The sequence below is a fragment of the Magnetococcales bacterium genome (genome assembly GCA_015228815.1).
Lineage (GTDB): Bacteria > Pseudomonadota > Magnetococcia > Magnetococcales > UBA8363 > UBA8363.
Window position 1 is genome coordinate 1 of the sequence record JADGCV010000010.1, and the last position, 56,034, is coordinate 56,034.

Sequence of the window (56,034 nt, forward strand, 5' to 3'; positions counted from 1 at the left end):
CGATGAAGAATCCTCCACCCGCGCCCACCAGGAGCCCTACGACCAGGAGTATGATTTTGATCAGGCCTCCGCCACCCGGATCGTGGAGCTTCAGAACGGCACCGAGGGCTGGGCGACGCGGCTGTCCCTGGTCAGGGAGCAATTGGCCAAGCTGGCGGTGGCCGGAGCGGGCATCGGGCTGGCGGCGCGGGAGGCGATCCGCTTCGAATCGGCCATGGCCGATGTGCGCAAGGTGGTGGATTTTCCCACCCCCCAGGCTTTCGCCGAGCTGACCGCCGATATCAAGGGGATGTCGCGGGAGATTCCCGTCTCCCTGGAAGGGCTGGCGCGCATCGCCGAGGCGGGCGGCCAGATGGGCATCGCCGCCAAGGATATTCGGGGTTTCACCGAGGTCGTCGCCAAGATGAGCACGGCCTTCAAGATCAGCCCAGATGAGGCCGGAACCGCCGTGGGGCGGCTCATGAACGTCTTTGCGTTGACCGTGCCGCAAACGCGCTTGCTGGCCGACGCCATCAACCACCTGGGCAACAACACCAATGCCGTCGAACGCGACATCGTCGAAGTGATGAACCGCACCGGCGGCATGGCGCGGGTCTTCGGCCTGGCCAACACCGAGACGGCGGCCCTGGCGGCGACGTTCCTCTCCATGGGCCTGGGGCCGGAGCGATCCGCCACCGCCATCAATGCGTTGACCCGCGAATTGATGAATGCCCCGCAGCAGACCGACAAGTTCAAGGCCGCCCTGCTGCGGGTGGGCCTCACCTCCGAGCAGTTGGCCAGCAAGATCCATCGCGGCCCGCAACAGGCCATCCTGGAGCTGCTGCAACTGCTTTCGGGGTTGGACAAACAGACCAAAATGGAGACCCTGGTCGGCCTGTTCGGGGATCTCTATTCCGACGAGATCGTCCAGGTGGTCAACAACCTGGACAAGTACCGGGAGATTCTGGGGCTGGTGGGCAAGGAGTCCAACTATGCCGGGTCGATGCAGAAGGAGTTCGGCGAACGGATTCGCACCACGGAAGCCCAGTTGCAGTTGGCCAAGAACGCCATCTCCGAGGCCGCCATCAACCTGGGCAACGCCTTCCTGCCCGCCCTCGTCGCCGTGGCCAAGGCGGTCGCCGCCCTGATGCACGGTCTGGCCGCGCTCATCGAGCAGTTCCCCAACCTGTCCGCCGCTGCCGTCACGGCCCTGACCGCCTTTGCGGGTTTCGGTGCTTTGCGGCTGGTGTGGAGCGCCTTGCGCGCCGGGGTGATCGCCATGCTCGCTCCCCTTGCCACGTTGGGGACGGCGGTGCGCGGTCTGATGTTCACCCCCCTTGGCGCGTTGCTGACCGCCGCCGGAGTGGCGGCCTACGCCTTCTCCAAGGCGACGGCTTCCAGCGTGCCGCCGCTGTTGGAAAACGCCGCCGCCCTGGGCAAGAGCCGGGAAGCGACGGCGGAAAAGATCAAGGCTCTGGAGGCTCTCAAGAAGACCTTGGAGAGCACCAAACCCGGCACCAAGGAGCACACCGAGGCCGAAGAGAAACTGGCCGCGATCCTGCCCGAAGCCAACCTCTCCCTGGACGAGCAAGGCCGGGTGCTGGCCCGCGTCGGACATGCCGCCAGCGACAACGCCGGAAAGCTCAAGGCCTACCTTGATCTTCTCAAAAAGGAAGATCGCCAGACCCTGGCTCTGCAACTGGACGCCCAGACCCGCGCCTTTGGAGAAGCCAAAAAGGAGATGGTCTCCTACACCGACGGTCTGCGCAATTGGTACGGCATCGGCACCGAACAGGCCCAGACCACCAGCCAGAAATTCTGGCTCTGGTTGAACAAGTTGACTGGCAGCTACGACGACAACATCGCCAAGGGCGCGGAACTGCGCCGACAACTCGGCGACACCGAAGGCGGGATGAAGTCCCTGCTGGAGGAAGCGCGCAAGGCCGGGCTGTCCGTCGATGACCTGGGCCGGGCCATGGACGGCATCCACGCCGATCCGACGGTCAAGGATCAGGTCATCGCACTTTACCGCGCCATGGCCAAGGAGGCGGAAGCCGCTGCCGCGAAAACCGCCAGCCTCAACGACCAGTACAAACAGTTCTCCATCGCCCTGACCGGCCCGGCGGCAGCGGCCAAGAAGGCCATCGTGGACGCCATCGGTGTTGCCGACCAGCAGCTCGGAAAATACAACGAGGCCCTGGGGCAACACCGGGAGAAGCTCAAACAGGCGGTGGGCGACGAATCCAAATCCTGGAAGGCCCTGGGCGAGGCCGCCGCCGCAGCTTCCAGGACCACCGACGAACGCCTGGGCGAGGAGTTCGACCGTCGCCGCCGCAGACTGGAGGCCCTGTCCGATGCCGGGCTGATCTCCGAGCGCCGCAAGGTGCAGGCGGTCACCGCCCTGGCCATCCAGGAGACCGAGGCCAAGCTGGTCGAGGCTCGCCGTCACCTGGGTGAGTCCCTGAATCTGGTGCGGCGGGAATACCAGACCAAGCTGGACAACGCCAAGCGCCTGGGGCAGGACGCCGCCCGGGTGGACGAAGAGCGTCTCCAGTCCCAACGGCGCGTTCTTGAGCAGACCGAAACCGCCTACCGGCAGAGCATCGACCGCTTGATTGCCGAGGAGCGCCGCCACCTGGAGGCTGCCCGGCAGCTCGCCGAACAGCGGGCCAGCTTCCTGCTGTCGGTGGAGGACCGCCTCGCCCGCTTGGCCGAAAAGGGGATGGACCCCGCCCAGGTCTACGAATCGCGCCAAACGCGCATCGCCCAGGAGCAGGCGCGGGCGGAAGAGGCCCTGCGCAACGGCAACTACGAGGCCGCCCGCCGCCACGCCGAGCGCATGATGGAGCTGGCCGAACAGACCGCCGAGGCGGTCAAGGTCGGCAACCGCACCGTGGTCTCCGAACAGGACGCCGTGGCCCGCTCCTCGGAGCAGATCCGGCAGGCGGCGTCCATCGCCGACAAGGCTTTCCAGGAGCAGGGCCGAAGCCACCAGCAGGCGGCGGCCTTCCTGCGCACCGAGTACGAGAAGCTGACCGGGGAGCTGGAAAAGGTGCGCCAGGGGCTGGCCGCCATTGATCAGGCCATTGCCAGGGATCACCGCATCATCCTCGCCGCCGACACCGCCAAGGTAGAGGAAGCCGCCCGCCAGATCGACGACCTGTTGGAGAAAAAGGAGCGGGTAGTTCGGATCAAGGCGGAACTCCAGGACGAAGCCCGCTTCCTGGAAGGCGTCCCCGAAAAGGTGGCCCAGGGGCTGACCGGCCCGGTCAAGGCGGGACTGGACGAACTCTCCCGTGTCTTCGCCCGCTTCAAGAGCGAATTCGCCACCTTCGACCCGGAGATCAAAGCCAAGTTCGACACCACCTCGGCCACCGGAGCCATCGACGGTCTGATCGCCCGGTTCCAGGAATTCCAGACCACCCTCCAGACCGGGAATACGGTCACGGTCAACGCCGACACCGCCCAGGCGGTGTCCGCCCTGGACGACGTCACCGCCCGCGCCAACGCCCTGGATGGTCGGGTCATCACCTACTATGTCCAGCAGGTGACCCAGGAAGCCCATGCCGTGGGGGGACCGGTGGGGCTGGCACGAGGGGGCCGCCTGCCCGGCTTCGGCGGGGGCGACCGCATCCATGCCTTGTTGGAAGCGGGAGAGTTCGTCATCCGCAAGGAGGCGGTCCGACGCTATGGGCTGGGGCTGCTGGAATCCCTCAACCGCATGCGTCTGCGGCTCCCGGAAGTGCCCCGCTTTGCTGCGGGGGGCCTGGTCCGCAACCTGGTGATCCCCGTCATGCCGTCCATGCCCGCCTTCGCCACCGGGGGAGCCGTGCCGCCGGTGGAGGGGGTGGTGCGGCTGGATCTCTTCGCGGGCGGCAGACCGGTGGCCTCCATCCCCGGTCCCCGTCAGCAGATCCGGCAGTTCGTGGATGCGCTGCGGGAGCTGGAACGGGGGATGGCATGAAGCGCCTCGGTGATTTGATCCTCCCCGACTCCGTGCAATGGTCCGACCGCTGGGAATGGTCTCCCGTGGCCCAGGAGACCGCCCGCACCCTGGGCGGAACCGTGGTGACCTGGTCCCAGACCCTGTCCGGCGGCCAGCCGATCACCCTGGAGGCCGAGGATGGGGTGACCTGGCTCTCCCAGGAGACCGTGGACGGACTCCGCGCCATGGCCGCCCAGGCCGGAGCCGTCTTCCAACTGGAGTGGGACGGCGAGACCCACACCGTCCTGTTCCGCCATCACGATCCCCCGGCGGTCAGCTTCAAACCCATCTGGCCGCATCACGACCTGTTCACCGGCACCGTCCGGCTCATGACCGTATAGAGGAGGCCCCATGCCCATCGACGCCACGCACCTCAAGTTCTACCGTTCCCAGACCGTCTCCGACACCGCCGCCAACGGCGGGCGACTCTCCACCGTGGAGATCGCCTCCGGCGTGAAGAACAACCTCTGGCCCGACGTGCCCCAGAGCGAACGCACGGCGGGGTCCACCAAGTACCGCAAGTCGTTCCTCAAGGTGGCCCACCCGGACCGGTTGGCCCTCATCGACACCCTGCTGTTCGTGGAGACGCCCACTCCCGGCGGCGACCGGGTGGTGATCTTCCCGGCGACCCAGACCGACACCCAGAACGACCTCACCGGCAGCGAGCGGGTCTACGGCGGCGGCTGGCTGGACGCCAATGCCGCCCTGGGCGCCACCTCCGTCAGCGTCAACGTGGAGGCGGCGTCGGATGCCGTCTTCCGCAACGGCGACCTGATTCGCATCTCCGACAAGACCACGGTGGACGACCCCGCCGGGGCGGCGGAATTCGTGCGGCTGTCCCCCGCCGGGGCGGTGGTGTGGAACGGCAACAAGGCCACCCTGACCTTCGCCTCCGGCCAGTCCCTGGCCAACGCCTACCTCGCCGCCAGCACGAGGGTCGCCTCGGTGATCGAGGCCGGAACCGTCCGCGCCAGCGCCGACACCTGGGGGATCTCCTCGGCCAACGGCAGCTACAACGGCTGGAGCGGCTCCGGCAATCCCCCCTCCATCCTGATTCCCGACGCCCTCGGCGGCATCGAGCAGACCTGGACCGTCACCTTCACCGGGGCGGGAACCTTCACCTGCGTCGGCGACACCGTCGGCTCGGTGGGCGGCGGGACCACCAGCAGCGACTTTTCCCCCAATAATGCCACCTTCGGACGTCCGTACTTTACGCTGCCCTTCTCCGGCTGGGGCGGAACCTGGGCCTCCGGCGAGGTTCTCTCCTTCAAGACCCACCCGGCGGCGGTGGCGGTGTGGCAGAAGCGCATCATCCCGCCCAACACTGGCTCCCTCTCCGGAGACCGGGTGGTGATCGCCGTCTCCGGCGAGTCCGAGTGATGAGCGAACTCGCTACCAGTCTCCAGGTCAACTTCGCCTCCCGCGAGGCCGAGTCGCCCTTCGAGCTGGTCACCGGCGACAACGACCAGGGGGGCTCCGCGCCGGTGCAGGTGGCCTTCTCCCACCTGACGGTCACGGTAGGATCGTGGGGCGTCATCTTCCGCATGAGCCAGATCACGCCCCTCCAGGTGACCGTCCCCGGCAGGAAGCGGGTCAAGCTCTACTGTTCGGAAACGGCGGCTCAGGGGGTGACCCTGTTCGTGGACAACGGCCCCGCCACCGTCCGGGTGATGGAGCGGATGGGAATCGCCGAATTTCCGAGGGAGATCCCGGTCAACACCGCCGTCTCCCTGGGACGTCGCAGCGAGCCGGTGGTGGAGCCCCTGACCTGGTCCGGCGAGGTGCGCAAGCGCCTGCGCTGGTTCTACGACCAGCCGGAGGTGGAGATCCTCCAGCAGACGGTGTTTCGGGACCGCACCGGCGCGGTGGTGGAAGGGCCGCGCTACGATCCCCAGCGGGGCGAATTTTTCACCCGGGGGGAGGCCTTTGGGGCGCTGGTGGTGCGCTACGCCGCCGGGTTTTCCCTGTTCGACGTGGTCTACGACAACGGCCAGGGGGTGGCGTCTCCGGATCAGTTTGCCGAGATGCAACGGGCGTGGTCCTCCGGCAACATCACCTCCACCGAAATCCCGCCGGTGAGGATCATCGCCCTGTCGGGGAGCAAGGCGGCCACCGGCTCCTTCGAGCGGGTTTTCTGGCCGATAGGCGCGCCCATCATCACCTTCCGCTTCGGCCCGGACGACGGGGAGGAGGAAGAGCGGGACCAGGAGGAATACGCCTTCGCAGAGATCCCCGGCACCCGCCAGACCGTCACCCGCCGGGTCTACAACCCCCAGGACAACAGCCAGTTCGTCGAGGTCCGCCAGACCGTCTACCTGGAGGCCCAGGACACGGTCACGGGCCGCATCTTCAAGCTGAGGCTGCTCAATGCCGCCGATTGACCTCGGCCCCTTCGACACCCTGGAGGGATTCGATTTCGGCGCGCTCTCCGGCGTGGTCGAGGTGGAGGAGTGGCAGCACAAGACCTACCGCGCCCGCTATCCCTTCTTCGTCGCCAACAGCGGCAACATCCCCATGGCGTGGCGCTCGCGGCGGGTGCGGGTGGTCGGCCTCGCCTCCGGGAGGAGCGTCACCGTGCCGGTGGAAGACCCCGCCATGCAGTTTTCCCCGTCCCCCGACACGGCGGGGCGGATCTATCTGGGCGGCTCCAACTTCATCGACGGCGAAGCCGCCCGCGCCACCCTCGTGTAGGTGAGAGGGGCGAGGTGAGAGGAAAGAGGAAAAGCGTCAACGGCAAAACCCTAAACAGGAGGAATCGACATGATTTTGAATGGTTCTCCCTCTAACCTCTCACCTCTGACCTCTCACCTGCCTTTCTGTCTCGATCCGGAAGAGATCGGGGCTTTCGCCGTCAACACCCCCTTCCTGCTGGAGCATGAGGGGGTGGCCAGGATGCTCTTCATCGCCTCCCTGGACGGCAACGATCACGAGCGCAACTACGACCTCTTCCTCATGCCGGGCAAGGACGAGAAACCCTTCCCGGTGCTGAAGTTCCACGACTGCGTCCACAACCCCTGGGTGGTGCGGGAGAACGGTTTCTGGCGGCTCTACATCACGGTAATGGAGAACGCCAGCGATCCCGCCAGCTACCGCAGCACCATCCAGGCCTTCCGCTCGGTGGATCTGATCCGGTGGGAGCATGAGGCCGAGGTGCTGGCGGGCAACGAGATCTTCCCCGAAGTGGAGGGCGTTTCGGTGGTCAAGACCGGCGAGGGGCGCACCGTCGGCTATTTCACCGTGGCCGCCGCCGGGGATCAGGGCCACCCCCGCTTCAGCGAGAACTACACCGTCTTCTTCGCCGAGTCGGAGGACGGCCTCCATTTCGGCGAATGGCGGTGGCCGGACGGCCTGGAACCGGTCCCCGGCGAGTCCGACCGGGGGCTGTACAAGCCCAACATCTACCAGGTGGGACCGTCGGATTATGCCTGCTTCGTCTCCATCGTCCCCTGGTTGCACCGCTTCCACCAGATGGTCTACCGCAGCCGCGATCTGATCCATTGGACCAAAGTGGGCCGCTGGTTTCCGCCCGATCCGGAGCCGGGGGTGGTCCACACCCTCAAGGCCACCCTGTTTCGCGGCCACCTCACCTACGCCCTGCGGGACAAACGCTTCCGCACCTGGATTCGCACCACCCCGGTCAACCTGGCCGAACTCTGCCCGGAGTGGACCCCGTACCACCGCCCGTTCCAACTCTGATCCGGAGGCCCCATGTACGCCAAATACGTCTACAATGCCGGTTCCACCGTGGCCAACGTCCTCTCCGACGTGACCGCCCTGCTCACCGGCGAGAGCGACCTCAACAACCTCTCAACCCGTTGCAACAAGGGCCAGTCCGCCCTCGTCGCCGACGTGGCCGCCGGGTGGCTGCTGCACGATGCCACCGCCGGGACCAACGCCCGCGCCCTCAAGGCCCCGTTGGCGGACAATCCCAACGCCTTCAAGTTCGTGGTGCTGGATTTCAACACTTCCGGCTACGTCCTCACCAAGGTCTACGAGACCTGGAACAACACCACCCACACCGGGACCAATCTCTGCGCCAACTCCGACCAGACCCCCTTCAGCCAGCGTCTGGACCTGACCAACGGCGGGGTGCTGCACCTCTGCGCCAGCGCCCGTTTCTTGATGATCGCCAGTTTCTACGGCGGCACCTGGGGCAGCAGCAGCTACAACGGTCCCTCCGGTTGCTTCGAGCGCACCCGCGTCTGTCCCTGGGACACGGTGGCCGCCGGATGGCCCCCCTTCATCTTCGCCAACCTGGGCTATTGGGCCTACAACGACACCAGCGCCACCTCGCCCCGCAAACCCTCCCGCACCGGGGCGATTCTCACCGGCGCGTCGGCGGGCCTCAATGCCAACGTCATTCCTTTCGGCAGCTTGAGCTGGTTCATGACCAACCTCAGCGGGGTGGACCAGAAGGTGCCCGACGACGCCGGAGGCTCCTTCATCCCCTTTTCCCCCATCCTGCTGGTGGACAGCGGCAACATGCCCATGCACTACGGCGAGATCACCAGCCTGTGCGACCTCTGGGTGCTGCCCCAGGGCGTGGCCGCCAACCTGGACGTGATCCAGAAGAGCGGGGTCAACTACCTCTGCCTCCAGGCCCAGACCTCGGGGAAGATGTTCGCGGTGAGGAAGGGGTGAGACCATGGCCAACGCCTTTCCCGTCCCCTGGACGCCCCCCGTCGGCTGCGGAGGATACAATACCGCCGCGCCCCGTTTCGGCAAATCCTCGCCCAATCCCTCTCCAGTGACCACCGGCGTCCAGACCGCCACCCGGCAGGGTGTCGCGGCCAACGCCGGGGTTTCCTCCACCCCCTCCCAATACTGGAGCAGCTGACATGCTCACCTTCGCGGATCGCGTCAAGGAGTCCGCCGCCATCTCCGGGGCGGGAGCCTACATCCTGAACGGGGCGGTGCCCGGCCATCAGGGGTTCATCGAAGCCCTCGGCGGCGACCGGCGCTGTACCTGGTGCGCCGAGCGGGGCAGCCTGTGGGAGGTCGGCGAGGGCCTCGTGGACGCCGCCGGGGGAACCCTCTCCCGCGAGCGCATCCTCTCCTCGTCCAACGGCGGGGCGGCGGTGGACTGGCCAGCCGGGAGCGTGGTCGCCCTGTTCTGCGTCGCCCCGGCGGAAGTGATCCAGCGCGGCGTGCGCAGCGGCGTCACCGTCACCACCCCCGGCATGCTGCGGGTGCAGCCCGGGGTGGCCCGCTGGTATCCGCCCATGGCGGTGACTTTTACGACCTGGGAAGCCTGGGTCGGACAGGCCCCCGGCGGCATCGCCGCCCAGTTCACCCTGCGCAAGAACGGCGTCGCCGTGACCTCCGGCAGCATCGCCGCCGGGAGCCAGCGTATGACCCGCGAGGCGATTTCCCTCTCCCTGACCCCCGACGACTGGCTTACCCTGGACCTCACCCAGACCGGCGTCAGCCCTCCGGGGTCCGACCTCACCGTGCGGCTAATCCCCTGATCCCGTGACCATCGCCGACCGCGCCCTCGCCGCCGCTCCCATCGCCGGAACGGGAGCCTCTCGCATCGAACGCCGCTGCGCCCTGCCCTGGGGCGGAACCGGCGTCGTCGAACAGGGATGGCGGCTGCCCTACGACTCGCCGCTGCTTGCCAGCCAGACGGTGCTGCCCTGGCGTCTGGCGGTGGAGCAGGCGGTCGCTTGCGGCTGGGATCTGGAGATTGCCATCGGGCTGGCCTGCCCCTATTCCGTGGAGCGGGTGGTCGCCGGGGTCGCCTTGCCCTATAGCCAGTTGCCTTTCTGGCTGGACGGGAGTTGGGTCCAGGCCGGGCTGACGCTCCCCTGGGAGAATGCTTCCGGCGTGGCGGCAGCCTGGGGCTTTCCCTATGACGATGCAGCGGGGGTGGCCCGGTCGCTGGAGACCCCCTTCGGGGACAGGGAGGATGATTCCCGGCCCATTGCCTCCGGCCTGGCCGCTCTTTCCGGCGCGCCGGTGGCCGGAACGACGGCGGGACGTATCGAGGCCCGTTGCGCCCTGAACTGGGGTGTCGAGTGGCTGGTCGAACGAGCCTGGAGGTTCCCCTACAGCCAGATCCATGCCGGACGCCAAGTCGAATTGCCCTGGCGGCTGACGACGGATGTCGCATCCGAGCTGCGCTGGTCCATCGAAATCGCCCTGGCCACAGCCTTTCCCTATTCCGGCAGGCGGATCGAGGCCGTCTCGGAGGTGGCCTACGGCGATCTGGCCTTCTATCTGGACGGAACCTGGACCCATGCCGGAATGGCCCTGTCGTGGGGCGATGCGGCATGGGTGGGGGCGGAATGTTCCTGGCCCTGGGACGATGCGGCGGCGGTGAGGACGGCCCAGGTCTTCCCCTGGGAAGACGAATCTGCCGACGCCTGGATCCTGCGCGCCTCCACCGGGACGGCGCTGGCAAGCGCGCCTGTTGCGGGAACGGTGTCCAGGCGGGTCGAAATCGCCTGGGAAATCCCGTGGGACCACCCCTGGGTCAACCGGGTGCTGGAGTTTTCCTACGCACTGCGGGCAGAAACCCAGGCCGGATTGCCCTGGGACAACGCCCAGGCGCGGGCTGGAATGGCGCATCCCTACGGCGATCTGCTGGCCCTGGCCCAAATGGAATACCCCTGGGAACCGGCGCTCCGGATCTCGGCTGGATCGGACGAGGCCTACGGCTCCAGCATCGCCATCAGTCACCTGGAGTTGCCCTTCGGCAACGGGCCGGTGCTGGCTGCTTGGAGCCTGCCCATCCACTTCACCGTCACCACCCGGCTGGAGGCCTCCTGGTCCCTGCGGGGACTGACCGGTCGGCAGTTGGAACTGGGCTGGGGCTTCACCACCCCCGTGGCCGATCAAACGGAATTTCCCTACGCCCTGCTGGCCCGCACCCCCGTAAACCGCGCCCTCATCGGCTCCTGGGATCTGGCCAGCGAACGCCCGCCACTGCGGGCCGGAAGCGGAGTCCGAGCCATTCATCAAGGAGCTTTGTTGTGATTTCCCTCTTTCCTCTCACCTCTGACCTCTCCCCTGTCCCATGATCCTCTCCGCATCTCTCTCCCTCGCCGAGGGCGATTTCGCCTGGAGCGGAACCCTGGAGTTGGACGATCCCGCCAGCTTCCAGCGAGTGAAGGTGGACGATCCCATCATCCTCGAACTGGGCGGCGAGGTCTTCAACCTGGTGGTGGACAACAAGACCCTGGAGCGCAACGGCGTCGGCCTGCCCCGCTTCAGCGTCTCGGTGATCAGCCCGACGGTGCGCTGGACCTCGCCACGGGCCGCGCCCATGGAGCGGACCTGGAGTGATCCGGTCCAGGCCAGCGCCGCCGCCGAGGAGGCCACAGGCGAAACCATCCTTTGGGAACTGGTGGATTGGCTGATCCCCGGCGGCAGGCTGGCGGTCCACAACGCCACCCCTGCCGACGTGGTCAGGACCATCGCCGAGGCCGCCGGGGGTGTGGTGGAGACCTTGCCGGATGGCTGGTTGCGGGTCAGGCATCGTTTCCCGGTGGCAGTCCCAGACTGGACCACGGCCACCCCGGATCACATCCTTACCGATGCCGCCGACAACCTGTCGTGCCGCGAGTCCCACATGCTGCGCCACCGGGTCAACCGCGTGCTGGTGCGGGGCTATCTGCCGCAATCCGGCCATCTTGCCGCCGAGGTGGACAATCGCCCGGACGGGCTGAACGAAGGCCGGAACGGTTTCTTCGCGGGCGAAACCGCTCATCTGCTGGTCCACACCGGGCTGGAGGTGACCGGGGTGGAGCTGGCCGCATCTGCCGGGTTGTTGCTGCCGGGACCGGAGCAGGCCCTGCGCCTGACGCAGGACATCGTCTTCGATGGCGTCGCCACCGCAACCCTGGACCAGCCCGCCGTCTCCATCAATTCGATGAGCTGGCTGGGCAACGACCTTGGGACGCTCACTCTGGAGGCTGATCGCCGCACCCTGTCCGCCGAGCGGTCCGGCGTGGCCATCGCCCGCATCGGCTATACCGCTGTCGCCCGCTCCTGGGGCTTGACCGCGCCGGAGACTGTGGCCGGGCTGGACGCCTTCCCGGTGCAGGTCCGCGCCACGGCGCAGAGCGGCGCAATGCCCATGGACGGCGAAATCATCTGCCAGCGCGGCGCGGGCGATCACCCCGGCGCGGATGTCTCCGATCCGCTCCTGGCCGACACCCTGGCCAAACTCTCCCGTGGACGCGCCGAGATCGACAGCGGCGAGATCCTGCAGGAGGTCTCACTGACCTGCCTCCACCGTCCGGGCCTCCTGCCGGGCCAACTGGTTGAGGTCCACGACGCCCTGATGGGCCAGACTTGGCGCGGCAAGGTGACCAGCGTCACCCACGCCGCCGCTGGGCCGAGACTCACCACCACCCTGGAGATCCTGCGCCATGTCCCAACCGCTGATTGACCTGCAACGCTTGCTGACCGGGCGTCAGACCACGACCGGGCGCGTGGTGGCCGTCACCGCCGGGATGGTTCGAGTAGCCACGGCCCAGGGTGTGGTGGAAGTGACCGCTGAAACTGGGCTGGCGACAGGCGACCGGGTGATAGTGCGCGACGGGCGGGCCATCAAAAGCCAGAGAATGACGAACGCGCCGGTGTATTTCGTATGACGAACCACGCGCCGGACTCGACCCGCTTCCAAGGAATCTGGCACGCACTTACTCGATCAGCAGGCCTGGGCGGGACTGCCGCCGTTCCCTGCCTTCCTCTCGATCCATAGAGAAGTATCTCTTATTTATTGAAATTGAATCACTTTCTCCTGGATTGGCAGGCCAATGGCATGGCTCTATGAACTCAACCAGGAACCTTATCCAGGAGATTGAAAATGAACGAGATTCCCACCAAAAGGCCTAACCTCGAAGCCTTCGCCAAGGGGCTGTCCAAACTTACCCGTCAATACGGAGTGGCCCTCCGCGTCACCGGCGGCGTAATCACCGATCAGCCGGAGGTTTTCGAGGGAATCGAATACTTCACTGGGAACAACGGGGATCTGCTTCCCCACATCGGTGACAACTGGCTTTAAAACTGGATTTTCCATAAGGCGCAATCTTGACGAATAGGTGTCGAAAAATGAAAAAACATGTTCCGACGTCTGCGAAAGCTCACCTCTGGGAAAATCCTGCAAGACGATCCACCGGTCTTCCCTGGGGCATGGTCAAGTTGACTACGGTGCTCATGGTCTTGGCGATTTTGGCTGCAACCATCCAATCGTCTTTCTCGCGCATGACCATTCGCTATTTTTCCCAATCCGATGCCCGTGGATCTCCGGTTTGATAGAATTGACGAACTCGGCGGATGAACTCCATGAAGTCGCTGTTCTCGGTCGCCAGCCGGTTGCAAGTGTTCCAGTCGATCTCAGGCCGCTCCCGCGCCGGGATGATGATCTGGCTTTCCGAAATCTCATCCGGCTCCAATTGGATCACCCCTATGCCATGCAGGGCGAACAGCATCCGCAGTTCCTGCATGGTGTCTTTCCCCTGAATCTCTCCCGCCACCAGATAGCCGAAGCTGGCCCACGACGAGTTGGAAACCGCCTGGAAATAGGCCTCCCGCACGTTGGACCGGTTGATCAGCAGCTTCACCTCGAACGACCACAACCGGGTCTTCTTGTCCGCATACTGCTTGACGCAGTCCTTGATCTCCCGATCCCACTCGGCGCTCAGATCCTCCATACCCACCAGATCCGGATAGAGCCACTTGTTGCCGTTGGGACCACGTTGGTTGGAGGAGCGTTTCTCGTCAATGCGCATGGCGTACAGCCCGTGTTCGGCGCGCAGCCAGGAAGCTATGACGGGATAGAGGTCCGCTTCTTGCGTTTTGGCCGGTTGAGCAGACGATGCATCGCTGGATTGCCGTGCCTCCGATTCCGCTTGGACCACCTCATCCTCATCCGACTTGCCGGTGAAGTAGTACTTCCGGGGACGGCCCTCGGTGGTCTTGATCTGGGCTGCCTTCTTGGGATCCATCATGCGTGGACCGATTTCCGATTGGATTTGGCGAATCAGATCGTCATCACTTCTGACGGACTGGCTTTTGCTTTTGGCCTTCTTGTTTTGGCACTCTTCCGGGAAGGTCTGGAACACCCACTCCGCAATCTGCCGGGCGGTGAACTTCTCGTCCGGGTGATCCTTCAGGAAGGCGATGACGGTGTTGGCCAGGTTCAGGGGCATGGAGAAATCCTTAGGTCAAAGGTCAATCATGGTTGCCGATTCAATACCGCCTGCGCTCTACGATTCCCTCCGGGCCAACACCCTGGCCAAGCTCTTCCGTGATCGCGCCGAGATCGACAGCGGCGAAATTCTGCAAGAGGTCTCCCTGACCTGCCTGGAGCCCCCGGCATTCTGCCGGGCCACATGGTCGAGGTCCACGATGCCCTGATGGGACAGACGTGGGTCGAAAAAGTGACCGGTGTCACCCACGCTGCCGCCGGGCCGCGACTCACCACCACCCTGGAGATTCTGCGCCATGTCCCAGCTCCTCCTGCAACGCCTGCTGGCCAGGCGTCAGACCGTGACCGGGCGGGTGGTGGGTGGCCCTCAACGGGGGGATGGTCCGGGTGGCCACAGCCCAGGGGGTGGGGAGGTAGCCGACGAAGCTGGCATCCAGACGGGCGACCGGGTGACGGTGCGCAACAGGCGGGCCGTCAAAAGCCAGGGGAGCACGGACGCGCCTATGTTCCAGGTCTGACACACCGAATGCAGGAACCCACTTGACCGCTTCATCAACCCGGGAACTTCTGCTTGTAGAATTCATCGATTTCCGGTTCATCCCACCTTCCGGCAACGGGAGCCCATCTATCCAAGAAACGCTGAAAATCAGGATCGTCCGCCCTCAGCTGGAAGGTGTAAAGCCGATTGACGATCTGCTTCATCAGCGACTTCATCTCGGCATCGTCAAAATGGGAGACCTCTGTCCAGGGGATCTCGTTGCCTGCCGCATCAATGACCAGCACGTCCGAAAAATCCCCCGTCTTGCTGACCGGAGCCCGGCCCGCATGGAGATCCTCCAAACGGGTATTTCGCACGCAGAGCATGGCCATTATCTTGGCGATCTGTGCGGCAAGCCTCTGTTCGGTTTTCGTGCTCATAGCCATTGGTTAACCCCAGCAGTGCGGTTGGAAAAGCTTTCGGTTATTCTCGCATGAATCTACCTCCATGGAATCCATCCATGTATACCTACAACGCCCTGAGGGGAAAGATTTCGACGAGACAAGGAGACGGGCGTCATATATCCAGGCAATACGTCTGCCAATATGACTGTTGACATAGCCATCAGGATGCCTCGGCATAGGTTGCCGAAAAAATCGTTTCCGACAGCCACTTCTTGAAGGAAGGGTTATCGCTGAACTGCTTGAATAGCTCGGTGTGATCCGAAAGCAGATCGATGACCGCCCGCTCCAACGCTTTGTCGTGCTCGATCCGGGCGTTCTGCCTGTCCGAATTCCGCATCGCGTTCTGGTATGCCTTGTCGGCGGCGACCTTAGCCGGGAGTTCCTCCGCGATGACCTTCCCGATCTTGTCCGCGTCCTTCCAATCGATATTCCCGAATAGCTCGTTGAAGGTCTTGAGGATATTGCTCAGGAAGTCCAACTCAGGCTCCGGCTTACCACCTCCTCCACCGGTGGGTACGGGACCAATTTCGGCATCCGCATCCGGCAATACGATGGCCATGGATGCTCGGGCTTCCACCCGGTAGCTGTCCATGTCGATGGCTTCCAGAATGCCCTTGGACAGATCCTCTTCCTTCGGCGCGGGGATTTTCGGGACGAGGAAGTTGAGGAAGATGGAGAGCTTTTCCCAGTCGGCATTGGAAAATGGGAGGATGGAGGCCAGAAAACCATAGGTGCGGGTGAACGCCTTGGCCTTGCCCTTAAAATCCACCTGCCCATCTTCATCCAGTTCTCCGGTGTAAACCGCCACGCAAGCATCCAGGATCGGATCGAGCCTATCCCGATCCGCCCCGCCAAGATACAACGTCACCAACTCCTCCACCTGCGCCCAGGCGTAGACCTGATAGCCGTCCAGACTCGATTTCAGGTCATGCAGCCTGTTCGGGTCGGTCTCCTCGCTGAGGATCGTGGTGCGGTAGTAGGGCTCGAACGACTGGCGTATGCCATCGGCGTCGTTCATGAAGTCGAGTACGAAGGTGTCGTGTTTCTGCGGGTGGGCCCGGTTTAGCCGCGACAGGGTTTGCACCGCCTTGATGCCGGAGAGGGTCTTGTCCACGTACATGGTGTGGAGCAAGGGTTCGTCGTAGCCGGTCTGGAACTTGTCTGCCACGATCAAGAACCGGTAGGGATCTCGCTTGAGGGACTCCTCGATGGCGTTGCCGGGAAAACCGTTGAGCGTGGCTTCCGTCACCTTGTCACCACCGTATTCATGCTCACCCGAGAAGGCGACGATGGCCTGATACGGGCTCTTGCGCTCCTTCTGGTAATCTTTGAATGCATGAAAATACTGGATGGCGCGCTGAATACCGCTGGTCACCACCATGGCCCGGGCATGGCCGCCGACCTTGCGCTGGGCGACGACCTGATCGTGGAAATGGTCGATCATGATCTCCGCCTTCTGGCGGATGGCGTGCTCGTGGGACTCGACGTAGCGGCGCAGCTTCTTCTGCGCCCGTTTGGCGTCGAACCGGGGATCCTCCTCCACCGTTTTCATGAGACGGTAGTAGCTGTCCACCGGGGTGTACCGCCTCAGCACGTCCAGGATGAACCCCTCCTGGATGGCCTGCTTCATGGTGTAGCTGTGGAAAGGGAGGTGGCGGACCTTGTCCCCTTCGGGATCAGGTTCGCCGAAAACCTCCAGGGTCTTGTTCTTGGGGGTAGCGGTGAAGGCGAAGTAGCTGGCATTGGGCAGCACTTTCCTGGCTTCCATCAGCCGGTTGATGGCGTCTTCGACGGACTCTTCCTCCTCCTCGGCTCCGTTGGCGGCCAGGGCGATGTTCATTTTGGCCGAGGTGCGACCGCCCTGGCTGGAGTGGGCCTCGTCGATGATGATGGCGAAGGTCCGCCCGCGATGTTCGTCGCCGATCTCGTCCAGGATGAAGGGGAACTTCTGCACCGTGGTGATGATGATGCGCTTGCCCGCCTTGATGAACGCCCGCAAGTCACCGGATCGCTCCGCATGGCCTACCACTGAAGAGACCTGAGCGAACTGCTTGATGGTGTCACGGATCTGCTTGTCCAGCACCCGCCGGTCGGTCACCACGATGATCGAATCGAAGGTGGGCTTGCTGGCGGTTTGAAGGCCAACCAACTGGTGGCTGAGCCAGGCGATGGAGTTGCTTTTGCCCGATCCCGCCGAATGCTGGATCAGATAACGGCGTCCCGCGCCGGAGGTCTTGGCATCCTCCAGAAGTTTGCGCACCACATCCAGTTGGTGATACCGGGGAAATACCTGTTTAAGCGGCTTTCTGCGCCCCTGGTCGTCCTTCTCCTCCACCACCTGGGCGTAGTTCTCCAGGATGTCGGTGAGGTTCGGTTTGGCGAGGATCTCACGCCACAAGTAGTCGGTTTTGATCCCATTAGGGTTTGGGGGGTTGCCCGCGCCGTCATCCCACCCCCGGTTGAAAGGCAGGAACCAGGAAGCTTTGCCCTTCAGGTGGGTACACATGCGCACTTCGTGGTCGTCCACGGCGAAGTGGACCACGCAGCGTCCGAACTGGAACAACAGCTCCTTGGGGTCGCGGTCGCGCTTGTACTGCTCGATGGCGTCCTCGACGGTCTGCTTGGTCAGACTGTTCTTCAACTCGAAGGTGGCTATGGGCAAGCCATTGATGAACAGAACCACGTCCAGGGAGAGCTTGGTGTCATCCTTGGAGAAACGCAGTTGTCTGGTGACGCTGAACAAGTTGGCGGCAAAAAACTCAACCGCCTTGGCATTACCCGGAGATGGCGTGCCGTAGAACAACTCCACCGTGGCCGGTCCGTGCTTGACGCCCAGTCGCAGCACGTCGATGACCCCGCGTTTAGCGATCTCACCCTGGAGACGGTTCAGGAACTGGAACCGTTTTGGCCCATCGTCGGCCAACCCCAGCATGTCGAAGGCGTCGGGCTGGGTCGATTGCAGAAAGGCCAGAAGCTTGGCCAGATCGACGGCATGGTCGCGGTCGTAGTCTCTGGAATCACCGGGCACATAGCCCGCCTCGTCGATCAATGATCGGACGATGAGGGCTTCCAGCCCTTTTTCGCTGGTGTCGGTGCTCATACCAGGTCTGCCGGGATGGGCATCGGCAACCAGCCTTTCCGGCCCAGCACACCCAGGGCGATGCGGATCTGGCGGTCGCTGAACTGGCGTTTGCGATCGTTCCAGGTATGGATTTTGGTGATGACTTCCTCGGAGGTCTTTGCGTTCTCCTTGTTGACCACCCAATGGACTGTGGCGAGAAGCTCCATGCCGAAGGGGGTTTCAAAGCCTTCGATCAGATCGGCAACGCGCAGGAAACGGTCTCTGGTATCTGGATGTTGATCCAGAAAAGCCTCGGCCTTCTCCACTGCACCTGGCAGCAATTTCATGGGCGTCTCGGGATTGTTGCTGCTGCCGTCTCCGAATCCTTCGGTGAAGTGACCCTCCATGTCCCGTAGGGCTTTGCGCAGATTGTCAGCATAGGGGCCGTACTTGGCCTTGGCGAACTCCAGCTTCGGGATGTTTTCGCCGGACTCAACCAGAAAATAGGCGAGCTTGTGAATCTCTAGCAGGGAAAGCAGGTATTCATAACCCGGCACCTTGTAGCGGCTGATCAGACCGATGACCGCTGCACGGCCTTGTGTCATTCGTGGCGTTTCGGTGCGGTTGACCATCCTTTCGGGGGCGGGAGCCCCAGCGGGCTCGTACAACGTTACCTCAACATCCGGTAGTTCACTGAATGCCTTCTCAATACGAGCACGAACCTCCTGCCAAGGCAAACCACCCAGACCACACCCCAGTGGAGGAATGGCAATGGAGCGAATACCCCGGTCGCGGACCTCCTTCACAAGAGCCTTCAGACCGGACTCGACATCCTCCATTCGGCTTTGGCCTTTCCAATGGCGTTTGGTAGGGAAGTTGATAATGATCTTTAGACCTTCAAGAGTACGGCATTCCACCACCAACATCTGGCCAGTTGTGAACCCCCTCTGATCACAGACTGATTTATAAACTTTGAAATTTTCTGGAAAAGCATTTTTGAACTGAAGGGCGATGCCCTTGCCCATCACGCCGACGGTATTGACGGTGTTGACCAGTGCCTCGGCTGGCGACTCCAGCAAGTTCCCCCTTGTAATGTTAATCATGCTCCTCCTCCTTTCCGCCTCAATAATACCATCCACGCATCACGGCTACCTGAGGTTTATGCACGGAAGACGCCAAGATCTCCGCCACTCGGGTCTCCATCGCTTGATTGATTACGCCAATCCCCAACACGGCGGTCCAGGAGAAAAATTGGTGAACGAGAAATTCCGCCATCTTCTTGGGCCGCCGTTCATCGCCGCCCCAACTATCTGACCCGATTACCTCCCAGTCGATTTCGCCATGGCGGGACCAGTCGTCGAAATACTCGGCGTAGCCCAACTCCGCATGCAGGTTGGTGAACGCCCATGGCCTACTGAGCCGCCATGCGGTTTCCACGGTACTGACCAGATGGACAATGCCGGACTGCCCACCCTGATATTCCGGCACATTGCCCATATGGATGGTGTAGAGCATGGGTGACCGGGGGCAAAAGTAGAACGGCGCATAGTCGCCAAGCACCCCTTTAGCTGCCACGGGCACGGACCGTTGCATGCGGCGCGCCTTGATATGGCTGTAGCCGATGCCTGTCACGGCCAGGTTTTGCCGGATACGCTCGGCATCACACCAGATTCCCCCAGTCTGGATGATCCTCGGCAGGTTGTCCACATGGGTGATGTGGTAGATTTTCGGCTGGGCGGGGGGCGTGGTCATGGCGATTCCTCCACCTCTTCCGGCTCCGTCTCGTCCTCCAGGAGGTCGTCCGCGCTTTCCTCGTCCAGATCCTCCAATGCGTCATCGGCTTCGCGCAAGTTCACGGCCACATCCCGCACGTCCAGCTTCCCGGTGACGACATCGGCAATCAGGCGTTCGCGGTATTCTCGAATGAGCCTGATCTCGTCCTCAGATCGTTGGATGGCTTCATCAAGGGGAACGCACGAATCGGTAATCCATTTGCAAACATCTACCTGCTCATCGATTGGCGGCAACGGAATAATGGCGTTTTTAATGTCATGTTTTGACAGTGCATACCGAGTCACTCCAGTAGCCAATACATGGAACTGTTCGGTGATACGGGCAGACCCGATTGAACGGAACAAGAACTCTCCAAAAAGGTGTTCTGGATCCGGACGCAACAAGCCCAGGTGGTAGGCGCATACCACCCCAGGCAGATCTTCCGAGACTAGAGCAGGAACTGCGATATCGTCCGGTGTTTCGGAATCCTTAGTGACGATCACGTCCCCACCTTTTAGGGTGAATCGTGATATTTCCCCATTGGTGGCTGTGGCCAGCATGAGGTCCATACCACCAATGATTCTGTCGTTCTTGTAAACGTCGGTGTAGTTGCAAAGGCGTACTGGGATTTCGTGGTCATGTGAGTGCTTGTCGACGCCACTAAAGCGAACATCGGCAACATGTTTCAGGAGGGTGGCTTCCCAATGCGCCGGAATCTCCGGCATCCAGTCGATGCCGGTGGGCTTCATGGGGGCGTTGGGGTCCAGGCCCCGGGTGACCGCCTTATTGATGATGGCCTGCTTCTGCTCGTTCAACAGAGCAATCAGCCGCCGCTTGTTGCGGATAAGATGTGCGGTGCGGCGGCCATGGGCATCGAGGAAATTCGCAATGGCTATCTGTTCCCCGGTCGGCGGGAAGGCCGAAGGCATCTGCTTGAACTCGTCCCAGTACAATCGGTTGCGGTCGGCAACGATGCCACGGGAGAACTTATTGACCTCCCGCATGTAGTCAGCTGTGCGGAACAGGTAGCTGTAATAGCGAGGGTTCACTTCCGGGAAAGGCCGGGCCACCACATAGGCCGGGCTGATCAGGCCATCCTTCGGAGCCACCCCAACAGCACCCTGCCACATGCGCATCATGTTGTAGGCGATGTCCCCCTTGGCGGCGCGCTTGTATTTGCTGCGGTCAGTCATCTGCTGCTTGCGTGCGCCGTTGTCCATGTCCCGCACCCTGACACCGGTGCGTAGCGAGACCTCCAGAATCGGCAACTCCTCATGCCCGGTATCGATCCGCTGGGCAAACAGGCGTCCATTTCGACGTACCTCCCAATGCTCCGGTACCAAGCCAAGCCAGGGGAGACCCGAGTCCCTCATCTGGGGATAGGGTATTAGGTTGGCACTCATGGCAGCATGCCCTCCAGTCTTGCAACGCGCTCAGCAAGTGTGTTCTGGAACTGGTCATCTTTGCATTTATCCAGGGCCTTTTTTGCTTCCTGATGCGCATCATCAATTTGGCCGCGTCGTTCGTATACTTCACTCAGCAGCTTGTGGTAACTCGATATATGCTCGGTTGCCCTGTGGTCTTTACCGACCAGTTCAACTGCCTGTTGAGCGGTAGCCAACGCTTCATCACATTTTTCAAGTGCCAACTCCGCTTCGGCCTTGCGATATAGAATCCAATGGTCGATGCGATCAGCCGGAACCTTCGCGATGGTTTCGAGGGCTTTTTGAGGCATGTCGGCGATAATGAAGGCTTTGGCTGCGGCGCGAGCATCATAGGATTTGAGCTGTTCACCAGCGGAAATGGCTGTAGCAAACTGAACGCTGGCATTCAAGAGTTGATCAACAAGTGATCTTCTGTCTTCTTTTCTGGCTGAGGTTGCAGTATTCGCAAGAGCTTCACATGCGCTCACCCACTGACCTTTTTCAACGGTTTCGGGTGGCATGGCCAGCATTTCTGGCAGTCTCTCAGCCAAAGTCAAACAGATCGACGGGTGGTGATATCCAAATTTAGAGGTGAATGAGACGAACGCTTCGTAAAATTGGCCGAACCCTTCCATCGCGGACAGTGCGATGAGATCCGCAAGTTTTTGAACCTGAGCAGGATCTTTAGAGAGATCATTTACGACATTCCCATAAGATCTTAGCCTTGCAAGTGCCGCAAGAGAAACACGCAGCGGAACCGCTGATGCATCCTTTGTCATCCCATCTATCAAGGCGCGCATGGATCTCTCCCCGGCGTCCTTGATATCGCTGCTTACCCCATATTGCATACCAAGGTGCGCGATTTGCCCATGGGTTGCGTGCCACTCTGGTTTCATGCTTAGAAGTTGGGTGAAGCAATTGAGAGCCTCTTGGTGGTTCTCACATCGCCTTAATGCTTTTCCACGATGATGCAGAAGTTCTGCTCTCACATCTTCGTCAGCAGCACCGGCAAGTGCATTTCCAAATTGCTCGGCGCATTGGCGGTAATATTCCTTCCTCTCGTCAGGACTATCGATTGCATAGGCGTGTGCCTCCTTGGCATCGATGAGGCACATTACCTTTGGGATGGGTACACCAGGGGATATTTCTTTGGAATGGATCTGTTCGTGCAATGCCTGCTTTGCATCGCTCTCCACTTGAAGAAGAGCGTAGGAGAGCCAGTCTGGATCACGCTCACCTCGTCGTGCGTGCTCGGCCTGCAACGGGTCGAGGGCAAGGTGGATTTCCCGGAGCGCGCTTGGCGTCATTTCTCCCTTTTGATCTCCAACATACTGCTCGACGGCAGTAGCCAGTTCCTTTCCATCAGTCTGGTCACGAACGGCCATGCAAACCAAATCATGAATTCTGGCAACGCCCGGAGTACTGGTTGGCAACAGGATAGAAAGATGCTGAAGTGTGCGCGAATGAGAAATGCCGATAAATTTACGCAAGAACTCCAAGTCATGCGTTGTCAAGCCTGAGTTGGCAATCTTCTTGAGCGCTTGAAACGCACCATTTTCCAAACGTTTCAGAATTTTACCCATGATCGACTGGCCGTCACGGCTTGAAATTTCAGATGGAGAATCTAGAACTTCCTTGTAAAGGTCGTTCGATGAAACCCCATCTTGAACAATAAAAGCGCGGGCTGTCGACAGGATTAACGGATTGAATTTACAGGACTGGATGAATCTTTTGGCCTCACCTGAGGCATTATCATAGTCTTCTCCGAGAATTCTTGATGCCGTATCAATGGAAACCTCAGGAATTGGCAAGCAACCTTCACCTGCCATAATTGCTGACTGGGATGTCACTAGAACAACACCGCCCTTTTGGAACCCATTCTGAAGCTCATCAAAAACGGACCGGTCTACCGGCCTTTCCAGGCCATCAATGACTAGAATGGCCTTGCTGGCGTTAAATAAGCCAACGATGTTGACAGGCGCGCCTCCACGGGATCTTTGAACAGCACTGAGAGAAGTGTCCTTTGGCCAGTCCTCGCCTGTGATCCAGACATAGTTTTCGAACTCATTGGCCTGCTGGTGGTGAACAAAACCGATGGCAGCTTGGGTTTTTCCTGATCCACTTACGCCGTGAAGCACGCAAACAGGGTATGCCTCAAAATGCTTGGCTAGGGCATCGCCAATCCCTTGATCATGGATATGGCCATCACATGGCGCGGGCAGCTTTCCGTAGTATTCGTAGTTATCAAGGTTCTGAGAAAATCCAGGGAAAAACTGCCTGTAAAAAGCCGCGCAATCTTGGTTATTTGTCGATTGCTGGTAGACTTTCTTTGCCATCTCACGGGCATCAAGAAAAACCACTCTCCCACCATGAGACTGCCCAATAAAGGTAGTATTGAATTTCGCACGGAAGGATGGCGGCTCCTCATGGTTGGTAATCAGGTAAATTTTATCTGGCCCCTGAGGCTGACGATGGCCAAGCGCGTGTTGGATGTCATTTTCAATCTTTGGGAAAGAATGAGCATTTTTCGTTGGGGAACTGTCTTCGTTCTCAAAGTAGCCCTGCTCTGTGCTGTACTCAGCGACAACCGTTGAGTCGTCGCTGAAGCTGTCAACAGTGTAACCAACGGGCTTGTAGTCCTTGTTGATGCCGTGGTGGACCATTCTCCCGCCTTCGAGCACCGAAACCATGTAGTGCCCAACGAGTTCCAGCTCAATCGCGCCCAGGCATACAATCTCGCCTATCAACTCCTTGATAATGCGCTTTTTGATGTGTTCGTGCATCATGCTCGTCTCCCGATCACATCATCCAGCAGCCCGTCGGTTTCCTTCTCCAAATCGCGGATGTCCGCCTCGATCTCCTCCAGCGTGCGCAGCGGCTGGGGTTTGTAGAAATGCCGGGTGAAAGAGATCTCGTAGCCGATGGCTGTCTTGCCAGCATCGATCCAGGCGTCCGGCGCATGGGGCAGCACCTCCCGGCGGATGAAGACCTCGACCCCGCCCTCCTCCAGGAAGGGCACTTGTTCGGTATCACGCAGGTCGGTATCCGGCTCGTACTCCACCACCATGGGTTTGCCGCTGACTACACGGTGATAGCTGCCATGGAGAGCATCCTGTTCCTGGTCCGCTCCCGCCTTGGCCCTGGTAACTTGCTTGATGACCGGCTCCGCTCCCGGATCCTTCACGCCCAGTCCTGTCATGAGCAATTTTTGCCGCTTGGCCGTCATGCGCATCCCCTGGGCTTTGGCTGCGGATTCGACCTGTTCCAGGAATCGGTTGAAGTCGCCATGAGGACCGTGGCCGAGAGGTGTGACAAGGTTCTCCACAAGGTCGGCCAGATCGCCTTCCCCCACATCGGCGCAGGTTTTCCGGAATTTCCGCACCATCCCTGCAGAAAGATCCACCATCAGGCGCAACGGACGCTCCACAGTCACTTTCCAGTAGCCGAACGCCTCGTTGGGAAAGACCTTGGATTGCTCGTTTTCCTCCCGGTTGAGGAAGGCATCGCAGATACGGCGCAGGTCATCGGAGCCGAGTTCACAGTTCTTCTTGCCCAGGTTCTTGCGCAGGGGCTTGAACCATGCGGTGGCGTCGATCAACTGGACCTTGCCTCGCCGCTCAGGTGCTTTGCGATTACTGAGAACCCAGATGTAGGTGGCGATGCCGGTGTTGTAGAAGATGTTGAGGGGCAACGCGATGATGGCTTCCAGCCAGTCATTCTCGATGATCCAACGGCGGATGTTGCTCTCGCCCGACCCCGCATCCCCGGTGAAAAGGGAGGAACCGTTGTGAACCTCGGCGATGCGGCTGCCCAGGGAGGAGACCTTCTTCATCTTGCTCAACATGTTGGCCAGGAACACCATCTGGCCGTCACTGGAGCGGGTGATCAGGCTGTATTCCGGATTGCCGCCATGGTCGATGACAAAACGCGGGTCGCGGAGATCCCTTTTGCCCCCAATGCGATCCAAATCGGTTTTCCAGGATTTTCCGTAAGGCGGATTGGACAGCATAAAGTCGAATTCCCGCGAGGGGAAAGCATCGGCGGAAAGGGTGGAGCCGAACTTCATGTTCTCCGCCTCGACGCCTTCGCCCTTGAGGATCAGGTCCGCCTTGCTGATGGCAAAGGTCTCCGGGTTGACCTCCTGGCCATAGAGGTGAACCGAAACCTCCTTGCCATGCTCCGCCGCCAGTTTATCCAGGGTCTCTTCGGCGACCGTCAACATGCCACCCGTGCCGCAGGCTCCGTCATAGACCAAATAGGTGCCGGACTGGATCGCTTCGGCAACGGGCATGAAGATCAGATAGGCCATCAACTCCACCACGTCGCGGGGGGTGAAGTGCTCGCCAGCCTCTTCGTTATTCTCCTCGTTGAAGCGCCGGATCAGCTCCTCGAAGATCGTTCCCATGGAATGATTGTCCAGGCCGGGGAGCCGGACCGAGCCATCCTGGTGAAGAACGGGCTTAGGGCTGAGGTTGACGGATTGATCGAGGAATTTTTCGATCAGGTAGCCGAGAACATCCGCCTCGACCAACGTCGGCATCTGGTTGCGAAATTTGAATTTTTCCAGAACTTCCTGGACGTTTGGGGAGAAACCATCCAGATAGGCCTCGAAGTCTGCTTTGAGCTGCTGTTGCTTGGCCCGGTAGGTCAGATCGCGCAGGCGGAAGGGAGAGGTGTTGTAGAACGCTTCTCCCGAAGACTGGCGCAAGGCCGCATCCTGGTTAGCCACTCCAGCTTTGTCGAGCTGCGCCTTCATGCGGAGCACAGCATCCTTGGTCGGCTCCAGAACAGCGTCCAGCCGCCGAATGACCGTCATGGGCAAGATCACGTCCCGGTATTTTCCACGGACGTAGACATCTCGTAGCACATCGTCGGCAATACCCCAAATGAAATTGCTGATATTCAGGCTGCTCACGCCTTGCCCTCCTTTGCCCGTCGGTGGGTGATCGCCCAATTCATTATCCATTTCCCTCTGTCATGGAGAAAGCCGAAAAAACCTCGTCACGATTGAGCAGGACGATCTGCTGGTGCCTGGGTTGGCGCACATTGGGGTCGAGGTCCAAGCCCAGCCTCTTCAGAAAATAGAACAGGAACCCCTTTCGGACGGAGATCACCATCTCCCCGTTCTCCATCCCGTAATCCAACTCGATGGCCTTGCGCTGGTTCTCGGTGAGGCCTGGATGGGGGCCGATCCTCACGTCGATGACCTCGTGCCATTCCCGGTCTTCCTCCGGGTTCAGGTCGTGTTCCTTGGTGCCCCGAATACCGGCAATGCGGGCCATCACGAAATCCTTGAACGCACCAGCCTTGTGGCAGAATGCCCGCGCATGCCAGCGGTAGCCATCGAAGGCCAGGGCATGGGGAGTGATCCAGCGCCACTCCGGTTCGGGTGCGCTCATGGATTGATAGCGGATCTGGAGAGCAACACCCTCGCGGATCGCCACCACCACCCGGCGCAGCCGCTCCGGATCGATGGCCCGCCGGGGTTGGGGTAATACGTCATAAGAGGGAATGGCCGACAGCCAGCTTTCCTCGGCGGTTAGGATGCCGGACGACATGGACAGGAGGTTGGCCAGATAACGATCTGAGTCCGGATTTAGAAACCGTGGATTGAATTCCTTGGCCGGATAGTAGCGTTTGGCCCGGATGTCGTAGACCAGATTACCGGGAGCCATCTCCTGGTACTGGTTGAAATCCGCCGAGGCCTGAGGCATGGAGACGCCGAATTGCTCGATCAGGTCGCGACGGTTGATCTTCCCCTCCCAGAAGAGGCGGAACTCAATGAACTCCATCCGGCGTTCCACACCCCAGCGCAGATCCTTGCCCGGTTTGGGGTCTTCCCTTGACTCTTTGCTGGTCATCGCTATCCCGTTTAGAAACTAGATTGACAAACAGACCATCATGGTCATAGTTTATAAACTATCATGGGTTGGTCGGGGAGTCAATGAAGCGGTTGAGGCGTGGGGAAGCGAGGGAATCGGCAATGGCAGAGAAGAGAAAAGGATCATGGATTCAAACCGTTACCGGAAGACAATTCTGGCCCATGGATGCCAAACCGGAAGAGGTGGATATCCTCGACATCGCCCATTCCCTGTCCATGCTCTGCCGGTTCAACGGCCATTGCAACCGGTTCTATTCCGTGGCCGAGCACGCCGTCCACGTCTCCCATGTGGTGGGTCTGGAACATGCCCGCTGGGGCCTGCTCCATGATGCGGCGGAAGCCTTCCTCTCGGACATTCCCCAGCCGGTCAAACGGGAACTGACGGTGTTCCATGAAATCGAGGAACAGCTTCTTCATGTGATTGCCGAGCGATTTGGTCTTCCTGCTGGGCTCCCTGTCGAGGTGAAGCAAGCCGATATGCTGCTTCTGGCTACCGAGAAGGCGGCACTCATGGGGCCGGAGCCTGCACCGTGGGAAGGAATTCCCGATCCCTTGGCACCAGGCATGATCCAGGGGTGGAGTCCTGACCAAGCCCGGCGGGAATTCCTGGCTCGGTTTGGCGAATTATTTGAAGTGATGTGCGCCCCGAGATAGGGCGCAGAGCTGGACGTTTCATCGGCGAATTGAGCGGGAGGCAGAAATGACCAATATCGATCCAAGATCAGTAAACGGAACCCACATTTTGCTGGGTGCCGAAATCACCGGCGGTTTCATGGAAGGGGCGCGCCTGGAGTTCTCCCAGGGACTCAACTGCATCATCGGCGGTCGGGGGACCGGCAAGACCACCCTCCTGGAGTTTATTCGCTACGTCCTGGGGCTGATGCCTGACCCCAGGCGCGGCGGCAAATCCCGCGCCCAGGCCGTGGTGCAAAGCAATCTCGCCAATGGCCGGGTCCGTCTCCATTTTCGTACTCGCCACGGGATGCGGTATACAGCGGAGCGTCCATGGAACGACGATTGTCAGGTGCTGGACGAGAACGGAGCGGCCACGGCCATCTCCCTGGATCGGGACCGCATCTTCCGGGCCGATGTCTACAGCCAGAACGAAATCGAACAGATCGCCACCGATACTGGCTTCCAGTTGAAGCTGATCGACCAGTTCGAGGAAGAGAACATCCGCTCGATCAACGGCGAGATCACGCGCCTGCTGCGTGACATCGACCACAGCTACGGGGAACTGGCGGAATTGGCGCGCCAGTTGGGAGATCTGACGGAGACCGCGTCGGAAGGACCGGCCATCGAGGAGAAGTTGAAGGGGTTTCAGCAGCAGAATACCGGCCCGGATGCCAAGCTCATTGAACAGGCGCACGCCCACAAGGCCCTGCGAGAGAGGGAGACCAAGGCCCTCGCCAGTCTGGCGACGGAGTTCACCTCCCTGGGCCCCAAATTTCAGAGCTATGCCGACACCATGGCCCAGCGATTGGAGGGGTACATCGGGTCGGACATCGTGAGTGGCCCGAATCAGGTTCTGTTCCAGGGGGTCGGTAACCGAGTCAGGGAATTCCTCGACGAGTTCCGCAAGGCGGTTCCCTGGGTGCATGAACACTGCCAGATCACCCTGAACGCCCTGGCTGGCGTGGCAAGCGAACTGGAAAACCATCATGCCGGTCAGGAGCAGGCCTATCGGGAGCTGATGGCCAAATCCCAGGAGGAGCAAAGCCGCATCACCGAACGCACCACGCTGCAAAAACGGCATCTGGAAGTGAGCGATGCCCGCCGGTCGTTGGAGGAGTTGAAACGGCAGCACGCTGTAAAATCCGGGAAGCACCGGGAAATGACCTCCCGTCTGTCCGGATTGCGGGATGAGCGTTTTCGGCTCCGCAAGTCCGTCGCTGACCGTCTGACCCAGGCATTGCAGCCTACCATCCGGGTGACCGTGACCCAGGCTGGCAACCGGCAGGCCTTCGCCGATTTGCTGACCGAGGGACTCAAGGGGTCGGGGCTCAAGTACGCCACCATCGTCGACAAGATCGTGCAGAACCTTTCACCGGAGGAGTTGGCCATCTGCGTTCAGCGCAAGGATGCGAGCCGTTTGGCGGAAATGGCGGGGATGGAACACGGTCGGGCGGCAACGGTGATCGAAAGGCTGGTGGCCTCGCAGACGGTCGGCAGGATGGAGACCGTCGAGATGGAGGATCTGCCCCGTATCGAATTGCTCGATGGCCGGGATTACAAGGACGCTGGGTCACTTTCCACCGGCCAGCGATGCACCACCATCCTGCCCATCCTGTTGATGGAGAGCGAACGCCCCCTGCTCATCGACCAGCCCGAGGACAACCTGGACAACGCCTTCATTTTCGAGACCATCGTCAAGAGCGTCAAGGAGGCCAAAGCCAGTCGCCAGCTCATTTTCGTGACCCACAACCCCAACATCCCCGTGCTGGGAGATGCCGACCGGGTGTTTGTGCTGTCCTCGGACGGGAGGCGTGGGACCATCACCCACCAGGGAACGGTGGACGAGGTCAAGGAGCGGATCGAGACTTTGCTGGAAGGAGGCCGGGAGGCCTTCCTGCGGCGCAAAGCGCGCTACGGGCATTGATGATGGCGACGGAACCGGAAGTCGGGCTGACGGGGCTGCTGAAGGACATTGATTCCGACCAGTGGTCGACGGTTCGCGAGGCCGTGGATCAGGCAGGTATCCTGCTGCGCCAGGGAGGTTTGGACCCCACCGCGCATTCTCTGGTTGGGCAACGTCTGGCCAAACTGTCCACCCATCCCAAATGGGAGGTGAGGAAGGCTCTGGCCCACGCCTGTCTTCACCTGCGCCACGACACCTTCGACCGGATCATGGCCGCCCTGGACCTGGATGACAACGATCTGGTCCGCAATGCCGCCAAGCGCACCCTTTCCCGGCGGTCGGAGCTATCCAGGACGGACATGCTCAAGGATCAGCATGGGGATCTCATGCTGCGCTGGTTGGAAGAACTGGAAGCCAAGCATGGTCCTCGCGCCCGCAACGCGGCGCGCCGGGTGGCGGAAAAGCTGCACGGCCAATTCGTGAAGGAACTGAACCACGAGATGGTCAAGGTGATCTCGCCCCTGGATGCCTCCCTGGAGAACATCGAGGTGGAGATCTCGAAGACCCGTTCCAATCCGGATGATCTGCATCGCCACACCCGACGCGCCAGGGAGCGGGTGCGCTTTTTGATTTCCATTCTGGAATCCCTGCGCGCCCTGACCCAGGAGGTGGAGCCTGATTTTCAGACGGAGAGCCTGCGTTCGATGGTCGAGGAAGCCATACATCTGGTGCGCGACCGCAAGAAGGAGAACCGGGTGATGGAGGCCGACATCCGCATCGACCCTGCCCTCACCGTGGAGGCCAACCGGCATCTGCTGTTGCAGGCGCTGACTAACGTCATCCAGAATAGCGTAGACGCCTATGCGGGCACTCAATGTCACCCTGTCATCACCATCACGGCCCACGAACACAATGGCAGCCGGGTACAGGTGACCATCGCCGACCAGGGATGCGGCATGTCCGAGGAAGCGGTGAAGGACGCCTTCCAGCTCTTTGCCACCAGCAAACCGCACGGCACCGGCTTCGGGTTGACCATTGCCAAGAAGATCATCGAGTCCGACCACAACGGAAGGGTCTATCTGGAGAGCATCAAGGGCAAGGGAACCACGGTGACCATCATACTTCCGAAAGAACAGGAGGGGCGGGAATGGTGAAAGAAGCGAAAGGCCGCCATACCGCCCTGGTGGTGGAGGACGACCCGGAGATGGCCGAAGAGTTGCGGGATCTGCTCCGCTCAGTGGGGCATGACACCGTCTCTGTTCCCTCTCAGGAAGAGGCACTGGGATTGCTGGACACCGGAAAATTCTGCTTTGTCCTGCTGGATCTCCAGATCAAGACTGCTCCAGACTCGATCAAGGCCAGGGTGGAGGCGGGAAAAACCTTGCTGCGAAAGATCCGAGAGCTTTTCCCCGCCCGCAACCAGGACGATCACCACCACCTGCAAATCCTGGTCATGAGCGGCTACGCCAAGGACATGCCCGACGTGATCCAATGTCTTCAGGATGGGGCGGACGACTTCATCATCAAACCCTTGAGCGGGAACAACCCATCTCTGACAGCGAAACTCGAGGAAAGCCTTCACAAAAGTAAGCGCGCCAGCCATGCGGAATGTCCAGGGGTGATGGACCTGGCGCGTCGGGAGTGTGCGCCGAATGGCTCCTCAACAGCTATTCCTTCTCCAGGGGTGCAATTGTCCATCTCTGGCGAATCCCAGGGAAAACGGACGGGGATCGTTATCGGCGGCAAGGCATCTTTTTTGCCTGACGCCCAGTTCTTGCTCTTGATGCGACTCGTGGCAGGGCGGGTGCGGGATGGTCAGGGCTGGGTTCACAAGGTTGATCTTGGTTCCAGTGATGCGGAAGGGTTCAAAGGAATGTCGAACCTCGCATCGGCCATCCAGTCACTCCTTCCTGAAGGATTTGCTTTCTACGAGAACGACAAGAAGGGGAGCTACCGCATCCATCCGGTGATTGTGGTCGGCAAGATCGACCATGACCGGCTGGGGCAACACAGCTCCCGAGAGGTCCGAAGACTGTCTTCTGAAATCATGGCCATCCGATGAGCAAGACCAAATTTGCTCTTGCCGGTTGGGAACCAAGACCATTTTTCGTCTTGCCGGATGGAACCCAGATGGCAACTGATGGCCATCAAGACGGGAAATGGTCCGGCTTCCGTCATGGTTCCACCGAGGCAAGAACAACAGGGCAGCCGGTACTCTTGAACGCATATTCAGCGTTCAAGAGGAAACCGTGGCGACCAAAACTCAACAGATCATCGGCAATAGCGCAAGCCTCCGGGCCACCCTGGCCAGCGCCAGAAAGGTGGCCCGCAGCAGTCTATCCGTGTTGGTCACCGGCGAAAGTGGCACCGGCAAGGAGCTGTTCGCCCGGTTTATCCATGACGAAAGCTCCCGTTCCAAGGGACCGTTCGTGGCAGTCAACTGCGCTGCCATCCCAGGCGAACTTCTGGAAGCGGAGCTTTTCGGACATAAGAAGGGGGCTTTCAGCGGTGCGGTGAACGACCGGGATGGTCTCTTCGTCCAGGCCCATGGCGGCACCCTGTTCCTGGACGAGATCGGCGATATGCCACTGCCCCTCCAGGCCAAGATCCTCCGGGTTCTTCAGGAGGGCGAGGTTCGACCGGTCGGAGCCAGGACAGTGCTAAAGGTGGACGTCCGGATCGTTTCCGCCACCCACCGGGACTTGGCCAAGATGGCCAGGGAGAAGAAATTCCGGGACGATCTGATTTTTCGGCTCCGGGGATACGCGTTACGTCTGCCGCCCTTGCGGGAACGGGAACGGGACGTCGTCACCCTGGCCCAGGTCTTCCTGAAATCCCAGAAGGAGTTCTCCGGGAAAGGATTGAGCCGAGACGTGCAAGAATTGTTGACCACCTACACATGGCCAGGGAACATCCGGGAGCTACAGAACGCCATCCTGGCGGCGGCTGTGGATGCCCCCAGGAACATCGGCGCAGAGCACCTGCGCCGTCACTTGTCGGGAGGCGGCGATTTGCCAAAGGTTACGGGGACGCCTCTGGAAAAGCGATTGCTCACGGTGTTAGAGGCTGGGGGGAAGATGACGCTGGCGCAGATGCATGCCGACCTGCACGTCCCCAAGCCCACCTTGCACCGGCATTTGGGGAAAATGGTCGCCGATGGGAAGGCCCAACGGTTGGAAGTGACAGGATTGGTCGTCTATTCACTACCAGTGCTGGAGATCAAAGATATGGATGCCCGGTTGACTCCCCGCCAGGAGAAGGCCGTGATCCATGCCAGGGAGAAAGGCCGCATTACTCGACAAGGACTCTCGGATGCGTTCGGGGTCTCCATCAGAACGGCCAGCCGGGATTTGGCAACACTGACTGAGCATGGACTCCTGGTATCAGATGGGCAATCAGGGCGGTTTGCAGGTTTTGTCTGTCAGTCAACCTCCGGTTAACTTATGAGAATCATTGACGACTTTTACGACTTCTGGCGAGAGGGAAAAGACCGCTCCTTCCTTCAGAATCCCCGACAAATACTTCAACTTTGGCTAATTCTCGGATGTTATCTGGCAAGTCGATATTCTCAAAAATTATAAATTGACCAAGGTGCTGAATGCGGTGAAGGTGTTCGAAAAAATTCTGCTTTAATGGCGTGTTGGCAAGTACCTGCTCGTCGCTTGACAGTTCTCCATGCCTCGTATTTTTGATGGGGTCACGGTACGTCAGCAATGGTGTGTCGAGGACGACGAAACCAGGGTGAGGCAGGTTGCGTTCCCGGCAATAGATGAGCATGGCCACCTTGAATGCGGCATGGGTCACTGCCCGTACCCCTTTACCATTGGCAGTTCTAAGCTTCCCGTCAATCCGTAAGTCGAAGGTCTTATCGTCGAAGACGACTTGATGGTCGCCAGGGAACTGCCATTCCGACAGTACATGACCAACTACTCGACAGAAGTCATATGCAATGGTGCCGATGAGGTCAAGCCTCGGTTTATCCCCTTTGGGTACCGTGGTCTTTTGCTCTTCTGTCTCTTTCTTCTTCTCCCGCAGGCTTTGCAATTGATCTAGAAGTGCCATGCCTTGTCGGACTCGGTCTCTGGCAGCCAGAGATTCTCCTAATGTCCGACGGGTCTGGTCAACTTGTGGTGTAAGATCCAAGATCTCTTTCTCGGTCTTCTTCAGTCTATCCAGCAGGCTGGGTAATTCGCTCTCCAATCGCTTCTGTTCGGCTCTAAGATCATGGACAGTTCGTTTGAGGTCTGATCGTAAACGGGTGATCTTTTGGGTTTCGGCAAATGCAGCCATCCGGGTTTGTTCGACATTGACCATGCCTTCTTGATGTAACTGGGTGTCAGGCTTCGCTCCACAGAGCGGACAATCTCTGCCACTACCCAAGGAGACCAAAAAGCCCGCTTCTTCTATCGCCTCTAACCGTTGGATGTCCGATTCATAGGCTCTGTCGAGTTTAGAAAACCGATCAAGATGCAATCTGATGTCATCAAGGCGCTCCCCAATTCGAGGGATTTCTCCAGAGAGTCTCTTTTTTTCCTCCAGCAGTGATCGGATTGAACCTTGGGCAGCCTCGAATTCGATTTGAATCTGTTCCAACGTCCGGGTGAGACGTTCATCCTGCTGATCAAATTCCGCCGCGTCCGGGAATTCAACCGAAAGACGAGCCTCAACGTCAGCGATCATCTCGTCGAGCAGTCCCAGTTTCGCAACTTTTTCGGTTTTCAGATTTATTGGTTTTGGCACTGTGGTAATGGCACTGTCATCTATGCCGGTCAGAAGAAGCCTGAAAACGCTGCGCTCGGTTGTAGCCTTGGTATGTTGGCCGCGTTCAATCGGGGAGCGTTCTGCTAGAATTGTGGTTTCATCAACAAGTAGAATATTGGCCAGCCCACGGAAACTTAGATTGTCCTTTTCTCCCTCTGCATTGGTAGCGACGAATTTTCCAGACAAACCAAGATGGTCAAGCAGAAAATTGGAAAGGTTGTCTTTGTTGCTGGCGTCATGGGTTGCTGATAAGGTGCGTACTTCGTGATCTCCCGGAGGAGCAACATGAAGCCCCTCATACAGCGTATAGCTGCCGCCCAAGATAGCCCGCCTGACGGTGAAGTCCCCAACCTCATTGATTCTCAAGCCGCACCAGATGGCGTCATAGCCATGTCGTTCCTCAATGTCTGGCAACGGTTTCGATCCACCGAGCATGAAGTCAATGGCCTTGAGTGCGAATGACTTACCCGTGTTGGAGGCGCCCCAGACGAGGTTGCTACCCTCACCAAATTCCAACACTGCAGGTTCCACTTCTGGTCCGGTGAAGACGAGGTGACATATCATGAGTCGGCGGTCAGTCATCGTAACTCCGATGGTGTTGGCCTTGGCCCTGGAACTCGACCTTCCAACGACCGATTTTTTCGGTTACCAGCTTTTCCAACTGGTGAGCATCCAGAGTACAGACGTTTTCCGCCAGCCATTTCGCCCGTTCCTTGAGTGCCTGGGCATATGGGGACCGCATCAGTTCCACAAACGGGTAGGCTTCTTCGCTGGCCTGATAGCGGATTCCATAGTCATCGGCAACCACGTCAACAAGGTGGAGACGACGCATCAGGGTCAGGCTCTCCTCGATCACGGGCCTCCGCACCAGAAGTTCCCCGGTTCGGTGGGGAAGGTCTGGGTGAAGACTGTCAGGACCTTTAATATCAGCTGTGTGGACGACGAGGTGGTCCAGCCATGTCAATTGGGACAGATCAAACATCATTGGGTAGGCTGCGTTCAGCACTACGAGGGCACGAACTCCGGTCTCCAACGGGCTGTTGAATAGCTCTATTCCACTTGAGATGGCGTTGTCGGTCATCTGTGCCACCGTAGATGCCGCCGAATGTGGTCATCATTTGCGAAGTGGTGACAGACCCCCTGCCTGACGGGTACACGCGCATGCGGGGCAAGTATCCCGGACGGGAGAACCTGGGCGGCCTGCGTCATGACGGCATCGACGCACCGAAGCTTGTCCGAATGGCTTGCTCGGTAAACCTCAAAAATGCCGTGGTAGATGTCCTTTTCAAAGGTTTCCAGGACTTCAGGATCGGTATTGTCCCGGTAGAAACGCTGAAATGCAGCGGCATCGTGGAAGCGTTCTCTTTGCATTATTAGGTGTTGACCATGATCTGGATGGTCTTTTATCTCCTGATGGCCCGCATATGTCATGCCATCACGATCTCCGTAGGCATCTATAAGTTGCCCGACATATGGCAATTCAGAATCATGAATTTCCGCTGGCACTTCGCCTTTTGGGGGAGGGCCTGGGTCTGCGCCAAACCACTTGGTAAGCACAGGAATCACATACGGGTCGTTAAGGATATCATCGAGTGCGAGCCGCGTGATGACCGAGAAATCGAAGGCTTCAATGAATGCCTTCAAACCAGCATCAAGAGGTGTCTTCATGCCTGTGACGATGGACATGGCGCAGTGCTTGTCCCACTCCGAGAGAAGGCGCTCCTTGAATTTTGATGGATTGAAGATCAGGGTTTCAAGATTCCGGTTCACCCCTCTAGGAGCGACGAAATAGTATTTGACAGGCGCGGTAAAATGGCCTTGATGCGCATGGTATAGGATCTTCCCGATCTCGCGAATACCCATATCAGTCGGGAGGTTTCTTCCATACTGTTTGCACTGGTAGTTGTGCCAATCCCCTTCGTGGCGCAATTTTGTGAGAAAGCCGACAACATCACGCCCCATATCGCCCGCACCGGTGAATTGGGCGACTTCCAAATATACCGCCATCTTTCGCCCAACCCAGTCCCTGACGAAGTTTTCCAACTCTTCGTCGCCAAGACTGAGTATCTGGCGATCATAGTTGTTCATTAGCCCAAAGCACCTTCTTGAGTTGGCAGTCCATATCAATAAATAAAATTTATCTTACGGATGACACTCTATTGATTATGGACAAACTTCGGCCAAAAGGCAGATGCCTTGCTGGTACGCCAACGTCTCGGATTTTATAGTGGCCGATGGTGAGAATGCGGATGCCGAACAGAGACCACCACAGTTTAGGATGGACTGTTCCCATAAGCAAGCGGCCTGCCAATTTCATGGATTCCCTGCGGACATTGTTCCAATATGTCGGCATATCTTGACAATTACCGACTAAACGGAACATGCTGTGCCCATGGATACCCACTACCAACAAATCATGGATCTCGCCCACGCTCGTGGAGTCATCCGGTCCCGCGATGTGACCGACCTGGGATTTTCTCGGGTGGCGCTTACGCGGCTGGTTCGACGCGGACAACTCAGAAGGGTTGGGCATGGGCTTTACGCGATCCCGGATCGAAAAGTGTCCGAGTTCAGCACCTTTGCCGAAGTTGCGCGCAATCATCCCCAGGCCATCGTATGCCTGCTGTCAGCACTGCGCTTCCATGATCTCACCACCCAGTCACCATTTGAAGTCTGGCTGGCCATTCCCAACAAAGCCCGGGCCCCTCGGGTGGAATATCCTCCGCTACGCATCGTCCGGTTCTCCGGAGCAGCACTGACCGAAGGCGTTCAGGAGCACCTGGTTGAAGGCGTTCCGGTTCGGGTGACCAGTGTCGCCAAGACCGTGGCCGACTGCTTCAAGTACCGCAACAAGATCGGGTTGGACATCGCAATTGAGGCACTACAGATGTCCTGGAAAGAGAAGCGGTTCCAGATGGATGAACTTTGGCATTTTGCTGCCGTTTGCCGGGTCGCCAAGGTCATGCGTCCCTACATGGAGAGCCTGACATGAGCGCCCATAACGTAGCGGCGTCCATCCGTGCCAGACTTTTGAACCATGCGCGGGGGGCGAAACAGGACTTCAATTTTGTTCTCACCCGCTATGCCATCGAACGCCTACTTTACCGGATCAGCATATCGAGACATTCCGCCCAGTTTCTGTTGAAAGGGGCACTGCTGTTTGACCTCTGGTTCGACATCCCCCTTCGCCCGACAAGGGATGCGGACCTCCTCGGCTTTGGGCCGTCCGACCTGCCCGAAATGGAAGCCGTTTTCAGGGAAATCTGTACAATCGAAATATCAGACGGCATGGCATTCCAGCCCGACACAGTCCGCGCAGCCGAGATCCGGAAGGATGCCAACTACGCCGGGGTGCGCGTCACTCTGCTCGGCCTTCTCGAAAATGCTCGGTGCCAAATTCAGGTGGATATTGGATTTGGGGATGCTGTGACCCCCGCACCTGAAAATGTCGAGTACCCGGTAATCCTATCGGGATTTGGTGCGCCAAGGCTGCGGGCCTACCCCCGCTATACGGTGGTAGCGGAAAAAGCCGAGGCTCTGACTTCCTTGGGCATCGCCAACAGCCGCATGAAGGACTTCTTCGATCTCTGGGTTCTGGCACGGCACACCGAATTCGACGGTGAGATCCTCCGACAAGCCATTCGGGCAACCTTCGACCGCCGGGGAACGGTGCTGTCAGCTCAGCCTCCTTTTGGCCTCACCCAGGTATTTGCCCAAGACCAGCAAAAGCAATTGCAATGGAAGGCATTCCTCAGAAGAAACGGGTTGGAAGACATGCCATTTGACGATGTGGTGTCGTCGCTCGCCGACTTCCTGATGCCGGTTATTCAGGCAGCTACTGCCGGTGATGTATTTTCATCCCAATGGGAACCGGGTGGGCCATGGTCACCCCCCCCCCCCGGATGACGGACTCAAAGAACCTCAGATTTTCTGTTTTCCCATGGGTGAGGATGATCTCATAGTCTGACGGAATTTGATCCCGTAACCATCCACCGCAGGAAATAGGATCATGGATGGCCGGGACCGGATGCGTGCCATCTGCCAAATGGCACGCATCCGGTCAGTGTGGCACGCATAGATACCCATTGAATTTAAAATAAATTCAAGATGGCGCGCATGATTTCCATCCGTGCCATCCAGATGGAGACCTTCAGGTCGGGATGTGACACCAATTGCGGTTCAGCAAGTTTTTCCATATAGTGGTTCACAGTGGTTGCTGAAATTGAATCCGGCAAGGTCGCTGGGAGGTCTCCGGCCAAATCAGAGAACTTCCATGTGAATCCCGATTTCGGCCCACCATTTTTTTGATAGAATGTTTTCTCGCTGCCAAGGCCGCCCCACCGGGCGGCTTTTGTGAGTGCAAAAAATCATAATGTTTCCAATGGTTACGCAGGATGGATCGAAATTCCACTTGGAGAGGAGTCGGACCCGCAGGAGTCAAAATGGGCAGTTTCCATTCTCTCTCCGGCCACATTCTCCAAAAGCTGTGGACCCGCAATGGGTGGGTCCGGAAATCTCGGACCCACTTAAAACTATGATATTTTGAGAATATCATTGACTCATGATACTGGACTGGTTCGGTGTGAAACTTGGTTGTGGAGAATGAGGAAGGATTCGAACTTGGGTCCGGGTTTCTTTGGCGCTTGGAATTCAAATGAAACGATAATAAAACGCACCCATGGGAACTGAAATCACCCTTGACATCAGCGGGCTTGCTCTCGATTACAGCAAGAACCATATGGGCAATGATCACGGGGCGTTGTTTCAAGAGAAAGACCGCCAACGCCGCCGTTCTGATCAGATAAATTATGATTATTTTGTCGAAACCAACCAGGACCCGGCTCCTATGGAGATGGCCTTTGCAAAGCCTCTCAAGGAAGTCTTGCCCAGACTTGAAGTTATGGGTTTCACCCTGAAAAATGCAGAAATCGCATACCAAGAAGTCCTTCAATCTGTAAGTGAAGAGGTGGCAGAGTCAGCCGATGGCGGTACTGAACCAAAGACGCTTATGGGCTTTGAGGAATTCTGTGATTTCGTGACAACTCATGCGGTTCAAAGCCTCGACGACACCTTCATCAGCTCTATCGATGGCAGGGATAAGGACCTAGTTCAGGGGAGGTTCTCTGACAACGGGATAACCAGCCGTATTCCCGTTCTATGGGAGGCTTTTAGTTGCTGGCCAGCGTACTCTGAGCGGAGCTACTTTGGAAGACTGATTCACATCCTTGATCCCTACTATCTGTTGCGGATCTTAGCTGGAAATCCCGAGAATTTGGAGTCTGAGGTGGTATGGCAGTACGGACCGCTTGTGGAAAATGGCTGGGCAAGTGAGGGCCAATTCAACCCAAATGCTCGTCGCGGACAGACTTTCCTCATCGGGACCGAAGGTAGTTCGGATGTCCACATACTGAAACATGCATTTTCCATTCTTCGGCCAGAGATTGCTGACTTTTTTCGTTTCATTGACATTACCGAGAGCCACCCTTTTTCAGGTGCGGGCAGCCTCCGTAAATTTGCTGAGGGTCTTGCCAAGATTGACGTTCACAATCAAATAGTTTTTCTATTTGACAATGATGCCGAAGGTGTCGACGCTTACCAAAGAATTTCAGGGCTATCGCTACCGCCAAACATGCGAGCGATGACGTTACCTGAGATGGTCGAGTTTCGTAGTTTTCCTGCTAAAGGTCCTGAGGGACTCCATAGAACGGACATCAACGGACGCGCTGCAGCTATCGAATGCTATCTGGACCTTGAGTTCAACGGAAACTCTTCTGCTCACGTGATTTGGACAAACTTAAAGAAGGACCTGGATGTCTACCAAGGGGCACTGGAGTCAAAGGAGGACTACACAAAGGAGTTTTTGGAGCAAAGCGTAGGTTCTGTTGTTAGCGGTGCCTACGATGTAAATAAAATTAGCCGAGTCTTGGACGTGATTGTCGCCGAATGCACAACGATTGCCGAGAACGTCTCTTTGCCGTAAATCCAGGGATACCTTTGAAAATACAGAAAATACAGGGACACCATACCAATTAAATTTATTGCCATAAGAGAAATCGGTAAGGTGTCCCCAGATTTCCTGATTGTGCCAAAAAACGGAAATTTCCGTCGCAACGGGGGTGGGTCCATATATGTCCCCAGATTTCCGGAATTGGCGGGCAGTTACAAAAATTGCTTGATTTTTGCGGGGGTGGCAACTGCTCCTCCGATGATCGGCCTCTCAAAGTTGTTTTTTTTGGGGGGTGACTGTTGTGTTTTTGATTTTTTGCCTGAAGGGCATAATGTTCATGTTTCAGCATTTTTTAGGAGGTCACCATGTCGGATCAGAGTTCTCGTCGAGGTTTTTTGAAAGTAGCCCTCGTGTCCGCAAGTGCGGTGGCTGGTCTGTTCGCCACGGTTAAATTTGACTCAGTAGACGGCGTGAAGATTGGCAAGTCGTCTGTTTCGGTCGGCATGTCAGAGGCAAATGCTATGTGTGGTGGCGGGGCAGATTGCGCTGGCGGGGGCGGTATGTGTGGTAGCGGGGCAGATTGCGCTGGCGGGGGCGGCATGTGTGGTAGCGGGGCCGATTGCGCTGGTGGGGGCGGCATGTGTGGTGGCGGGGCCAGTTGCGGCGGACAGTAGTAGTTCGCGACATGCCATACAAGCCAAAGGTTGCTGACGGCATTTTCTACGCAGAGAAGGCCACCAAGCATTTGTTCTTAAATCCACAAGTTCCCGACTGGCTCATCGTTAATTCCAACGGTGGTTTGTTGCTGTCGCGGTGCAACGGTGAGGCTTCGGTCGAAGAAATCGCCGTTTTCTGTGGAGCCCAAATGTCTGACGTGGAAACGTTGTTCGAACGGGCGGCTGCGCACGGTCTGATCGTTGGGTATCCAGCCGCAACGGACACAAGTTGCAGCAACTGCGGGTGCGAAAAATATGGAACAGCCGCTGAGGTTATCTCAATGCCACCAACACTTCGCACTGTCCATTGGAAACTTACGGACGATTGCAACCTTCGTTGCCGCTATTGCTACGCAGAAAGTGGTGGAGCTTCAGCGAGGATGTCGTTCGAAGACCTCGTGCGCGTCGCCCACGATGTCGCTGAAATCTCACCGTCGGTCGAATACACCCTCAGTGGTGGCGAGCCGCTCCTTCACCCTGATGCGTTGAACTTTGCTGATCTGTTGAAAGCCGGAGGAAACACCATTTCCCTGCTTACGAACGGGACGCTTATCGACAATACCAACGCTGCACGGATTGCGGCTTTCAGTGATCGTATCAAGATTAGCCTTGATGGCTCGACGGAGGATATCCACGCATTGACCCGTGGCACGGGCAACCATGCGGCAGCCATGGCCGCCATCGACATGCTCGCGGCACTTGGTGCCAATGTTGAGATCGCTATGACAATCCACAAGGGAAACAGACACGACGTTGATGCTATGACGAGGCGATATGGCGCAATGCTAAAGTTCCAGCCGCTTTTCCCTGCGGGACGTGGGGCACAGCGGAGCGACTTGCACCTCACCGGGACCGAATACTACGAAGCGATGGCATTTACCGAGAACGTAGCACCGATGGGTGCCATAACTGGTCTCCTTGAACGACTGCGTGGGAAAGGTGTCAAGCGTTGTGCGCTTGCCGATGCCGAAATCAGCATCTCCGAGACGGGAGAAGTCTATCCGTGCCAGTTGCTGACAGAAAGAGAATTCGCTGCGGGGAACGTTCGCGACACGCCGCTTAGGGATATCTACTACCATTCGCCCGTCTTGGCGAAGGCTCGTGCCGTTTCGGTCGATACGCTGGAAAAGTGTCAGGACTGTCCCATCCGCCTACTTTGCGCGGGGGCATGTCGGGCGCGAGACTATCACGAGATCGGTGTTATCGACCAAGTGGGCGATTTCTGCGAATATGAACAACTGGCGTTCTTACACGGTTTGTTCGACTCCGCTGATTTCTGATGAGAAATACGGTAGAGTAGAGGGCCGAGAAATCCAGGGACACCTTTCCTATTTTCCTTATAGCCATAATTTGGTATGATGGCCTCATGGTCGGGGCCGCTCGTGTTGTTGCTCCGGGATTGCCCCATCATGTCATTCCCCACTTCTCCCTCTGCTTCTCCCATTCCATTGGGAACGGGTTCTTCAATTCCCGCCACGTCAGCACGTCCGGCTGCCGCCCGTCCAGGATCGCGACGATGATATCAGGGGCAAGCAGAGTCAGACGAAGCACCCGCGCCAGATAGGAGTCGTCGATCTGCTCCTGGGCCGCCAGATCCTTGATGGAGCGGTATTGACCACTTTCCAACAGTTTCAGCCATTTATGGGCCTTGGCCACCAATTTTGCCAGCGTTTCGTCCCGTAGCGGTGCTTCTTCCATCCCCTCCGGAGCGATGATCAACTTCCGACCTCCTCTTTTTTTCACCACCATGGGGATGGTCACCACGATCATCTTGCCGTCCCTGCTCATTTCCGCCTTCATGCCGCCACCTCCTTCTGGTTGCCAATGTCGCTCAGTTCACGGGCCAGGGTATCGAGGCCCTCGGTGCGCAGATGCACCTTCACCCCACCCTTCTCCACCTCCACCCGGGCGATGAGCAATTGCACCAGCCGCTGTTGTTCCACCGGGAAAAGTTCCTCCCACACCGGATCCAGCCGCCGCAGGGAGTCGGCCACGTCTCGTTCGGAAACCTCTTCGTTGGCCTGCCAGGTCTTGACCACCATCTCCGGCGACCGCAGCATGGTGCGGACTTGCCGGATCACCACCGCCTCGATCTCTCCGGCGGCCACAGTGCGCAGGGAACATGCGTTGTGGCCATTCTTGATGGCGGTCTGGCAAAGATAGTACCGATACTGCCGACCATCCTTTCTGGTGAAGGTGGGACTCATGGCCCGTCCGCAATTCCGGCAATGGATGATCCCTTTGAGCAGAGCAGGAGGGTGGACCCTGTTTTTTCCCTGGCGGCGCACGTTCGCCGCCATCATGGTATGAACCTGATCCCAAAGATTCCGGTCGATGATCGCCTCGTGTTCGCCAGGAAACACCTCTTCGCCCAGGACGATTTCGCCGAGATAGAGCCGGTTGGCCAGAATGCGGTAAAGGTAGCCCTTATCGATGCGGCTGCCGTTCTTGGCGGTGATCCCGGTTTCGGCCAACTCATGAATCAGCAGGGTGGCGGATCCGCATTCCAGGAACCGCCGGAAGATGTGGCGCACGTTTTCCGCTTCACTGGGTACGATCAGGAGTTTCCGGTTCTGCACCTCGTAGCCCAAAGGGATGTGACCGCCCATCCACATCCCCTTGCGCTTGGACGCCGCGAATTTGTCGCGGATGCGCTCTGCCGAGATTTCTCTTTCAAACTGCGCAAACGAGAGCAGCACGTTCAGGGTCAGTCGCCCCATGGAGGTGGTGGTGTTGAAGGACTGGGTAATGCTGGCAAAGGTCACTTTGTGGCGGTCAAACGCCTCCACCAACTTGGCAAAATCCAGCAGGGAGCGGGTCAGGCGGTCGATTTTGTAAACCACAACGACGTTTATTTTTCCGGCCTCGATGTCATTCAGGAGCCGCTTCAGGGCAGGCCGGTCCAGACTGCCGCCGGAAAAGCCACCGTCGTCGTAGCGGTCGGCAACCAAAAACCACCCCTCGGACTTTTGGCTGGCGATGTAGGCTTCGCACGATTCCCGCTGGGCATCCAGGGTGTTGAACTCCATGTCCAACCCCTCGTCGGTGGATTTTCGGGTGTATACCGCACAGCGTACCTTGGGCGTCACGGGTTGTTTGGCCCTGGTCATTGCCCATCTCCTTGTTTCTTCAGGCCAAAAAACACCAGCCCGTTCCACCGGGTACCGGTGATGAAATTGGCTACCGCCGACAGGCTGCCGAACCGCCGTCCCTGGTATTCAAAACCGTCCTCCAGCACGGTGCAACAACGCTCCTCTCCTTTCCAGTATCGCACCAGTCGGGTTCCGGGCAGCAAACGTTCCCCTGGGAGCCGCTTTCTCTCCCGAGGAGCATCCTCATCGGAAAGCAACCGCTCCATCCGTTTTTCCGTCTGCTCTGACAGCCCGCCGAGGGCCAGTTCCTGTATGCGGTGGGCCAGCCGTTTCACCAAAAACGCTCGGTTGTAGGGTGGAGGTTTCGATTGGTGCATCTCCAGCCACATCGCTTTGAGTTCGGCGGTGGACATTTCCGGCAAGGCCGCCACCTGGCGGATCACTTCAATCTCGTTCATGGCCGTCTCCTCCCTGGGTTTTCCTTCCGGCCATGAAGGCATGGGTTTGGCGACTCATCCAGAGGAAATTTCTCTGTTTTCTCCTTTTTCTTCATACGCGCGATACCGGCAGCAAGGATGGCGGCAACCTCGGCCAGGCGTTCTCCGGCGGTCATGTCTTCGGGATGGATGGTGGTGATCATCTTTCTGCTCCGGTTGGGGAGATACCGGGTGCAGGAAAGCAGAGAACGATGGGTAATTTCAAGATAAATTAAATAGATAGGGACGAACAGGGACCAACAGGGACCACAAAGGACGGTTGAAATGATCGTGATGGTTGCGATCCGATGCCGGTTGATCCTGCTCTAATTGCAACTTTCCGTTAGAATTATTATAATAAAAAATCAACCTCATTGTTAACCAATGTTTAATAGCTGTTTTGGTGTTCACATCTAACTATTTGAATTGGTTCCGTTGCCGGAATTCCGATATCGGCTTTTGGTTATTTAATTTGGTCTTTAGTATTATTGCCTGAATGGTAATGATTGAAATGCGAATTCCAAGGTTTTTCATGCAGCCAATAATGCACCGGCGAGATTTCGAAAATTCATACGTTCGGAATGCAAGGCATCGCCATCGTAGGTGATGGTGATCGTGGCATGTTCGCGTCTCATGAGGCTACCTTCGGATGGATCCATGCTCCCTGGCTGTTTGGGTGCCCTTCCTAACTGTTTGAATTAGTTACGATATGGGAATTCCCGTATCGGCTTTCAGTTGTTTTATGAATTCTTTAGTGTAACTGTTTGAACGGTAGTGATTGAAATCCCTACCCGCCACCTTGCACATGGCTGTTGCGTTGATATACCCCGCTTCGGTGGTTTGGGGAATAACAATCCCGTCCATAACGTGCTCGATGAAATAGGGAAGAACCGGTTGACTCATGGAAGAGATCATCCTTACTGATGGTTGGTGATGAAATGCTTCAGTGGCACGCTGATTTTGGAGAGGGTCCTCCACCACTCTACCACGGCGGCATTCATTACCGCCTCCCGACTAACATCGGATGGACCCACTTCAAAATCCTCCGTCGTCCCTCCGTCCCCTCTCTGCCCACCCAATAGGTGTGCCAATGGGCGCGTCTGATGTGGGCTTTGGGTTGCGCATGGGAGCCGCCTTTCGGCTCTCCATGGGGAGACGCTGATCGTAGCGCCTCTCCGATCTTGGTCCCGACTTCCCAGATTTTGGGTTGGTCGGGTGGGAAAAGGCGCATTCCTTTCTTGGTTTTGACCGGTGATGGATGGCGGGGCAGACCAATCGAGGCACGAGAGATGATGTCCGGCTCCTCGCTGCACAGATAGAGGATGACCGGAATGATCGGATCCCACACGGCCCGGATCTCGTCAGATGACCATCCCACCGACATCCCGTATCGGAGTGCATTGGCGATGGCTCTGTCGGTTGCTGCTTGGAGACAGGCTGCAAGGTCCGCACCCGGGATCAGGTGCATCACCGCTGGGGTCAGCGAGTCTTCCCTGTCCAGGAGCAGTCGCAGTTCCGCGCCCCCTGTATGTGTGTCCCACTCAAGATACACATACACCCCATGGAGATCCTTTCCAAGGGTGGGATGGTCAGGGATTTCGATGTACATGCACCATTCGGGTAGCCTGTAGAGCAGGTCTACAGGGAGATTGCCGGTCGGTGTGGACATGAGCGCACCCATGACCTCGGGGTCGATCTGGTAGATCCCCTGAGTCAATCTCCATGCACCAAGCCCGACTATGATTGAGCCGTACCCCTCGGCCTCGGGGATCGTCGGAAGATATTCCGTTGCCACGGCGACCCCTGCAGCAATGGGGACATAACACCATAAAGGCCACTCTGGGAGTCCATTCCCTCGGCCAAAAAAGATTTTTTCCAGACCCCTCCAAGCATTGGGAAAGAGCTGAGATACCTCGGATAGGTGCCTCTGTTGTCTTGTCATTTTGCGCCGCCTTTTCTGGGGCGGCCCCTTCCGGAGGGGGGGAGGGGTGGTGATTGATCGAGAGACATCACCAAGAGCCTGTATTTCGGCTCCGGGATCGGGGTGTGCCGCTGAGACCACGGGTCTCCTGTCCACGCATCAACCGCCGATAAACTTGATCCGGTCAAGTTTGCGATATCTTTATTCCTCAAACCAAATTTCTCGATAAGACAGAGGAACTCCACCTGCCTCCCGGGAGGGTCATACATGATCATTTCGCCTCTCCCTCCAAGGAGGTTCATTATCTTGCCGGGGATGTCGGTGTGGATCACCACTCCCTCTTGCAATGATGCAAGATCAATCACGTCACTTTTGTGCCGTGCTTTTATCTGCCCGGATCTCCTGTCGATCCGGTATGATGTGACTGTCCCGTCAGGGGCTGTTACGGTTATCATGACAATAGTCCGGTCACGTTCCGGATCATTACTTCCACCCGACTTTGGAGGGTGGATGCCCGTTCTGTCCACTCCCGGAGTTTTTTGCCGGGGAGGGTCAAATAGATCGCGATGTACCCGTATTCTGGGTCCTCTTGATTCCATTGGTACACAACTCGCCCTCCCTGGGGGCGGGCGATGCCTATAATCCCGGTCCCATCGCGACGGGTGCACTCCAAGTACCTTTCTTCAAGGTTTCGGTGCCAATCATCTTTTCCCCAAGGCATGGTGTCGGACAACTCCAATTCACATCTATCAAACCTGCGTGGGTATTCACACACGTAATAATCGTTATTGGCAGCTTCGCCTCCATCGGATGTAAGATAGTACACCTCACCCCCTTGGGGGGTAAGCCACGTCTCCATGGCGGTCCATTCTCCCCACCCCCGCGTCTCCTCCCGGAGTTTGAGGGTCTGCCCCATCATATCTGGAGTCCACAAAAGGTCCCAGGTTGGGACACCATAATGGTTGTCATCCATCTCTAAATGGAAGTAGATGATCCCGTTCCGGAAATCAACTGCCATTCTCTTCATGTTCTTTCTCCTCCCTTCCTCGTCGGTGAGTTTCCATGCCAGCCCCTGCCGGATTTTGGACCTTCCCTTAACGTAGGGGGTCTCCTCCATCCTTATGGTGAGAGTCCCCCCGCAGAGGGTGTCCCCGTTCTCGAGGGGGGACGATAACATCACCTCAAGTTCCCTCACCGCCCCAAAGGTTCCCACTAAGTGAAGTTGCAAACCATGGTTGGTCCAGACCATGGTTTGCAACCAATGAGTGCTATTCTGGCAAGCGGTATGGCACCAACCTGGAGTCGTTGATGGTATACTCGACGCCATCATTGTCGATGATGACGTGACTGTTCTGGTTTTTCCGGCTCGCCGCGATTGCGGCGACAGCAGTCCTGTGAGTCGTGTAGCCTTTGCCGCCGTAATACGAGGCTTCAACGACTGCATACTTGCACCCTGAGGCGAAAACGATTTCGCGGTCGAACATATCACTTGCGATATCGTGGATACTGCCAGTCCCGGACATTTTCTGCTCAATGACGTAAACGGACATTTTCTTTCTCCAGCCCCTGGATCCCCGAGGCGCGGGTGGAGCAGTGTGCTCCTGATGTCTCTATATATACAGCATCCGATGCTGTATCAGCAAGCAAGAAAATGCAATGAAGCAACCAAAACCGGCCATAACGCGGCCCATCCGTGGCCGAATCGTCGCCGGTCAAAGACGATTATAATCAATGTTGATAACAATTCAAATGTAATTCATATCCGAATCGTCCCTGTCGGTCCCTGATTGTCCCGAATCGTCCCGCTCCGTACCTGATCGTCCCTGTCGGTCCCTGTCGATACTTTGTAGTCCCTATCGGTCCCTGTCCGTCCCGCATCATTTTGAAAATGTTGTGTTTATCCGATGAAGGCGATTATCATTGCCATCCATGGAGGAACACATGGCACTTGAATCCGATTCGAACGTGGTCTTCATCGATCAACATTCCCTGGCCAACCGCTGGGGAATGGCCACAAAAACACTCCGAAACTGGAGGTATATGAAATATGGACCTGGATTTATCAAGATCGGGAAGAAGGTCCTTTACAGCATGAATGATGTGGTTGCCTTCGAGCGGATGAACCGCACCGGGACAAGTCATGAACTCCATTCTGGAATAGACTTGATAAAACATGCGGATTTGAGCCATGAATGACAAAGCGAAGAAAACGAAGAAAAACGTTGACGAAAGCTGTCAGGCTGAGGTAATTCTGGGCACGGAGATTAGACACCTCCACAACCAACGGCGGTCATCCGCCCCCGTCAGTCCTGGCGGTATTTTTGCGCCTTGCGTCCGTCAGGACTCCGGGGGCAACCGGCATGTCCAAGCCGAAAGGCTAAAACCGGTTGGCCCAACCGTTGGTGGGGTGTCTAACCCCCGGAGTCTCGGCGTCCTAGACACACGTCCGTGCTCCGGCGATTCCATCGCGACCAACGGAGTACCGATGATGACCCCAGTCCAACACCCGGATTGCGTCCGGGACATGCCCTCGTTTTCCTCCCCATCCCCGATTCTCGTCAGTGACGCCCTGCAAACCCTGCGCGATGCCGCCAGGGAGGGACGGATCGACCCGGACTTTTGTCAAAGTATCGGGGTCGAGTTTCTGGCATTCGCAAACCCCCGCTTCAGTCCCAGCCTTGTTACCGCCGCGCCTGATTTGTTGCTGGCCTTGGATAACTTGATGGACCGGTTGTCTACCATGTACCAAGCCATCGATACCGCCATCGGGTGGTCCGTCAAGAATTTCTTCAATGCTTGGTTACTTGGCAGAGAAGATACATTATTTTCCGATGCCATGAATGCAATCAACAAAGCGAAAAGTGAAGAGCCTCTTGTCCATGGAGGCCGCCAATGAAATCAGAAGCAGCCATTTGTGATTCACGGAGGTGGCCATGAGCATCGCCTTTGCCATCATCCATCCGGAGGCCATTGCGCCACCGGGAATGCCCCCTTACGTACATAAAGTGTTGCTTGCCCTGTATTCGTTCGCCGGTGGGGCGGCCAAACCCTATTGCTGGCCCTCTGTGGCCACCCTGGCCGAGAAGGCGCGCGTCAGCCTCCGGCGGGTGCCCATGGCCATACGGAACCTCGTTGAAACCGGGTGGATTACCGACATCGAGCAGGGTGGTGGCCGCAGGTCCAACGTCTACCATTTACGCTTTGAAGGTCAAGTTATCCACACCCCTGACCAAGTGGTCAGGGCACCCCTGACCGGACGGTCAGGGCACCCCCGACCGGATGGTCAGGGGAACATACCAATGAACAAACCAATGGAACCAACCACCACCAGCCGGATCGCGGAGCCATGCGTCGGCCCTGTGCTTCGGAACGAAAACATCGGTGGTGGTGGTTTTTCTTCTTCTTCGGAAAAAGCGGTCACGGTTTCTTTTGCGCCGCCAACCGCTGTGGAAGCCCTGCCCCTGCCGGACAAACTTTCACTTCCGCAGCAGAAGGCCATCAGGAAGCAACTTTCCAAGATTGACGCAGAAAAGGCCGCCGAGGTAATCGAGGAATTGTCTGCCGGCCTTGAGGACAAGAAGAACCCGGTGCTGAGCGCCGTTGGCTACACGGTCACGCTCGTTTCCAACGCCCTGGAGGGACTCCCCGTTCTTGGCCGTGCTTTGAAAGCCAGGGCGGAAGAGGAAAAGAGACGTCGCCGGGAAGAAGCCGAACGGCAGATGCGCGAACAGGAAAAGGCCGAGATCGAGGCCGAGGCGGCCCGGTCGCGGGAAACCGACGACATGGTCCGGTCCATTCCTCCTGAAGAACTGGCGGAAAAGCGCAAGGAGTTCATCGCCAGATTGCGCGTCACCAACCGTTTGATTCATGACCTGCATGCCGCCACCGGGTTCAGCAGTCACGGGCATGAAATATTGTTCAGGGAATGGCTCCGAGCGAATTCGTGAAACGTCACATTTTGAGCCGTGAAACGTCACAAAACACCGGAAAATGATCCGAATGATGCATGAAATGTATAGAAATCGGCAAAAATGAAACAAGAGAAATCCATATTTCGATTGATGTGATGTAAATCACAACAAGCAAAAGGAAGCACGACATGACATATTCCCCCGCCCCGTGGACCAAAAGACCGGATCCGTCTGGATTGGATGAAGAAATCATAGACGAGAACGGAGCCGTCATCGTCGAGGGGACAACCATCAACTTTCTTGCGGATGAACTGTTGATTCTGGCGGCACCGGATCTTCTGGCCGCCTGCCAAAAGATGATTGAGGCTTGGGATTGCCGCTGCCCGGAAGCAGGCATTGTGGCGATCCAGCAAGCCGTTTCCAAGGCGAAAGGAGGTGCGGCATGAAAGCCGTCATGTCTTCCATTTTTTCCATTCGGCCAGGGATTCAGGTGCTTCCAGGCGTGACCAATCCCACCAGCCGAAACTCGACGTATGCCGATAGACCGCTTCAGCGGCCTGTTCCGGCGAGTCGTAGGTGTCGAGTTTTTCCCGGTCGATTGAAAGCTCGTACTTTCCTGTTTTCGATGATCGGCGAATCCAAAAGAGTCCCCTGCGGGTCCGCAGCGTCCACATCCCCCTATCTCCCCTGTCATCAGCCTCGCGCCCGTTCTGGTGGCGTGAGGACCGATTTCCCGTGACGGAAAAACACTGAAGACATTACTCATTAAAAGGCAGACAAGGCAATAGTATTTATAATTACGTAAATACAATGGTATTTTGTTTGCATAATTAACATCTTTTAATGTTTTTTAACACCTTTAACCGCCATGAACATCACTGGAGATAAAGAAAGATGAACACCTTGAGGAGACCCGTTACCGCCAGACGCGCCGCCATTGATGTCGATGCGGCTCGGTATCGCACCGGCTTTGCGGATTATTTCTTTTGGCGCTTTTTGAGAACGACGCCGCTGACACGGTGGTGGCCGCCGAGCGCGAGAGAGAAGAGAGGATCATGAATGAATACGCCATCCTCTAAAGCCAGGCCCATTATTTTTTCAACCTCGATGGTTCGAGCAATTCTAAACGGGAAGAAGACCCAAACGCGGAGGGTAGTAACACCACAACCTATTCCACCGATCATGCCAATACCGTCATATCGTCGATCAAGGAAGAATACACTGGAGATGGATGTCGCATTCGGTCCCAATAATCGCCACAAGGACGGCAGGGTACGATATTGGCAATCCCCTTACGGAATGGAGGGGGACCATTTATGGGTACGTGAAACCTGGGGAAAGTGCCCTACGACAGGAAATATAAAATATCGGGCAGATGGTGAAATCCCAGGAATAAAATGGTCACCATCCATTTTCATGCCGATAAAGGTGGCTCGAATCAACCTGGAAATTATTCGTGTTGACATCGAACAGATACAAAATATTAGTGAGGAAGATGCCATTGCCGAGGGACTCTTCCAAGAAAGTATCTGTATGGATATCCAATGCAATGGTGGCTCCACGATTGAAGTACTTGAGGATCGTTATTTTTGGAAACCGTTTTCTCCTGACAATCCAGGCTATGACTCGGCAATCGATGCATATCAAGATTTGTGGGATTCCATCAACTCAGGACGCGGATATGGATGGGATACCAATCCATGGGTATGGGTTGTTGAGTTCAGAAAAGTGGAAATATAACGACTGCTACCACAACAACGAGGAGTACAAAAAATGCGAAATATTGAAGTCACTCAAGAAGAACACCAAGAAGAAGGCATCAATCATGAAGCTTTGTATCAGTACATCAACCGGATTGAACGGTTGGAGGAAGAGAAAGCAGACACGGTTAAGGTCATCAACGATGTTTATTCCGAGGCGAAGGGCAATGGATTCGACCCGAAGATCATGAAAGAGATCGTAAAGATCAGGAAGAAGTCCAAAGAAGAGCAAGAAGAGTTTGAAACAATTATGGAATTATATATGAAAGCGCTTGGAATGAAGTAAGCCAATGTTATTACAAACAATCGGAGAAACACCATGTACAATCAACGCTTCATCTTGGTTCTTGCACTTGTAACCGGCGGCTTCATGCTCTTTTTGATCATGAGGAAGAAACTGGAAGATCGGAAGAAACGTTTCCGGAATTGGGAAGAGCAACACAACAGGAACAGGCTCGATTTTTAACCGCCGGAGAACTGCAATGAAGTTATATCGCTGTAACCGGCTGGCGATGACAACGAGCGATGCCGATTGGTGCCGGAAGTACAAACAACGGCAACAGCAAGAGGGAACGGAACCGTTCCAGGACGAATGGGGGCACAAAGGGCAATTGGCAGCGACTGCCTGGAACGAAAACGGCCCGGTCACATGCGATGGGTGTAATGGGATGGAACCAGTAAAAATGGAGATAAACGTAATGCACAAAGAACAACGCAAGCCCGGCGATAAAGCGGAACAGAAACCGTACCGGGTTGAGAAGATGACCAACAGTGAGATGTCGGAGAGAGCCGGGAATCAACTGGATGAACCAGTTGAAAAGGAAAAAAACGCAGGGAAAACGGAATCAGTGGTGATGACGGGAACGGCATACAAACCTTCGCGTTCTTCCATCAAGATTTCGCTATCGGCCTCCGACGCGGATCTGCTCAAAGCCTTGTCCTCCGCTGGCGAGGCCATGCGCTGGTCGATGGCACGGGTGATCAAAGCGGCGCTACGGGCGCATTTCCTGGGTTGAAACGTCGATGGAAGATCAGGTTTTTCCGGAAATGGACCCGGTATTGATCTCAGATAACTCGGAATATTCTCCGGAGAAGAGTCTGTGGACGAGTGTTCTGTTGCAGGCCGTTAGGGAAGCCGTCAAACCACCGAAGTACGATGGTCATTCGAGCCTGTTTGAAAGCCAGATGAACATGAAAAGAGCAAGAGAATGGTTTTTTGCATCGGAGAATCATGTTGGTTCATTCGAATGGATCTGCATGATTTTGAATCTCGATACTGAACGGGTGCGTCGGACTGTAAAAGAGATGATCGGGAATGGCACTCGAAAAAGAATGAAGCGGTTTACGCGATAGAGGATGCAGGAGATGAAAAAAGAACATGGATGTAATTTCTGTGATCAGCCCGCTGATGTCCGGGTCATGGATGGGAACAATACCGAATGGATGATATGCCAGAATTGCATCGAGATTTTCATGATGGTGTTTACCGGAGAAGGTGGCTGACGAGAAAGGAAGCGCAGGAGATGGAAAAGAAGGTACGCGCTGCTTGGCTTGCGATGACCAAGGCGAGAATGGCCTGGGAAGCGGAGTTGGACGAATACAAAAGAATGGCTGAACAAGAGCTATATAAGAGGTGATGCATCAATGGAAACAATTCCAATCAGTAATATTTTAGTTGGGCACCGACTGAGGCGGATTTGTCCGAAGTCAGTGGAAACGCTGGCTCAGAGCATTGGCGAAATCGGATTGATGAACCCGGTCATGGTAGTCGCCATAGGCGTGAAGGGTGGTCAGCAATACAAGCTGATTGCTGGCAATCACCGCCTGGAGGCGTGCAAGCAACTTGGGATGACCGAGATCGCCGCCAACGTCGTTCCCATTCAGGATGATCTTGACCAGAAGCTGGCAGAGATCGACGAAAACCTTTGCCGGTGCGAACTGAATCACCTGGAGCGGGCAGAGCATCTGGCGGAAAGGAAAGATGTATACGAGAAAAAACATCCAGAGACAGCAAAAGGTAAAACTGGCGCGCGAAAAATGAACCAATATCTTGGCCGCGGTATCAACAAAGGTGAAGACGTAAACGAATTAAATTCGTTTACGTCGGATACTGCCCAAAAGACCGGTGCCACGGAGCGCAGCATTCAGAAGTCAATCCGCCGCGCCAGCAAGATCTCCAAACCAGTCCGGGACCTGATCCGCGATGTGGAGGAGATCGCCGACAACAGTCTGGAACTGGACGCCCTTGCAGGCATGGATGAAGCGCAACAGAAGGCGGCGGTACAGGCAGTTCTGAACGGAAAAGTCGGTAGCGTGAGAGAGTTTGCGCAACAACAAATGGTAAATAACAAAGGTGAAGACGTAAACGAATTAAATTCGTTTACGTCGGATACTGCCCAAGACACGATCAAGAAAGTTGGCGCGACGGGCATGTCTGGTAGCGGGAAACAGACTGAGAACGAACTTGCTTCGTTCTCAGTTGATACCTCCGAAAAAACCGGCACGAAGGGACGCATTTTTCCGGCGTTTGTCACGGAACGCAGCATCCCACCTTCCGTCCCATCTCCGACGTCATCCACCGATCTTTTGGACCAGATCGAGAAATGGAAGCAACGCGCCCTGCAAGCGGAAAATGAGTCCATCAACCTCCAGCATCGACTGGATGATATCGAACTGAATGGAGCCTTCGGCACGATCAGCCGTGGCGTGATTTTTCAAAAGTTGCTCGACGATCTGGAATTCGGCCTGAGCCTCAGCCCGGAAAGCTTCTACCCCCAAACACTGCACAATTTCCGCGAACGTTTTCTGCGCCTGATCACCGCTATCGAGCAGGTGTTGAGCGGAATCAATCAACCAATTCTTTCAAATGGAGAACAACCATGAGTCAACCAATTACCATCAATCAAATGCTGCAGATGTCTCTGGGCGAAGTCGCCAGTTTGCCGGCATTGAGTCTGGTCCTTCTGCAACAGGAGATCGTTGAAATCATGACCCAGATCAAACTTGCCAAGGACATGCTGGACAACGCCATGGTCCGACGGTTCGGCGACCGGGCCGTTTCCATCCGCCAGGAGAGCGGCAAGGATTTCGGCATGATCCGTTTTCAGGATGGCGAAGTGGAAATCGCCATGGACGTGCCGAAGCGCCCCTCCTGGGATCAGGAGAAGTTGGCCGGGATCGTCCGGACCATCCGGGATGCCGGGGACGACCCTGGCCAATATGTAGAAATCAGCTTCGACATCTCTGAACGGAAATATTCCGCCTGGCCGGACAACATCCGCCGGGTGTTTGAACCGGCCCGTATGGTCAAGCCGGGCAAGGCATCCTTCAAGCTCACCGTCCGTGAGCAGGAGGCGGCGTGATGAGTAACAAACTTCCGATCATCACCGCCGACCAGCGCATGGCCGAACGGCGCGGCATCAAGGGGTGCATTTTCGGCAAGTCGGGCATCGGCAAGACCACGCTGCTGTGGAGCCTGGATCCGGAGACCACCCTGTTTTTCGACCTGGAGGCTGGCGACTTGGCTGTCGAAGGGTGGCCCGGAGACACCCTGCGCCCCCGCACCTGGGATGAAATCAGGGATTTTTCCGTTTTCATCGGTGGTCCCAACCCGGCCCTGCGCAACGACCAGTATTTCAGCCAGGCCCATTACAACGCCGTCTGCCAGC

At 57.7% G+C, this 56,034-nt stretch carries 58 protein-coding genes (1 of these 58 only partly in view); 35 read left to right on the plus strand and 23 right to left on the minus strand.

Annotated elements, in window-relative coordinates:
- From HQL76_05795 to HQL76_05855, 13 genes are all read left to right on the plus strand, one after another.
- Positions 1–3,943, plus strand: a 3,943-nt coding sequence (locus HQL76_05795) for a phage tail tape measure protein (GenBank protein ID MBF0108668.1), incomplete at its 5' end; no start/stop codon positions are given.
- Positions 3,940–4,305: a hypothetical protein gene (locus HQL76_05800; protein MBF0108669.1), complete on the plus strand. Its 366-nt coding sequence runs from the start codon at positions 3,940–3,942 to the stop codon at positions 4,303–4,305. The genes HQL76_05795 and HQL76_05800, both read left to right, overlap by 4 nt.
- 10 nt (positions 4,306–4,315) lie before the next feature.
- The gene (locus HQL76_05805) at positions 4,316–5,344 is read left to right on the plus strand and encodes a hypothetical protein (protein ID MBF0108670.1); all 1,029 of its coding nucleotides are present in this window, start codon (positions 4,316–4,318) and stop codon (positions 5,342–5,344) included.
- Positions 5,344–6,345 (plus strand): hypothetical protein, encoded by a 1,002-nt coding sequence (locus HQL76_05810; protein MBF0108671.1) that lies wholly within the window; start codon positions 5,344–5,346, stop codon positions 6,343–6,345. The genes HQL76_05805 and HQL76_05810 overlap by 1 nt, the downstream gene beginning before the upstream one ends.
- The gene (locus HQL76_05815) at positions 6,332–6,655 is read left to right on the plus strand and encodes a hypothetical protein (GenBank protein ID MBF0108672.1); all 324 of its coding nucleotides are present in this window, start codon (positions 6,332–6,334) and stop codon (positions 6,653–6,655) included. Before HQL76_05810 ends, HQL76_05815 begins: the two co-directional genes overlap by 14 nt.
- A 69-nt stretch (positions 6,656–6,724) precedes the next feature.
- Positions 6,725–7,660, plus strand: coding sequence for a hypothetical protein (locus HQL76_05820; protein MBF0108673.1), 936 nt, complete (start codon positions 6,725–6,727; stop codon positions 7,658–7,660).
- A gap of 12 nt (positions 7,661–7,672) precedes the next feature.
- Positions 7,673–8,605 (plus strand): hypothetical protein, encoded by a 933-nt coding sequence (locus HQL76_05825; GenBank protein MBF0108674.1) that lies wholly within the window; start codon positions 7,673–7,675, stop codon positions 8,603–8,605.
- A gap of 4 nt (positions 8,606–8,609) precedes the next feature.
- Positions 8,610–8,801 carry a hypothetical protein gene (locus tag HQL76_05830; protein ID MBF0108675.1) on the plus strand — a complete coding sequence of 64 codons (192 nt, stop codon included), beginning with the start codon at positions 8,610–8,612 and terminating at the stop codon, positions 8,799–8,801.
- A 1-nt stretch (position 8,802) separates the two neighbouring features.
- Entirely contained in the window at positions 8,803–9,432 is a 630-nt protein-coding gene (locus HQL76_05835; GenBank protein ID MBF0108676.1) for a hypothetical protein, read from the plus strand.
- A 4-nt stretch (positions 9,433–9,436) separates the two neighbouring features.
- Positions 9,437–10,942, plus strand: a complete 1,506-nt coding sequence (locus tag HQL76_05840; protein ID MBF0108677.1) for a hypothetical protein — start codon at positions 9,437–9,439, stop codon at positions 10,940–10,942.
- 40 nt (positions 10,943–10,982) lie between these two features.
- The gene (locus HQL76_05845; protein MBF0108678.1) at positions 10,983–12,359 is read left to right on the plus strand and encodes a hypothetical protein; all 1,377 of its coding nucleotides are present in this window, start codon (positions 10,983–10,985) and stop codon (positions 12,357–12,359) included.
- Complete coding sequence (locus HQL76_05850) at positions 12,340–12,564, plus strand: hypothetical protein (protein ID MBF0108679.1); 225 nt, start codon at positions 12,340–12,342, stop codon at positions 12,562–12,564. Before HQL76_05845 ends, HQL76_05850 begins: the two co-directional genes overlap by 20 nt.
- Before the next feature lie 215 nt (positions 12,565–12,779).
- On the plus strand, positions 12,780–12,977 hold the full coding sequence (locus HQL76_05855) for a hypothetical protein (protein ID MBF0108680.1): 198 nt from the start codon (positions 12,780–12,782) through the stop codon (positions 12,975–12,977).
- A gap of 211 nt (positions 12,978–13,188) precedes the next feature.
- On the opposite strand, the gene HQL76_05860 is transcribed toward HQL76_05855, so the two are convergent.
- The gene (locus HQL76_05860) at positions 13,189–14,124 is read right to left on the minus strand and encodes an HrgA protein (protein ID MBF0108681.1); all 936 of its coding nucleotides are present in this window, start codon (positions 14,122–14,124) and stop codon (positions 13,189–13,191) included.
- Positions 14,125–14,181: 57 nt separating this feature from the next.
- On the minus strand, positions 14,182–14,421 hold the full coding sequence (locus tag HQL76_05865) for a hypothetical protein (GenBank protein ID MBF0108682.1): 240 nt from the start codon (positions 14,419–14,421) through the stop codon (positions 14,182–14,184).
- Between HQL76_05865 and HQL76_05870 the strand changes: the two genes are divergently transcribed.
- Positions 14,420–14,641, plus strand: a complete 222-nt coding sequence (locus tag HQL76_05870) for a hypothetical protein (protein MBF0108683.1) — start codon at positions 14,420–14,422, stop codon at positions 14,639–14,641. The genes HQL76_05865 and HQL76_05870 overlap by 2 nt on opposite strands.
- Before the next feature lie 34 nt (positions 14,642–14,675).
- Here HQL76_05870 and HQL76_05875 read toward each other — a convergent pair whose 3' ends face one another.
- The 8 genes from HQL76_05875 to HQL76_05910 form a co-directional block, all read right to left on the minus strand.
- Positions 14,676–15,041: a hypothetical protein gene (locus HQL76_05875; GenBank protein ID MBF0108684.1), complete on the minus strand. Its 366-nt coding sequence runs from the start codon at positions 15,039–15,041 to the stop codon at positions 14,676–14,678.
- A gap of 184 nt (positions 15,042–15,225) precedes the next feature.
- Entirely contained in the window at positions 15,226–18,165 is a 2,940-nt protein-coding gene (locus HQL76_05880; GenBank protein ID MBF0108685.1) for a type I restriction endonuclease subunit R, read from the minus strand.
- Positions 18,162–19,229: a macro domain-containing protein gene (locus tag HQL76_05885; protein ID MBF0108686.1), complete on the minus strand. Its 1,068-nt coding sequence runs from the start codon at positions 19,227–19,229 to the stop codon at positions 18,162–18,164. The genes HQL76_05880 and HQL76_05885 overlap by 4 nt, the downstream gene beginning before the upstream one ends.
- 19 nt (positions 19,230–19,248) lie before the next feature.
- A complete protein-coding gene (locus HQL76_05890; protein ID MBF0108687.1) occupies positions 19,249–19,878 on the minus strand; it encodes a DUF4433 domain-containing protein in 630 nt (209 codons plus the stop codon).
- Positions 19,875–21,302 (minus strand): restriction endonuclease subunit S, encoded by a 1,428-nt coding sequence (locus HQL76_05895; GenBank protein MBF0108688.1) that lies wholly within the window; start codon positions 21,300–21,302, stop codon positions 19,875–19,877. The genes HQL76_05890 and HQL76_05895 overlap by 4 nt, the downstream gene beginning before the upstream one ends.
- Complete coding sequence (locus HQL76_05900) at positions 21,299–24,109, minus strand: tetratricopeptide repeat protein (protein MBF0108689.1); 2,811 nt, start codon at positions 24,107–24,109, stop codon at positions 21,299–21,301. Before HQL76_05900 ends, HQL76_05895 begins: the two co-directional genes overlap by 4 nt.
- Positions 24,106–26,289 carry an SAM-dependent DNA methyltransferase gene (locus HQL76_05905; protein MBF0108690.1) on the minus strand — a complete coding sequence of 728 codons (2,184 nt, stop codon included), beginning with the start codon at positions 26,287–26,289 and terminating at the stop codon, positions 24,106–24,108. The genes HQL76_05900 and HQL76_05905 overlap by 4 nt, the downstream gene beginning before the upstream one ends.
- Positions 26,282–27,184 carry a WYL domain-containing protein gene (locus HQL76_05910; protein MBF0108691.1) on the minus strand — a complete coding sequence of 301 codons (903 nt, stop codon included), beginning with the start codon at positions 27,182–27,184 and terminating at the stop codon, positions 26,282–26,284. Before HQL76_05910 ends, HQL76_05905 begins: the two co-directional genes overlap by 8 nt.
- 122 nt (positions 27,185–27,306) lie before the next feature.
- Between HQL76_05910 and HQL76_05915 the strand changes: the two genes are divergently transcribed.
- The 5 genes from HQL76_05915 (at position 27,307) to HQL76_05935 (ending at position 33,222) form a co-directional block, all read left to right on the plus strand.
- Complete coding sequence (locus HQL76_05915; protein ID MBF0108692.1) at positions 27,307–27,858, plus strand: phosphohydrolase; 552 nt, start codon at positions 27,307–27,309, stop codon at positions 27,856–27,858.
- 46 nt (positions 27,859–27,904) lie between these two features.
- Positions 27,905–29,803, plus strand: coding sequence for an AAA family ATPase (locus tag HQL76_05920; GenBank protein ID MBF0108693.1), 1,899 nt, complete (start codon positions 27,905–27,907; stop codon positions 29,801–29,803).
- On the plus strand, positions 29,800–30,936 hold the full coding sequence (locus tag HQL76_05925; GenBank protein MBF0108694.1) for an ATP-binding protein: 1,137 nt from the start codon (positions 29,800–29,802) through the stop codon (positions 30,934–30,936). The genes HQL76_05920 and HQL76_05925 overlap by 4 nt, the downstream gene beginning before the upstream one ends.
- Entirely contained in the window at positions 30,930–31,844 is a 915-nt protein-coding gene (locus HQL76_05930; protein MBF0108695.1) for a response regulator, read from the plus strand. Before HQL76_05925 ends, HQL76_05930 begins: the two co-directional genes overlap by 7 nt.
- 187 nt (positions 31,845–32,031) lie before the next feature.
- Positions 32,032–33,222: a sigma 54-interacting transcriptional regulator gene (locus HQL76_05935; GenBank protein ID MBF0108696.1), complete on the plus strand. Its 1,191-nt coding sequence runs from the start codon at positions 32,032–32,034 to the stop codon at positions 33,220–33,222.
- A gap of 10 nt (positions 33,223–33,232) precedes the next feature.
- On the opposite strand, the gene HQL76_05940 is transcribed toward HQL76_05935, so the two are convergent.
- The 3 genes from HQL76_05940 to HQL76_05950 are packed head-to-tail and all read right to left on the minus strand — an operon-like array spanning position 33,233 to position 36,631.
- The gene (locus tag HQL76_05940; protein ID MBF0108697.1) at positions 33,233–35,125 is read right to left on the minus strand and encodes a hypothetical protein; all 1,893 of its coding nucleotides are present in this window, start codon (positions 35,123–35,125) and stop codon (positions 33,233–33,235) included.
- Positions 35,118–35,624, minus strand: a complete 507-nt coding sequence (locus HQL76_05945) for a hypothetical protein (protein ID MBF0108698.1) — start codon at positions 35,622–35,624, stop codon at positions 35,118–35,120. Before HQL76_05945 ends, HQL76_05940 begins: the two co-directional genes overlap by 8 nt.
- Positions 35,621–36,631, minus strand: a complete 1,011-nt coding sequence (locus HQL76_05950) for a hypothetical protein (protein ID MBF0108699.1) — start codon at positions 36,629–36,631, stop codon at positions 35,621–35,623. The genes HQL76_05945 and HQL76_05950 overlap by 4 nt, the downstream gene beginning before the upstream one ends.
- A gap of 304 nt (positions 36,632–36,935) precedes the next feature.
- On the opposite strand from HQL76_05950, the gene HQL76_05955 reads away from it, so the two are divergent.
- The 4 genes from HQL76_05955 (at position 36,936) to HQL76_05970 (ending at position 42,486) form a co-directional block, all read left to right on the plus strand.
- Complete coding sequence (locus HQL76_05955) at positions 36,936–37,535, plus strand: type IV toxin-antitoxin system AbiEi family antitoxin domain-containing protein (protein MBF0108700.1); 600 nt, start codon at positions 36,936–36,938, stop codon at positions 37,533–37,535.
- A complete protein-coding gene (locus HQL76_05960) occupies positions 37,532–38,449 on the plus strand; it encodes a nucleotidyl transferase AbiEii/AbiGii toxin family protein (protein MBF0108701.1) in 918 nt (305 codons plus the stop codon). Before HQL76_05955 ends, HQL76_05960 begins: the two co-directional genes overlap by 4 nt.
- Before the next feature lie 772 nt (positions 38,450–39,221).
- Positions 39,222–40,523, plus strand: coding sequence for a hypothetical protein (locus HQL76_05965; protein ID MBF0108702.1), 1,302 nt, complete (start codon positions 39,222–39,224; stop codon positions 40,521–40,523).
- A 652-nt stretch (positions 40,524–41,175) separates the two neighbouring features.
- Positions 41,176–42,486 carry a radical SAM protein gene (locus HQL76_05970; GenBank protein ID MBF0108703.1) on the plus strand — a complete coding sequence of 437 codons (1,311 nt, stop codon included), beginning with the start codon at positions 41,176–41,178 and terminating at the stop codon, positions 42,484–42,486.
- A 127-nt stretch (positions 42,487–42,613) separates the two neighbouring features.
- Here HQL76_05970 and HQL76_05975 read toward each other — a convergent pair whose 3' ends face one another.
- From HQL76_05975 to HQL76_06015, 9 genes are all read right to left on the minus strand, one after another.
- Positions 42,614–43,006: a hypothetical protein gene (locus HQL76_05975; protein MBF0108704.1), complete on the minus strand. Its 393-nt coding sequence runs from the start codon at positions 43,004–43,006 to the stop codon at positions 42,614–42,616.
- Positions 43,003–44,316 carry a recombinase family protein gene (locus tag HQL76_05980; GenBank protein ID MBF0108705.1) on the minus strand — a complete coding sequence of 438 codons (1,314 nt, stop codon included), beginning with the start codon at positions 44,314–44,316 and terminating at the stop codon, positions 43,003–43,005. Before HQL76_05980 ends, HQL76_05975 begins: the two co-directional genes overlap by 4 nt.
- Positions 44,313–44,756, minus strand: a complete 444-nt coding sequence (locus HQL76_05985; GenBank protein MBF0108706.1) for a DUF2924 domain-containing protein — start codon at positions 44,754–44,756, stop codon at positions 44,313–44,315. Before HQL76_05985 ends, HQL76_05980 begins: the two co-directional genes overlap by 4 nt.
- Entirely contained in the window at positions 44,753–44,938 is a 186-nt protein-coding gene (locus tag HQL76_05990; GenBank protein MBF0108707.1) for a hypothetical protein, read from the minus strand. Before HQL76_05990 ends, HQL76_05985 begins: the two co-directional genes overlap by 4 nt.
- Positions 44,939–45,476: 538 nt before the next feature.
- Complete coding sequence (locus tag HQL76_05995) at positions 45,477–45,677, minus strand: KilA-N domain-containing protein (GenBank protein MBF0108708.1); 201 nt, start codon at positions 45,675–45,677, stop codon at positions 45,477–45,479.
- A gap of 97 nt (positions 45,678–45,774) precedes the next feature.
- Positions 45,775–46,569 (minus strand): hypothetical protein, encoded by a 795-nt coding sequence (locus HQL76_06000; protein ID MBF0108709.1) that lies wholly within the window; start codon positions 46,567–46,569, stop codon positions 45,775–45,777.
- Positions 46,570–46,712: 143 nt separating this feature from the next.
- The gene (locus tag HQL76_06005; protein MBF0108710.1) at positions 46,713–47,150 is read right to left on the minus strand and encodes a hypothetical protein; all 438 of its coding nucleotides are present in this window, start codon (positions 47,148–47,150) and stop codon (positions 46,713–46,715) included.
- Positions 47,147–47,944 (minus strand): hypothetical protein, encoded by a 798-nt coding sequence (locus HQL76_06010; GenBank protein ID MBF0108711.1) that lies wholly within the window; start codon positions 47,942–47,944, stop codon positions 47,147–47,149. The genes HQL76_06005 and HQL76_06010 overlap by 4 nt, the downstream gene beginning before the upstream one ends.
- Before the next feature lie 19 nt (positions 47,945–47,963).
- A complete protein-coding gene (locus HQL76_06015; GenBank protein MBF0108712.1) occupies positions 47,964–48,245 on the minus strand; it encodes a hypothetical protein in 282 nt (93 codons plus the stop codon).
- A gap of 391 nt (positions 48,246–48,636) precedes the next feature.
- Between HQL76_06015 and HQL76_06020 the strand changes: the two genes are divergently transcribed.
- From HQL76_06020 to HQL76_06035, 4 genes are all read left to right on the plus strand, one after another.
- Positions 48,637–48,891, plus strand: coding sequence for a DNA-binding protein (locus HQL76_06020; GenBank protein ID MBF0108713.1), 255 nt, complete (start codon positions 48,637–48,639; stop codon positions 48,889–48,891).
- A gap of 289 nt (positions 48,892–49,180) precedes the next feature.
- Positions 49,181–49,591 carry a hypothetical protein gene (locus HQL76_06025; GenBank protein ID MBF0108714.1) on the plus strand — a complete coding sequence of 137 codons (411 nt, stop codon included), beginning with the start codon at positions 49,181–49,183 and terminating at the stop codon, positions 49,589–49,591.
- A 37-nt stretch (positions 49,592–49,628) separates the two neighbouring features.
- Complete coding sequence (locus tag HQL76_06030; protein MBF0108715.1) at positions 49,629–50,642, plus strand: helix-turn-helix domain-containing protein; 1,014 nt, start codon at positions 49,629–49,631, stop codon at positions 50,640–50,642.
- 200 nt (positions 50,643–50,842) lie between these two features.
- Positions 50,843–51,052, plus strand: a complete 210-nt coding sequence (locus HQL76_06035; GenBank protein MBF0108716.1) for a hypothetical protein — start codon at positions 50,843–50,845, stop codon at positions 51,050–51,052.
- A gap of 6 nt (positions 51,053–51,058) precedes the next feature.
- Here the strand turns inward: HQL76_06035 and HQL76_06040 are convergent, their stop codons facing one another.
- The gene (locus HQL76_06040) at positions 51,059–51,280 is read right to left on the minus strand and encodes a hypothetical protein (protein MBF0108717.1); all 222 of its coding nucleotides are present in this window, start codon (positions 51,278–51,280) and stop codon (positions 51,059–51,061) included.
- A 385-nt stretch (positions 51,281–51,665) separates the two neighbouring features.
- Between HQL76_06040 and HQL76_06045 the strand changes: the two genes are divergently transcribed.
- The 8 genes from HQL76_06045 to HQL76_06080 form a co-directional block, all read left to right on the plus strand.
- On the plus strand, positions 51,666–52,346 hold the full coding sequence (locus HQL76_06045) for a hypothetical protein (GenBank protein ID MBF0108718.1): 681 nt from the start codon (positions 51,666–51,668) through the stop codon (positions 52,344–52,346).
- 33 nt (positions 52,347–52,379) lie between these two features.
- A complete protein-coding gene (locus tag HQL76_06050; GenBank protein MBF0108719.1) occupies positions 52,380–52,652 on the plus strand; it encodes a DUF2312 domain-containing protein in 273 nt (90 codons plus the stop codon).
- 196 nt (positions 52,653–52,848) lie between these two features.
- Complete coding sequence (locus HQL76_06055) at positions 52,849–53,382, plus strand: hypothetical protein (protein MBF0108720.1); 534 nt, start codon at positions 52,849–52,851, stop codon at positions 53,380–53,382.
- A 7-nt stretch (positions 53,383–53,389) separates the two neighbouring features.
- Positions 53,390–53,719, plus strand: a complete 330-nt coding sequence (locus tag HQL76_06060; protein ID MBF0108721.1) for a hypothetical protein — start codon at positions 53,390–53,392, stop codon at positions 53,717–53,719.
- A gap of 86 nt (positions 53,720–53,805) precedes the next feature.
- Complete coding sequence (locus HQL76_06065; GenBank protein MBF0108722.1) at positions 53,806–54,003, plus strand: hypothetical protein; 198 nt, start codon at positions 53,806–53,808, stop codon at positions 54,001–54,003.
- 7 nt (positions 54,004–54,010) lie between these two features.
- The gene (locus HQL76_06070) at positions 54,011–55,249 is read left to right on the plus strand and encodes a ParB N-terminal domain-containing protein (protein ID MBF0108723.1); all 1,239 of its coding nucleotides are present in this window, start codon (positions 54,011–54,013) and stop codon (positions 55,247–55,249) included.
- On the plus strand, positions 55,246–55,728 hold the full coding sequence (locus tag HQL76_06075; protein MBF0108724.1) for a hypothetical protein: 483 nt from the start codon (positions 55,246–55,248) through the stop codon (positions 55,726–55,728). Before HQL76_06070 ends, HQL76_06075 begins: the two co-directional genes overlap by 4 nt.
- Positions 55,728–56,034 carry the beginning of an ATP-binding protein gene (locus tag HQL76_06080; protein MBF0108725.1) on the plus strand. The gene runs 566 nt beyond the window's last position, so only the first 307 of its 873 coding nucleotides appear in the window; it begins with the start codon at positions 55,728–55,730; its stop codon lies beyond the right edge, outside the window. The genes HQL76_06075 and HQL76_06080 overlap by 1 nt, the downstream gene beginning before the upstream one ends.

What these genes read in the sequence shown, in the direction of transcription:
- HQL76_06010 (MBF0108711.1), bottom strand. Translation starts at nt 47,944, where the DNA reads ATGGTCTGGACCAACCATGGTTTGCAACTTCACTTAGTGGGAACCTTT.
- HQL76_05970 (MBF0108703.1), top strand. Translation starts at nt 41,176, where the DNA reads ATGCCATACAAGCCAAAGGTTGCTGACGGCATTTTCTACGCAGAGAAG.
- HQL76_05830 (MBF0108675.1), top strand. Translation starts at nt 8,610, where the DNA reads ATGGCCAACGCCTTTCCCGTCCCCTGGACGCCCCCCGTCGGCTGCGGA.
- HQL76_05875 (MBF0108684.1), bottom strand. Translation starts at nt 15,041, where the DNA reads ATGAGCACGAAAACCGAACAGAGGCTTGCCGCACAGATCGCCAAGATA.
- HQL76_05885 (MBF0108686.1), bottom strand. Translation starts at nt 19,229, where the DNA reads ATGATTAACATTACAAGGGGGAACTTGCTGGAGTCGCCAGCCGAGGCA.
- HQL76_05855 (MBF0108680.1), top strand. Translation starts at nt 12,780, where the DNA reads ATGAACGAGATTCCCACCAAAAGGCCTAACCTCGAAGCCTTCGCCAAG.
- HQL76_06045 (MBF0108718.1), top strand. Translation starts at nt 51,666, where the DNA reads ATGAATACGCCATCCTCTAAAGCCAGGCCCATTATTTTTTCAACCTCG.
- HQL76_05800 (MBF0108669.1), top strand. Translation starts at nt 3,940, where the DNA reads ATGAAGCGCCTCGGTGATTTGATCCTCCCCGACTCCGTGCAATGGTCC.
- HQL76_05900 (MBF0108689.1), bottom strand. Translation starts at nt 24,109, where the DNA reads ATGATGCACGAACACATCAAAAAGCGCATTATCAAGGAGTTGATAGGC.
- HQL76_06005 (MBF0108710.1), bottom strand. Translation starts at nt 47,150, where the DNA reads ATGATAACCGTAACAGCCCCTGACGGGACAGTCACATCATACCGGATC.
- HQL76_05960 (MBF0108701.1), top strand. Translation starts at nt 37,532, where the DNA reads ATGAGCGCCCATAACGTAGCGGCGTCCATCCGTGCCAGACTTTTGAAC.
- HQL76_05975 (MBF0108704.1), bottom strand. Translation starts at nt 43,006, where the DNA reads ATGAAGGCGGAAATGAGCAGGGACGGCAAGATGATCGTGGTGACCATC.
- HQL76_06065 (MBF0108722.1), top strand. Translation starts at nt 53,806, where the DNA reads ATGGATGATATGCCAGAATTGCATCGAGATTTTCATGATGGTGTTTAC.
- HQL76_05860 (MBF0108681.1), bottom strand. Translation starts at nt 14,124, where the DNA reads ATGCCCCTGAACCTGGCCAACACCGTCATCGCCTTCCTGAAGGATCAC.
- HQL76_05895 (MBF0108688.1), bottom strand. Translation starts at nt 21,302, where the DNA reads ATGAGTGCCAACCTAATACCCTATCCCCAGATGAGGGACTCGGGTCTC.
- HQL76_05985 (MBF0108706.1), bottom strand. Translation starts at nt 44,756, where the DNA reads ATGAACGAGATTGAAGTGATCCGCCAGGTGGCGGCCTTGCCGGAAATG.
- HQL76_06030 (MBF0108715.1), top strand. Translation starts at nt 49,629, where the DNA reads ATGAGCATCGCCTTTGCCATCATCCATCCGGAGGCCATTGCGCCACCG.
- HQL76_05890 (MBF0108687.1), bottom strand. Translation starts at nt 19,878, where the DNA reads ATGACCACGCCCCCCGCCCAGCCGAAAATCTACCACATCACCCATGTG.
- HQL76_05995 (MBF0108708.1), bottom strand. Translation starts at nt 45,677, where the DNA reads ATGAGTCAACCGGTTCTTCCCTATTTCATCGAGCACGTTATGGACGGG.
- HQL76_06075 (MBF0108724.1), top strand. Translation starts at nt 55,246, where the DNA reads ATGAGTCAACCAATTACCATCAATCAAATGCTGCAGATGTCTCTGGGC.
- HQL76_06070 (MBF0108723.1), top strand. Translation starts at nt 54,011, where the DNA reads ATGGAAACAATTCCAATCAGTAATATTTTAGTTGGGCACCGACTGAGG.
- HQL76_06020 (MBF0108713.1), top strand. Translation starts at nt 48,637, where the DNA reads ATGGCACTTGAATCCGATTCGAACGTGGTCTTCATCGATCAACATTCC.
- HQL76_05825 (MBF0108674.1), top strand. Translation starts at nt 7,673, where the DNA reads ATGTACGCCAAATACGTCTACAATGCCGGTTCCACCGTGGCCAACGTC.
- HQL76_05980 (MBF0108705.1), bottom strand. Translation starts at nt 44,316, where the DNA reads ATGACCAGGGCCAAACAACCCGTGACGCCCAAGGTACGCTGTGCGGTA.
- HQL76_05850 (MBF0108679.1), top strand. Translation starts at nt 12,340, where the DNA reads ATGTCCCAACCGCTGATTGACCTGCAACGCTTGCTGACCGGGCGTCAG.
- HQL76_06025 (MBF0108714.1), top strand. Translation starts at nt 49,181, where the DNA reads ATGATGACCCCAGTCCAACACCCGGATTGCGTCCGGGACATGCCCTCG.
- HQL76_05945 (MBF0108698.1), bottom strand. Translation starts at nt 35,624, where the DNA reads ATGACCGACAACGCCATCTCAAGTGGAATAGAGCTATTCAACAGCCCG.
- HQL76_05930 (MBF0108695.1), top strand. Translation starts at nt 30,930, where the DNA reads ATGGTGAAAGAAGCGAAAGGCCGCCATACCGCCCTGGTGGTGGAGGAC.
- HQL76_05880 (MBF0108685.1), bottom strand. Translation starts at nt 18,165, where the DNA reads ATGAGCACCGACACCAGCGAAAAAGGGCTGGAAGCCCTCATCGTCCGA.
- HQL76_05820 (MBF0108673.1), top strand. Translation starts at nt 6,725, where the DNA reads ATGATTTTGAATGGTTCTCCCTCTAACCTCTCACCTCTGACCTCTCAC.
- HQL76_05845 (MBF0108678.1), top strand. Translation starts at nt 10,983, where the DNA reads ATGATCCTCTCCGCATCTCTCTCCCTCGCCGAGGGCGATTTCGCCTGG.
- HQL76_05955 (MBF0108700.1), top strand. Translation starts at nt 36,936, where the DNA reads ATGGATACCCACTACCAACAAATCATGGATCTCGCCCACGCTCGTGGA.
- HQL76_05805 (MBF0108670.1), top strand. Translation starts at nt 4,316, where the DNA reads ATGCCCATCGACGCCACGCACCTCAAGTTCTACCGTTCCCAGACCGTC.
- HQL76_05865 (MBF0108682.1), bottom strand. Translation starts at nt 14,421, where the DNA reads ATGGCGCAGAATCTCCAGGGTGGTGGTGAGTCGCGGCCCGGCGGCAGC.
- HQL76_05905 (MBF0108690.1), bottom strand. Translation starts at nt 26,289, where the DNA reads ATGGATAATGAATTGGGCGATCACCCACCGACGGGCAAAGGAGGGCAA.
- HQL76_05990 (MBF0108707.1), bottom strand. Translation starts at nt 44,938, where the DNA reads ATGATCACCACCATCCATCCCGAAGACATGACCGCCGGAGAACGCCTG.
- HQL76_05835 (MBF0108676.1), top strand. Translation starts at nt 8,803, where the DNA reads ATGCTCACCTTCGCGGATCGCGTCAAGGAGTCCGCCGCCATCTCCGGG.
- HQL76_06040 (MBF0108717.1), bottom strand. Translation starts at nt 51,280, where the DNA reads ATGTGGACGCTGCGGACCCGCAGGGGACTCTTTTGGATTCGCCGATCA.
- HQL76_06055 (MBF0108720.1), top strand. Translation starts at nt 52,849, where the DNA reads ATGAAGTTATATCGCTGTAACCGGCTGGCGATGACAACGAGCGATGCC.
- HQL76_05965 (MBF0108702.1), top strand. Translation starts at nt 39,222, where the DNA reads ATGGGAACTGAAATCACCCTTGACATCAGCGGGCTTGCTCTCGATTAC.
- HQL76_06060 (MBF0108721.1), top strand. Translation starts at nt 53,390, where the DNA reads ATGGAAGATCAGGTTTTTCCGGAAATGGACCCGGTATTGATCTCAGAT.
- HQL76_06050 (MBF0108719.1), top strand. Translation starts at nt 52,380, where the DNA reads ATGCGAAATATTGAAGTCACTCAAGAAGAACACCAAGAAGAAGGCATC.
- HQL76_05910 (MBF0108691.1), bottom strand. Translation starts at nt 27,184, where the DNA reads ATGACCAGCAAAGAGTCAAGGGAAGACCCCAAACCGGGCAAGGATCTG.
- HQL76_05815 (MBF0108672.1), top strand. Translation starts at nt 6,332, where the DNA reads ATGCCGCCGATTGACCTCGGCCCCTTCGACACCCTGGAGGGATTCGAT.
- HQL76_05920 (MBF0108693.1), top strand. Translation starts at nt 27,905, where the DNA reads ATGACCAATATCGATCCAAGATCAGTAAACGGAACCCACATTTTGCTG.
- HQL76_05915 (MBF0108692.1), top strand. Translation starts at nt 27,307, where the DNA reads ATGGCAGAGAAGAGAAAAGGATCATGGATTCAAACCGTTACCGGAAGA.
- HQL76_05940 (MBF0108697.1), bottom strand. Translation starts at nt 35,125, where the DNA reads ATGACTGACCGCCGACTCATGATATGTCACCTCGTCTTCACCGGACCA.
- HQL76_05950 (MBF0108699.1), bottom strand. Translation starts at nt 36,631, where the DNA reads ATGAACAACTATGATCGCCAGATACTCAGTCTTGGCGACGAAGAGTTG.
- HQL76_05810 (MBF0108671.1), top strand. Translation starts at nt 5,344, where the DNA reads ATGAGCGAACTCGCTACCAGTCTCCAGGTCAACTTCGCCTCCCGCGAG.
- HQL76_06015 (MBF0108712.1), bottom strand. Translation starts at nt 48,245, where the DNA reads ATGTCCGTTTACGTCATTGAGCAGAAAATGTCCGGGACTGGCAGTATC.
- HQL76_05870 (MBF0108683.1), top strand. Translation starts at nt 14,420, where the DNA reads ATGTCCCAGCTCCTCCTGCAACGCCTGCTGGCCAGGCGTCAGACCGTG.